Genomic DNA, 55,026 nt, shown 5'->3' on the forward strand with positions numbered 1-55,026 from the left:
CTCCCTCCTTCTTTATTTTCTGACCCGCTAAATCCTAGATGCTCTTTCATTTCTTCAAATATCTTGTTCAAATCCTACAAATTCTTTGCTCCCTTCAACTCTTCTTTGTCCATCTTTACTCCCCTTTACTTTCTTTATACTAAACGTTCTACACTTTCTTTTTTACATAACAACCCTAATGGTCCAGGGTCCTTTAAAGCACTCTCTTTAAGTCAAGAAGGTAAGTTTAGGCAAAAATATGGGATTGGATGTTGTCAAATGTCAATTTTATTTAATAAATTACATTAATCCTGTAAGATATTTTTTATCTATAAGCCCTGTATCAACCCATGCTTTAACCATTGCCCCTGTAGGCTCCAAACCATCATCGATTTTTAAAGTTAGTTCTCTTCTTTCATTTTTAAATATTGTAACTTCATTATTCCTCTTATCCCACACACCAACCATTTGACCTTCATAATATAAGTTTTTACTTATTATTGTATCATTAATCGCAACATACAGAGCTTTTCCGTCGATATCATACCAAGTTGTCTCATTATTTGTCTTATTAAACGAATACACTAATTTTGAACCACTCCATCCATATTCAGTAATAATAGCGCCAGCCTGATTTCTTGTATATTGCTGCTTGCCATCTTTATAGTAAGTTGTCTCACCTGTTTTTTTATCATAAGTTTTATCTAAATATACATTACCATTTTTATCTTCTATATATATATATTCACTAATTATTGCTCCACCTTCATTTTCTATATATTTAGGGTTTTGATTTTCATCATAGTAAGTTTTATTACCATACATATCTATTTTTGTAGTTAACATATTCTTATCATTATACTCATATTTTGCTGTACGGTTACCTTCATAATCTAAATCATAAATAGCTCTTCCTTTATCATCAAAAACTGTTTTTGCTTTGGTCAACTCATTAACACTAGCAACCATCCTTTTTCCATAAGAGTCATAAACATTTGTTTTAGTAAGATTTTTATCTTTATCATACTCTTTTACTATTTGTCCGCCAATACCTTTTTCTTTATATGATACAATCTCTCCAAACTCATTTCTAACTTCTGTAATATTTGTACCTATAATACTTTTTTCTTCCTTTTTTAGGTTCCCTTTAGAATCTACTGTTTTAGACTGACCTGAAAGAGAAAAAGTAACACTGCCATCTTTTGATATGCTTAAAGCAAGACTACCTGTAGTTGTAAAGAATTGTCTATTACCTGAAGAATCTGTTGCTTGTATAGGCCTATTAGGAAGAATAGAAACCATATCTTTTGGCTTTGCAAAATTAGTTAAGTCTTCTATAGTTCTGCCTTCAGGACCTATATTATATGGATTTTGGGAAGGAAGGGCACTAAAACAAGGTCTACTAAAGGAAATTACAAAAGTTAATAATAAAGAACTTATTTTCTTCATAATTTCACCTCTCTTTCTTTTCCTTTCCTTACCAATATTATAATAAAACTAATGGAAATCTACTATAGAAGATGTAAAAAATATGAAAACACATATAAACAAATAAAAATCATCTGATTATGTACAATAATAGTTGTCTTTATTTTTATAATTCAAAATTTACAACACTAATCTTCATTCTTATTTTATTGCCATTTATAGTTGTATCTTCAGTTCCTTCTTGTAAATTCTCTGGAGCTAAAATGTTTCCAAAAATAGTAGCCTTTTTGTTTAAGTTTTCTTTGAGTTGTTCAAGCTTGTCACCAACTAAAATATAATACAGGTCATTATCACCTTTTAGATATATTAACTCTTTTCCAGTATCTTTTTTAATTACACCCTTGACTTTTATCATAAACTCTGCTGTTGAGGAAGTTATAGTATTTTGCATTGATTTAGAGGATCTCATATATTTGGCTACTATTACTGGACCTAACGCAACAAAAATAGCTAGTATAGCAATTATTATTCCAAGCACAATCCACTTCTTTTTTGTGTTTGTTGACGGCTCCATAACAAAATACCTCCCCCTATTGAATTAATACAAAACTTATTTATTTGAGCATGCAATTATTATAACATTTTTTATTTACTTTCAATAGTCTTTTTAACCATTTGAGAAATACGCTTACCATCAGCTTGGCCATTTACAGCAATAACAGTTGCTTTCATAACTGCACCAAAACTTTTATCATCAGATTCCCTGTATATTCTTTCAATCTTACTAAACAATTCTTCATCAGACATTTCTTTAGGAAGATATTGCTGTATAATTTGCATCTCGTTACTTTCTTTTTCTATCAAATCATTACGCCCAGCTTTTTGGAAACTCTCTATAGATTCTTTACGTTTTTTTAATTCAGCTCTTAAAATTTTTACAACTTCATTGTCATCTATTTTTATATTTTTCATATCACGAATATTTATTTCGTTTAAAATTCCTCTTACAACGTTGAGTTTTTCCAATTCTTTGGATTTCATATATTTAATTAAGTCTAATTTTAACTTTTTTATCATTCCAGTATCAAACATTTTATCTCTCCATACTAACAATATTTATAGTGTATTATATAAAATGAAAATGTATTTGCCAATCTAACGACTTTTTGTTATAATTTTTACAAAATTAAACATTTGCCCGATGGTGTAATTGGTAACACGTCTGCCTCTGGAGCAGAAGTCTCCTGGTTCGAGTCCAGGTCGGGCAGTTTATTTGGTCGCCATAACTGTCCTTGTGTTAAGGGGCCCTTAATGAATGCAAGGTAATATCATTTTTAACCCCTCAGTATCTAAAAAGAAACAGTAGGGTATGTTAAATTTTGGTCAAATCGAATGTTGAGACCTATTTATTCTTTTCAATTACTTCCCAACGTCCACCTTTGTCAGGACCTACTCGGCGAATTTTCCGCTGTTTTTTTAGTTTTGTCATATTCTTCTTTGCACCTGCATAAGTAAGACCTATTGCTTCTGAAAGTTCTTGTATTGTTATGTACGGTTTTTTGGATACTATTTCAAGAACTTTCTGGTCACTTTTCTGGTCACTTTTTATATCGGTTTTCTTGATACTTTCTTTGTCTATATTTTTATCAAATCTTAGAGATAATCTTAAACCCGACTGAGTAATCTGAAAGGCTTTGCGACCATACAAGCCGACAATGTATGGAATTCCTGAACCTAAATGTTCAACAAGTTCCAAATCTTGAAATATTCTCATAATGCCAGGATTACGTGGAGTAGAACGACCTGTAAAAAACTCTTCCTCTGACATCAACTCAAATATATTTCCATAAGTCGTTATTTCAAATCTGTCTTCAAATATTTCAAAAATAGGAGTGTCTTCTCGAGAATAATCATTATGGACAAAGGCATTTATTATCGCTTCGCGCAGAGCATTTTTATCTACATATTTTTTATCTAAACGCGGTTTTAAACCCTGCTTTTTTGACTGTGTAATATTGGCTACGTCAAGCCTTATTTGGACTTTATTTAACGCCGTAAGTAAACATTGGTCACCGTATTCTTCTTTTTCAAAAGATTTCAAAGTTCTGTCTTTACCTGTCCACTGAGCAAGCCTGATTGAAATTCTGTTTTTATCAGCAAACATATACGCTATTTGATTATATTTAGCATTAGCTGTCAATAATTTCAGATTTTCCGCAAAATGTTCATTCAATTGTTTGCCCTTTTCGGCATAATAAATTTTGAGCTGTTCAAATGTTAAATCTTGCATTCTTGCAGGAATATTCTCTAACGACATAGGATGACGTTTAGACATAAGTTTATTTATCATCTCTTCTGTCATAGGTTGCGAAGCCGAGCCAACGCGGATAAAACAACCAGATTCAGAACGCCCTTTCTGTTTTATGTAATAAGGAGTTTCTGCTCCACTTGCAAGGTTTACTACGATTATTGTTTTACCGTCTTTTACTTGAGTGAAAATATCAAACATCCCCATTATGCTTGGACGTATATTATCTTTAAGTCTGTCTTTAAGTCTGTCTTTGATTTTTAACTGAATTTCATCAGGGTTGCTCACACCTAAAATTGAGCCATCATTCCTAACACCGATATAAATATCGCCACCTTTAGAATTAAGAAAAGCAACTGCTTCTTTTTCAAGAGCTTCTGTAAGTTTTTCCTTGTATTCTATGCGGTTTGTTTCAAGATTCATTTTAATCCTCATCTCTCAATAGAGACAAAACTCTATCCTTACATATTTTACTAGTGTCCATCACAGGATAAAATGTTACAATATCAATTAATAAATTCATATAACTTCTTTTCTAAATCTGCGAGTATAGATTTATCATTTCTATAGCATTCATTGCAGCTTCAGAACCTTTGTTACCTGCTTTTGTCCCAGCACGCTCTATAGCTTGTTCTATAGAATCTGTAGTTAAAATGCCAAAAATTACAGGCACTTTACTATTAAATCCAGCTAAAGCAACTCCTTTTGAAACTTCTGAACATACATAATCAAAATGAGCGGTAGCTCCTTTTATAACACAACCTAAACAAATTACAGCATCAAACTTTTCAGAATCTACAATTTTTTTTGCTAAAGGCGGAATTTCAAAAGCTCCTGGAACCCAAAAAATGGAAATATCATTATCAGATACAGAATGTCTTTTAAGAATATCTTCTGCTCCATTTATTAATTTGGTTGTTATAAATTCATTAAATCTAGAAACAACCATTGCAAACTTTTTTCCTTCTGCTTTAAACTGACCACTAATAACTTTCATAATATTTCTCCCTTTATACAAACTCAAATAAGTTAATGTTTTTAGAGACCTTTAGTATATTAAAACCTCTGGGTTATTAAAACTCATCCTTAAATTTACATAATATTTAATAAATGCCCTAACTTTTCTTTTTTAGTATTCAAATATTTTTTGTTAGATTTATTTGATTTAATTTCAATAGGAACTCTATTTGCAACTTTTAAACCATATCCTCGAAGACCTACTATTTTTTTAGGATTGTTTGTCATAAGATTTATACTTTTTATACCAAGACATGCTAATATTTGAGCTCCTATGCCATAATCTCTTAAATCTGGAGCAAAACCCAAAGCTAAGTTTGCTTCTACAGTATCCATACCCTTTTCTTGGAGTTCATAAGCTTTTAATTTATTAGCCAGTCCTATACCTCTACCCTCTTGATGCATATATAAAACAACCCCTTGTCCTGCCTGTTCTATAAAAGTTAACGCCTTTTCCAGCTGATCGCCACAATCACATCTTAAAGAATGAAAAATATCTCCAGTTTCACATGAGGAGTGTACTCTTACTAAAACATTTTTCTTGTTTTTAACATCACCTTTTATTACAGCCAAATGAGAATTTCCTGTTATCAAATCTTCAAATAAGGTAAGTTTAAATTCTCCAAATTTTGTAGGAAAACAAACACTTACAATTTCTTTTACAACTGTTTCTTTACTACGTCTATACGCAACAAGCTCTTCAATGGTTACAATTTTAAGTTTATGTTTTTTAGCAAATTTCAATAAATCTGGCATTCTTGCCATAGTACCATCGTCATTGATTATTTCACATATTACACCAGCTGGATAAAGCCCTGCCATTTGAGCTAAATCTATAGCAGCCTCAGTATGTCCAGTACGTGTTAGAACCCCTCCATCTTTACATTTTAAAGGGAAAATATGGCCTGGTTTAGCAAAATCGTTTGGATCAGCTGTTTCGTCTATAAGTCTTTTGACAGTTGCAGCTCTATCATGAGCAGAAATACCTGTTGAAGTGCCAATTTTACAATCCACAGAAACCGTAAACGAACAACCTTTCTGCTCTGTAGAAATATTAACCATATCATCTATCTTAAGATTTTGAAGTCTTTCTTTTTGCATTGGCACACAGATAAGTCCCCTTGCAAATTTTGACATAAAATTTATTTTTTCAGGAGTGATTGTCTGAGCTGCACAAACTAAATCGCCTTCATTTTCCCTATTTGGATCATCTACAACAATTACCATTTTGCCAGATTTAATTTCTTTTATAGCATTTTTTACTGACACAAAATTTTGTTCCTTTTTCATATTAAATAAATCCATTTCCTTTTAACATTTCAATACTAATGCTACCTGATCTTTCATTTGTAAATTTTTTTACATATTTTGACAGTATGTCAATTTCTATGTTTGCTTCATCATTATTCTTTTTCAGACTAAAAATTGTACTGACAAATGTCTCTGGTATAATAAAAACTTCAAACCCAAAATCATATACCTTTGATACTGTAAGACTAACGCCATCAATTGCAACAGAACATTTTGTTATCATAAAATTAAGAAAACTTTCTTTACAATTAAAAAGCACTTGATAAAAATTGTCAATTTTTTTTATATCTCTTATTTGTACCGTTCCATCAACATGACCACTTACAATATGACCTCCAAGTCTTGATGAAAATTGTAAAGCTCTCTCCAAATTTACCCTTGAATTGATTACTAATTTAGAAAGAGCTGTGTTCTTATTTGTATAAGGGCTATAATCTGCAACAAAACTATTTGCTTTTATTATAGCCGCAGTTAAACATACTCCATTGACGGCAATACTGTCACCTTTTTTTATCTCTTTTAAAGATGTTACTATTTCTATTTGAGAACTAAAAATATTTTTTACTATACCGATATCTTCAATTAAACCTGTAAACATTTTTAACCCTTACTTTCCCCAATTTTACCTTTTATAAAAAAATCAATGCCTATTTTTTTTACTTGCATTTTTTTTATATTTAAACTTTCAGATATTTTTTTTACACCCTGACCACCGACAACTGGGATTGATGTTTTTCCACCTATTATTTTTGGAGCAATAAAAAAATATATGTCATCTACACTTTTTGAAAACAGTGCTGAAGCAATAATTTCACTCCCTCCTTCTATTAAGATTCTTTTTATTGAAAAAGAATTCAGTCTTTCAATTATTAAATTAAAATTTCTTTTGGACGCTTCAATATTTATTGGAGTAAGTATTACTCCCTCTTTTTTAAAATGTTTTGGAATTTTTGAAATATTCTTATCATAAAAAATTATTGTATTTGCTCGATTATTAAACAATTTATAAGATTTTGGCAGTTCCAGCTTAGGATCTATGACAACCCTTATTGGATTTTTTAGATTTTTATTATGTGACGTAAGCAATGGATTATCTTTAAGTGCTGTATTTTTGCCAACCAAAACAGCATCATATAAAGTTCTCATTTTGTACACTAAATTTCTTGCCTTTTGAGAAGTTATCCATTTAGAATCATAGCATCTGGTTGCTATCTTACCATCTAAAGTCATTGCGGCTTTAATAGAAACTAAAGGTTTTACTTTTAAATGTCTCAAATAATCTTTTATTAAAATTGTTGATTTTTTTTTAAAAAGTCCCTCATGAACTTCTATGCCATTTTTTTCTAAAAATTCCTTTGTCCCAAAATTTTTCTTATCTTTCACAGCATAAAAAACTCTTTTTATTTTGGCATTTACAATTGCAAGTGCACAAGGTGGACACTTCCCATAACTATTGCAAGGTTCTAAAGTAACATACAAATCAGCACCTTTTGCATTTTTACCTGCACATTCAATAGCATTTATTTCAGCATGCTTTCCACCAAAATATTTATGCCAACCTCTACCAACAATTTTGTCATCTTTAACTACTACACAGCCAACTTGCGGGTTAGGAAAAACTTTAGGTTCACCCTTTCTTGCAAGATTTATTGCTATTTGCATATATTTATTATTCATAAAAATAAAAAAACCTCAAAAATATTATTTTCGGGGCTTAAATAAATTATTGTTCTTCTCTTGTCCGGACTAAAGCAAAAATAGTTAATTTACAATATTTTAGTAAACTATTATTGCTGTCACCGTCGGCACTAGGTTTACACTAGTTCAGTCTGCATAAAAATGCAGAGTCGCAGGCTTAAAAGAATTTCTTTATCACTGCCGGTAAGGAATAAGGCAATGCCTTTCACCTTCCCCGAAGATTTACATTTATGTGCATATTTTATTTATTTTTTTTAGACCAGTCAAATATTTTACCTAGGCACGTTTATAGAAATCAGTTGGCTGTGTAGTAAATTTATAATTAAACCCAACATTCCCATAATAATCATTTTGATGTTGAGAAAATCTACTGTTCAAATTTAAATAAACAGACAAATCTTTGGAAGCATCATATAAAATACCTGCCCCTATAGAAGTTGACGCCATATCACTCTTCAAACCTTTAATATCCATTTCTTGTGTACCATTTTTAAATGAACTCTTAAAGTTTCCTTCTTTGCCAAAACACAACAAATCAGCTTGAGTAGATAAATACCACTTAAATTTACTATTTATACCATTATTTACTTTAATACCCAAAGAAGAATTTACCCTATTATAAGAACCATCAAAGACAATTAAGTTTGCATCTTCTGCGCCAGTCTCAGAAAACTCATTTCTTGTAACGTGTGAGTAGTCTATATCAACAAACGGCTTCATACAAAAATTATTACTAATATAATAGTTATAAGAAATTTCTCCTGACGAATTAAGACTGTACCCTTCAAAATCAGCACTAGTATTTCTATTTAAATAATCAATATTCCTAGAAGCAAAATAACTTTGTCTTTCTCCAATAACAAAAGTTTTAATTTCAAAATTATTCTCAAAAAATATAGACAAGTAACTACCAACATTGTACCCCTTAATATCTATTTTATCTCTATTTTGTTTAGATTTCATATCTCTATAACCTATAGCTATCCCGAAAATCCTACTATCTTCCCTTAAGGTATCAAAACCCACTTGAGCACCGTTACTCAAAATATTAAAATCCTCTGGAGACTCTAATGTACCTTTAAAATTATTTTGAGCATTAAAACCTTGTACCCAAAAATTTCTCTTATAAAAACTGTCATTATTAGGGTAATAACTTCTATCTAATCTGGACAAAATATTATTTTTATACGTATTAATAGTTGGTACCGTTATAGCATTTGCATAAATATGTCCAGACAAATTAAGCAAAGCATTTTTTTTATCTGAAACACTTGCCATTTTATCTACTACATCTATAATATGAAATAAATCGTTTTGGGATTTACCATAGTCTCCATCTAGAGAAAAAGCAACCTGCCTTTCATTGTCTGTCAAACTGTCAATGTTATTTAACTCATTAACATAAATGTTAAGATTGGCAGACTTCCAAGAAGCATGGTTTCCAGTATCATAAGTTATATAAGAGTTTACTCTATGCATTATATTACCCTGACCATTAGTATTATCTATCAAAATATTACCTTGAGCATTTTGTAAAGAAGAAATAAAATTGTATGTTACAGTTGTTTTATTTACACCAACAAAACTTATTTTAACTTTAGTACCATCTAAATCAGCAGAATTTGTAATAACAAATTTATCTATATTATTACTTTGTAAATCCAAATCATAATAAAATAAAGCACTCGAGCTAAAAGTAGATATTTCTATCACATAGTCTTTTTTCCTATCTAAATTAACTGTAACTGCTGATGAAAAAAAAACATCGTCGCTTTTAAAACTTGACCCCTTACCAAAACTTAAATAACCATCTAATACATTAAAAGTTGTTAGAATAAAATCCCCATTAAGATTAAGAGTTCCTCTGCCAATTTTATTTATAACATCATTACCACTGCTAGAACATCTTATACCACTATTTAGAGTTATACTGCGCATATCTCTGGTATCTAAAGTTAAAGTGTTTAATGAGGCACCAGTAGAATGCCCTCCCATATAAATATCATTTCTTTTAATTTCATTTTTTATTGCCATACTGTTATTATTAAATAAAACATCACTAGTAATAGCTCCTATATAAGAAAACGTACTATCGTATACATAAATTGCTCCTCCTTCTTGAGCAGATTTATTATCGCTAAAAGTAGCGCCATCATTTATTATTATCCCTTTTGAAAATATAGCACCACCTTGAGAAGATGTAGTTTCATTGCCTATTGCAGTAACATAAGATCTAAAAGATACGTACCCTGCGCTAGAATAAATAGCGCCTCCACTTCCATCTGCCTTATTATAAGAAATTATAGTATTACTACTAAATCCTATGTTATTTAAAGCAAAAATAGCGCCTCCACTTCCAGCAGCAACATTGCTTGAAAGTTCTACAGAAGCATAAGCTGACATAAATATAACACTTCCACTAGAATAAATAGCACCACCATCATAAGCTTGTCCAGAATGTAAGGCCTTATTATTTATAAAATAAGCACCACCATAAAATGTAGCAGTACCTACTGCACACAAGGCACCACCATTATATGCAGATGTATTAGAAAGAAATGCTATAGTATCAGTAGGATTTGAAATCCAAATATTTCCTCCAGCATAAACTGCACCACCACATGCACTAGAAGTATTTTGTTCAAAAAATATGGTTCCATTCAAATTAAAATCGGGAGTATCGGTATATATTGCCCCACCTCCATTATTGCTACCTGAAAGCCTGTGACTACCTTTTTGTAACGTAATATTATTTATTGTTACATATCCTTGTCCTGTATCAAAATTAAAAAACTTATTACTCGATGCACTTAAAGTTCTTTTAATACTTTGGCTATTTGAACCTATTATAGAATTGTCAACAATTGATCGTGGAGAAGAAATATCAAAATCCCCAAAAAAAATACCTGGATTAGAATTTGAGATTTGACTCCACTTAGAGTCATCGTTTACATCACTTTGAGTTATGAAATCTATATCTGCATAGCAATAGAAAGGAAGGAAGTTACAAAAAAGCAAAATAATAAATCTTATTACTTTTAACCTTTTTATATTCATATTTAGAATTCTATACAATATTTTTTGTTTTGTCTATAAAACTAAGCTCTAATTTTTATTTATTATTGTTACCAATTTTCAGAAAAAATTTTAACATGTGGGCAAACTCCAATATTATCATCAAAAGATTCCAATTCATCTCCATAAAAGCATATTCAAGTTGTGTAAAATTTAAATTTCATACCAAAATACATTTTTTAAGTTGAACCATATGTAAGCAAATGTAACCTCATAGAAATTTACTTAAAATCCTGAGTTTAAAAAATTAATTGCAATTGGCCCAAAAATAACTATAAAAATTGTAGGAAATATTAACAAAATTAAAGGGATAAGAATTTTGATAGGAGCTTGATAAGCCTTCTTCTCTGCACGAGAATATATATCATTTCTTAAAGAATTTGATAAACGTTTAAAAGACTCTGCCATACCAGAACCTGAATCCAAAGAAGTGTCAATTACTCTAACAAAAAAAGAAAGTTCTTTAATGTCTGTTTTACTAACCATATCAGAAAAAGCATCCTTTTTATCACACCCTATGTATATCTTTGACAAAGCATTTTGAAAATCTTTAATTAAAGGGCCTTCCATTATCTGTACAACTTTATTACTAGCTCTATAAAAATCCAAGCCAGAATCTAACATGATTGACAACAAATCTGCCATATCTGGTAATTGTCTTAAAATAAGATCTTTTCTTCTTTTTAATTGCTCTTTAAGTTTTATAAAAGGTAGAAAAAATCCTCCTAAAAAAACTAAGATAATAACTAAAATATCAATACTAACAAACATTACACAAATTATACCGCCCAGTACACCTAACAATATCTGTAAAGCAAAAAACTCATAAGGATCAATTTTTTTGTTATCAACGCCAAGAGAGTATAAATTCAATTTAATATTATTGATGTATTCTAGGAACTTTTTATTTTTTATATATTTAAACCAACATCCTAATTTTGACGAGATCTTAAAAATAAGAAATTTTATAAAATTTCTATTTTGAGTTTTGTTGATAAAATTATCTACTTTACTTGCTTTTTCAATTTTAGATATTTTGTTACATATAATAAAAACAAGAAAAAATACAAAAATTGTAAAACTTAAATAAAAAAATATTATCATTAAAAATCTATCTCCGTAATTTTTCTTATCACTAAAGATCCTAAACTAACCATAATAACAACTATTAGAAGTAGGATATTGCCTGCAAGAGTCACAAACAAAGGACATATCATGTCCGGTTCTATTAAATACATCATAAAAATTATAATAAAAGGGACTAAAGTGACTATATTGCCTGAAAGTTTTCCCTGAGATGTTAATGCATTTACTTTTGACTTAGTTGCAATTCTTTTAGATATCAGTTCTATGATTTGTTCAAATATATCCTTTAAGCTAGCGCCTGTATCTTTAGATATTTTAATTGTATTCAACACGAATTTAAATTCCTTACTACTCGTTTTAGAAGATACTTGTCCTATTGCTTCATCAAAACTTAAGCCTAAAGTTATAGAATCAGAAATTTGCTCAAATTCGCTTTTTATTGGTTCTTTAAGTTCGTTTTTTACATCAACTATAGCATTTATTACAGTACGTCCTGACTGTAAAGAATTTTTTATGATAGTTAAAGCTTCTACAATTTGTAAATCAATAAGATTTGAAATCTTTTGTTTTTTTAAATAGGTTAAATGCCAATCAAAGTAACTATATAAAATGCACAAAATAACTGAAAAGATGATGTTCTCTATTGCAATAAAAGATACAATAAATATCCCAAACAAAATGACAAATCTTTTTCTTTTAATAATTAAGTTCTTAAAATCTATTTTCTTATTAATTTTTTTATTCTTTGTTAAATTAATGCTTAAAATAAAATATATTAAACAAAATACAAATATAGATAAAGAGACCAAAAATAAAATTTCTCTCATTTAAAACACTCTATATCCACACTAAACCCATTTTGATAGGCAGAACTTATAAATTCTGGGATATAATCACAAAACATAAAGTCTCCAGCAACTACACCATTGCCAAAAGATTTTTGAACATATTTAAAAACAGGCTTTATTTCATATATATTATCGTCATTGGTTTTATGTATTTGAGAAATTGAAGATATTTTTCTTGATCCGTCTTGATACCTTGAAAGTTGTACAATAATATCAACGGCGGAGACAATTTGTGTAATTATAGACCTCTCTGGGATTTCTATCCCTGACATATAAATCATAGCCACAAGTCTAGAAATAGCATCTTTAGGAGAGGTTGCATGCAAAGTAGTGAGACTACCTTCATGTCCTGTAGACATTGCCTGAAGCATATCTAACGCTTCTCCACTACGACACTCGCCAACAATTATTCTATCTGGTCGCATTCTTAAAGCATTTATAACAAGCCTTCTAATCTTTATTTCACCAGTTCCTTCTTGAGACTTAGGTTTACTTTCAAGCCTTACAACATGTTTTTGTTGCAGGTTGAGTTCTGCAGAATCTTCTATAGTTATTAGTCTTTCATTTTCAGGAATAAAAGAAGAAATTATATTTAGTAAAGTAGTTTTACCTGTACCTGTACCGCCAGAAACAATAATATTTTTCTTTAATAGTACGGCGAGTTTTAAGAATTCTACCATGTCTTGATTTATACTTTTTGCAAAAAGCAAGGAATCTATTGAAAGTTTATCTTTAGAAAATTTTCTTATTGTTACAATACTGCCATCCAAAGATATAGGACTTATTACAGCATTAACCCTAGACCCATCTTTAAGTCTAGCATCTACAATAGGAGAAGCTTCGTCAACATGTCTTCCGACTTGATGAATTATTCTATCTATAACTGTTTTAAGATTTGCTTCGCTGGAAAATGATAAATCTGTCTTAAATATTTTACCTGACTTTTCCACAAATATATTTTGATGTCCATTTACCATTATCTCTGTAATTGAAGAATCTTCTAACAAATCTTCTAAAACTCCAAGTCCTGCTATCTCATCACAAAGTTCCTTACTTAACCTATTTAAAATTTCTTCCGGTATGTTTAAGTTATTAGTTTTTATTATTTTAAACACTAGACCTTTTGTAATATTTTTCAATTTTTTTTCATCTTTTTCTTGAGCAAATTCTTTTATTTCCTCTATAAGAGTTTTTTGCAAATTATTTTTAAGTTCTTTATAAACATTTTCATTTTGATAATAACTATAATTAGAATTGTCTGTAGATTTTGTTTGCAAAGAATTTAAATTTACAATTTTTTCCAAAGCTGCAACATAGGGATTTGTTTTATCTCGATATGAAAATGTCGGAGACAATATTTGTTTTTGAAGAGAACTGCTAAAATCAGTATCAATAATAGCACCTACACCAAAATCTAATAACATTTTGTCACAATAAAAGTTATAGTCCAAATTAAATCTAAACAAAGTAAAATTTAGTTTACTATTAATAACTCTATATTCTTGCAAAAATAAAATCGTATTTTTTGTAGATAAACTATCAGAAAAGAAAGGTATGAGGCAATGTTTTGCTTCCTTAATTAAACGTAAAACATTTTCGCTTTTCTGATAAGGTAAAATAACATAAACATTTTTAAAATATTCATCTAAAACAAACAAAAGATATATGACACTTTCTATACTATCTATGTTCTCCACTGGATCTTTAATACACAGTATACTGCTAGACCTGCATGTAAATAAATAATCTTTTATAATATTAAAGTTTCCAGTTGTTAAAGCAGGCAAAACATCTTCTATATACTTTATCGAACTTTTATAAACAGACCAAAAAACACTGGAATCTGGCACTGAAAAATCAACAATTATACTATCAGCTTTTTTATTAAGATTTATTGAATCTAACCCAAAAGCTATAAGGGTACACTGTAATAGAGAAGAACCTTCTGGAGATATCAAAAACATTTTATGCCTCAAATAAACTATTAGGATTTTAGAGAGATCATGTTACTTACTCATGCTTGCATACTTATTTATTATCTCCAAAACTTCTTTTTGATTTGTAAGTTTTATGTCTTTTGTATAATTTGGATTATTTACAACTCTTGATAGATCTTTAATTACAGATGTAACTTTTAAAGGATCAATGTCATAATCTTTTGTGTCACCAGTAGGTCTTATTAGGTATTTCAAACTCCCTTTTTGAGAAAAAAGAATAACTTTTTGGGCATCTTGTGTAGACAAAGCTAAAGTTAATATACTAGTATTGCCTATCTCATCATCTTGTTTTCTGGCTGCCCCTATATAGTTATTGCCTACAGCCAAGACCAAAACATTTTGCACTAAAGAAAATACTGTCTCTTGTAATTGCTTATTAGAGTCTGTGTATTCTATTGCTGCAAAAATATCTATCTTGCTGCCAGGAGATAAAATGCCTATACTATCCATATCAAAAGTTATAGATATAGCTTTTTTCCCTTCTGGAATTAAATTGCTTATTCCATATTCGTTTATCTTTGATAATTTGCTTGATAAGACTTGTTCATTTTCTTCTATTGTATTTAATGATATGTATTCGCAGGCCCCATCCGGTAAAAAAAGCTCCTTAATACCATTAAATACTCTTGGTTGAGCATACTCTTTAGGAACATATTTTTCTAAAAGCATATCTTGTTTTATAACCGTCCCTTGAGGTATAACCTGTGAAGCTACAACGACCTTAACTGGCTCAGTCATTACTTTATATTTTGTTTCTAGGTCCGATATATAAATATATGCAAAAAATACAGAAAGGATTGCAAAAATTAAAGCTATAAGTAATATTTTCTTATTACTCATAACTTACTCTTTATCTGCCTTTTGAATAACCTACTTGCGCTTTCAAATTTACTTTTAACTTTTTTTCCTAAAGATTTATATGCAACAAAAACTATGCCTACAACAACTGCCACAATAAGAATATATTCTACCATTCCCTGTCCCTTGTGTCTTCTAATCCAATTAAAATTTAGCATTGATGTCGCTCCTTTATTTTTACTCTAAAATCCTTAACTCATATCTTACTGCGCCATCTTTGGCTCTGCTGTGTTAAAAAACTTGTGTTTATCACACGATAAACTCCTATATTTCGCCTCGCTCTGTCAAAATATTCACAGAAATTATATGCAAGACAGACTCATTTATTTGCGCCATGTATATTTTTTACTTCCAGTTCCTGATAAAACTTCTAGTTTCGATCTTATTTTAATAGTTTCCTTGCCAATAACCTTCAATATTTTAGGTATTTTATACGAATATGTTATCTCTACAAAAGAATTTTTTGGTACTAGTCCTTTAACAATATCTAAAGAGCCAAAACTTGGAATATCTGGCTTTATAAAATCTATGTCAACGTCAACAGGTTTATAGTCATTTATCTCCACTTTTACAATAAGCCTATTTAGATCTAAAACTCTGCCCAGAGTCTTTGCATCACAAAGATAATTTTTTATGTCATTTTCTATATACTTTTTATCAAAATTAGTATAGGTAATTAAATCTATGCCATATTCTGTAGCTGTTAATATTTGTTGCCACGTTAACATAAGGCTAGCAAACCACACAACTGCAAAAAGAAAAACAACAATTAATGGGGCTATTAAAGCAGCCTCCACTAACGCTTGCCCCCTTAACTGTTTAAGATACTTCATAACTTATAAATCTTGTTTATGAAGTTGTTCTTCTGTATAATCTATCATTCTCTTTTCAGGTCTTTTCGCAAGTCTTCTCAAAAATAATCTTAATTTATCCATATATTCAAAAATTGCAGGTACGACAATTAATGTAAGAACTGTAGAACTTATAACGCCTCCTATAACAACAATTCCCATACCTTTTCTAAACTGGCCTACTTCGCTAAGACCTAACGCTGTTGGTAACATCCCAGCTATAAGAGCAAAAGACGTCATAAGTATAGGACGAAGTCTTACTATGCCAGCCTTTATTATAGCGTCATCAATATTTAAGCCGTCTCTCATCTGCTGTTGGATATAGTCTACTAAAAGTATAGAGTTTTTTGCCACAATACCTAACAGCATTATCATTCCAATAAGCGTAAACATATCTATTGGCTGCCTTACCATAAGTAGAGCCAAAAGCCCACCTATAATAGCTAAAGGAAGAGCTATCATAATTGTAAATGGTGTAATAATAGACTCATATAAACTTGCAAGTACCATAAAAATAAATATAAGAGATAACCCCGCAGCAATGATAATACTCTTAAACATTTCCGCCATGTCTTCAGCATTTCCAAAAAGTCCAAACCGCACATGTTTCCATTGTTCTAGATTTTCAGGTTTTGACTTTTCTTCATTAAATATTCTAATAGCTTCTTTTTGTATTTCGTTTATTGTCCCGCCTGCTGCAAGATTACCCTCAACTGAAATATAACGTACTCTATCTTCTCTAAATATTTGAGTAGGCCCTTCAGCCATTTTTAGAGAAGCAACATTCTTTAACTTTACAAGCTTATTATTTACATTGTTTATATAAATAGCATCTAAATTTTGAGCGATATCCTGCTGGTCTTGAGCAAATCTAACTTTTATATCATACTCTAAACCATTATCTCTAAATTTACCTGCCAAGGCGCCATCTATCATGGCTCTTACTTCATTTCCTACAACAACAGAACTTACACCGTAATCTTCCATTTTTTTAGGATCCATCTGTATTTGCACTTCGGGTTTGCCAATTTTATAGTTGGAATGCACGTCTACAAAATAAGGTATTTCTTTAAACCGTTTTATTAAAACTTGAGACACATCATACAAGACATCTATATTGTCTCCATTGAGTTCCATAATAAACTCGCTTTCCCCACCACCGCCAACACTCTGCCTCACTATGGAAACTTCCAATTCATCGCCAAACTTTTCTTTAAAAACTTCTCTAAGATAATCTTTCATTTGCGAACTTGAACGTGTTCTTTTAGAAATATTCTTGTTTTTCTTTTTACTAAAAAGCCCAAAAAATTCCCCTTTAGATTCTGCCGGAATCATTTTTACATACATGCTTGATTGACTTGCAAGGTTAGAAAACATTCCACTTTGCCCTACTGCCACAGAAACAAGCTCTATATTTGGATCGTTCATTAATATTTCTTCAACTTGTCTAGTATATCTATCCATTTGATCTAAAGAAGTGCCTGGCTTTGATTGCAAGTTAATATTAAACTCGCCCCATTCAGCAGCAGGCATAAAGGTAGCTTTTAAATATTTTTTTGCCACGCTAATAGTAAAGATAAATATAAACGCTGCAATTATAAGAGTCGTAAATTTCCAACTTATAGAAAAACGGTTCTTATTTTTACCAAATTCAAAATCTACAACTTTTGCTTTTACAATAAATAATATTAATTTTTTATATGCTCTCTCCAAAATGTTAAAACATAGATTAAACCACTCTACTGTAAACTTTCTAAAAATTTTAATTATAAATTCTTGAGGTTTACCTTTTTTTGCTTTTTTAGCATTATGGTCAGGAATCATATATGCTGAAAGTAAAGGAGCAATAGTTAAAGCGTCCAATATAGATATGAACATTGCAAACACAACTGTTAACCCAAATTCTTTAAAAAATTGCCCCATAACACCACTTAAAAAAGCTACAGGCAAAAATACAGCAATCACAGTGCTTGTAGTGGCTATAACTGCTAAAGTAACCTCATTTGTTCCATCCAAAGCCGCTTTTATAGGATTTGATCCTTCCTCATAATGCCTAAAGATATTCTCTCTAACAACAATAGCATCGTCAATCAAAAGACCAACAGCCAGCGATAAAGCCATTAAAGACAATACATTTAAGCTAAATCCAAATGCATACATAAAAACAAAAGAGCCTATTAAACTGTTTGGCAAAGAAAGCGCTGTAATAAAGGTTGAACGCCAACTAGCTAAAAATAAATAAACTACAATTATTGCAAGAAAAACGCCCTCAATAATTGTGGATTTAACATTTTCTATGTTCATTCTTACGCCATGCGCAGAATCTGAAATCATAGTAAGCTGTGGTCGCCCATCATACTGTAAATACTTTTGATTGACTTCGGCAATCTTTTTCTTTATCCCATCTGATATTGCTACGTCGTTACCTTTTGCTTGTCTATAAATTTGCAAAAGAAGAGCAGGCTCAGAAGCAAAATTACCATTTTTTTTAATATCTATTCTTGCACGCGAAACTTCTTTTTCAACCCCATCCTCTACAGCAGCAACATCTCCAACTGTAACACGTCTATCATTGCCTAAAAAATTTACAACAACATCATTAATCTGAGCAACAGATCTAAATTCCCCCAAAGTTCTAAATTCTACTTCGTTTGCACCTCTGTTTACTTTTCCAGCAGGGATATTTAAAGAATTAGATTTAATTTTTGCTGCAAGAGATGTAAGAGTGAGCTCATAATTTTTAAGTTTGTTCTTATCTGCATTAATATGTATTTCTCTTTTTTGTCCACCAATAATGTTTATCTGCGACACTCCAGAAACTTGAGCTAAATCTTTAGAAACTACATCGTCTGCAAAATCATACATCTGTTTAGGTGTAAGACCCTTTGCCTTCAAACTGATAGTTCCTATAGGAAGGCTGTTAATATCTGCCTTCATTATTACTGGTTCTTTTATATCGTCAGGTAAGTCAAGTCTAATTTGCCCGACTTTGTCTCTAACTTCTTGAGTTGCAATGTCAGGATTTTTTGAAAGTTGGAATTCACAAAAAACTACAGACATATTATCTTGATTTATTGAACTGACGTGTTTTAAAGCGGAGACACCACTGACTGCATCTTCTATAGGTTTTGAAACAAGCTGTTCAATTTCAGCTACGCCTGCACCAGGGTAAGAAGTCATAATTAAAACATATGGAAATTCCACATCAGGGAACATTCTCACGCTAAGTTTATTTAAAGAAACAGCTCCCAAAATTACAAACACCATAAGCAACGCTATTATAAAAGTCGGGCGTTTAATTGCTATTTTTGCTAAATTCATTATATTATCCTCTAAACTTTAATTTACTTTTACTTATTGTAATTATAAAATGCTTTTGCTGTCTCAGATATTCTAATAAGCTCCAAAATACTTCCAAGAACATTTAGCGTAGCGTCATCTAAAGCTTGTTCTGTCTGTAAAACTAAATAAGTTGTAGTTCTGCCTGTTTTTAATAATTTTTCATCTTCTTGTTTTCTTTGTTTTTGTATTTGTTCTATTTCTACAGCAAGAGTATTTTTTAATTTTGCATCATTCCAATCATCTAAAAATTGCTGCCAATCATTATTCTCTTTAATGGATAATGATTCTGCTTTTTTTTGAGCTGAAATCTTTGCTGCTTCGTAGCCTTGACTTAATATCCCTCTTAATTTAAAGTTTAAAGGCAAACTATACTTTAATCCTATCGAATATGAAGGTTTTTTGGCTTTTGTTAAATCATCTTGAACAATATCAAGCTTAGTGCTTACACTATTAAGAGCATATTGTCCACTCAAAACTAAATCGGCTCCACTAGTCTTTTTATTTGCTATTTGATCATACATAGCACTGTTCACATCTTCTAAGCTAGAAAGAACATCCAGTCTTGTACAATTTTTTTCTGGCTCGTAATCACTATTAAAAAATTCCCCTTTTTCTTCAAACTTTTCAACGTCATATTTAATATTCACATCTGCAATAGCCAAAAACTGATTTACCACTCTGTTTGCTTTATTTTCTTGTTCACAAGCAATTTTTAAATTCAAATTGCCAAGCTTTACTGCTGCTTGAGATTGCAAAATATCTGCCTTTTCTGCTAAGTCCATACTAAATCTTTTTTGGTTCCAGTCCAAAATTTTTTGTACTCTATTTAAAGCATTCTTCCTAAAATCTACAACCGTTTTTGCATAAGATAAATTCCAATAAGCCATTTTTGCATTAAGTAAAAGGCTTTGTTTTTGATACTCCAGCAAATACAAAGCCGCCTTTGCGGTAGCTCTAGACTTTGCAATAGAGGCTTTTGTAGAAGCACCATTTATGTCTTTTAATAACGACTGCTCTAATTTCACAAACGGAGCAACATCAATAGTGCCAAGATCTTCGTCTTTATCTGCAATTTTATAGTTACTCTGAGAACCGTTTAACCCAACAGAAACTTGACTACCAAAGCCAAACATCTTATTTATAGCTGCATCACAAGCAAATTTCTCTATCTCGTCAGGTATAAGATCTAAAGAAAGAGGCCTTTTACTCTTATCGTCAGCATAATTAACTCCTACATTTAAAGAATACGAATACGCCATTTCTAATTGAGCAAGTTTTCCCTTAACCGCATCAATGTTTGATTGTATAGACTGTAACTCACTATTATTTTTTAAAACTAAATTTAAATAATTGTCCAAATTTAAAACATCTGCATATACACTTGCGGCAAAACAATAACACAAAAAAACAACTACTACTCTTACAATCTTGTTCATTTACTTACATCTCCTATTCATAAAAACTAATTTAAGGATTTCTCTAAAAAACCTAACTCTAACCTGCCTTGACCTTTTGGGTTCCCCCTTTCCACCTTTTTTATGAGTGCTTTTCCTTTTTTTTTCGTTAAAGCGGTCAAGTCAGATTCTAACGCTACCACAACCTCGACATGACTAGTGTGCGCAAATACATCGATAGGTACAATTTCTGTCAAATTGTACTTGCCACTTTCAACAATAATTTGTAAGTCTCTTCCTAAAGTAGAAGGATTACAAGAGACATAAACAATTCTTTTTGCTTTTGAAAAAAGCAAAAAATTAATGACTTTTTCTGTAAGCCCAGCACGAGGGGGATCAACAACTACCAAGTCAAAGTTATACTCTGTTGTATCAACCCAATCCTGACAACTAGCAACAAAAAATTGAGCATTATTGATATTGTTCAATATCAAATTTTCTTTTGCACTTGCAATTGCCTCAGGTATTATATCTACACCTACTACTTCTTTAACACTACAAGCTACAGATAAACCTATAGTACCCGTCCCACAATACAAATCCAATAATGTATCATGTTTGGAAGGTTTTAAAAGTTTTAACACCTGATTATACAAAATTTCCGTGCCTTTTGAGCTTGTTTGAAAGAAAGAAAAAGGTGAAATGTTAAAGTAGAAATCTTTACTGCCAACGTTAAGTTTTTCTCTTATACAAGGCTTTCCATGCAATAAAATAAGTTTATTTACAACTACAGCATCTGACCTTCTAGAATTTATAGTCCAGTACAAACTATCAACAAAAACTGAAAGCTCATTTACAATAGGTCTTAATACATCTTGCCCCATTGTAGATTCATTTGTCACTATATTTACAAGAAGTTGGTTATTGTTTTGAGCTTTACGCAAAACTACATGTCTAAAAAAACCTTCATGTTTTTTATTGTCATAAGCAAACAGTTTACTTTCTTTAGCAAAATGTTTAACAATATCTACAACTTTAATAAAATCTTTGTCACATATATAGCAAGGTGGAACTGGGACATACTTATTGAAATTTCCTTTCTCATGAAGTCCTAAGTCTACAGTGCCCCTACTGTTAAAAAAACTGAATTCCATTTTATTTCTATAATACCATTGTAAAGGACTTGGTATTATCGTAGAAATATTTAAATCTGTAAAGCTTAAAAGTTCTTTTAAATACTCTTGTTTTAGAATTAATTGATTTTCGTAAGACAGGTTCTGGAAATAACACCCTCCGCAAATACCAAAAGAACTGCATCTAGGATTAATTCTATCTTTAGATTCTAAAACAATGCTCTTTAAAATACCATCTCTATAAGTTTTTTTGTCTCTTACAACTAACACTTCTGCAGTCTCTTTTGGCAAGAGCCAGTCTGTAAACAAGACTAAACCATCTTCACATCTGCAAAGAGATTGCCCAGGAAAAACAATTTTCTCACAAACGACATTTATAATCTGATTTTTTAAGGACATGAATTTACTTCTTTCAAAGACTTTATCTCCTCTTTTGCAGCTTCTAAATCTAAAAGAGTGGCTTGTAATTCTACAATTTTAGCCTCTAACTTCTCATATAGTTTAGTATTGTTAATAGATTGAACCATTTGGGAAACAAAAACTAAAATATTTCTCAAATCTGACTGTGTAAATATGACATCATCAGAAGTCTTTGTGAATACTAAATAACCAATTATTTCCCCGATAAAAACCATCGGATAAACTAAAACGCTTTTAACTTCTGTTGTAGAGTCAAATATATCAGAGAATTTTTCTGTTATATCACTACTATTGATAATTAAAGGCTCATAATTACCTGATTTTCCTTGATGAATTTTAGAAACAAAAATTTCCAATTTTCTTCTATAAACATCAAATATAGGGATAGAAGACGCTGCTAAATACATTTGTTTTTTCGTATCTTCTAAAAAAATTGAAACATCGTTTGATGAAATCGCATTCTTAAGAAGAGATATAAAAACTGGAAAAAGCTCTTCTAATTTTACGCTTGAAAATATAGCAGTTGAACTTTCGTATAAGGCTAAAAGTATTTTAAGTTCCCTTTTTTCCATAGCTTTTTCTACTAGAGCAGAAAGTTCATCTATGTTAAAAGGTTTTTGAACAAAATCGTAAGCTCCACTACGCATAGCATATAATGCATTGTCCATAGTAGCATGCCCTGTCATTATTACAACTTCCGTTTCTGGAGATTTATCTTTTATAGTTTTTAAAAGAGTAATGCCGTCAACTTTGGGCATTTTTATGTCAGAAACCACTACATTGATTTTGTTGGAAGTAATTTTTGATATTGCGTCTTGCCCATCAACAGCAAACAAAACATCATAGCCCAAACTTACAAACTCTTGAATCAAGAGATCTCTTATAGCTTGCTCATCATCAACAATTAGAATCTTACCCTTGCTTACAGACATTTTTCACCTCTTATTATCTATAATTAGTAAACTGTAAAGGCAAAGAAAAAGAAACTTCTTTTAAATAAGCTATTACCTGCTGTAAGTCGTCTTTTTTGGGAGAAATCACTTTTACTTTTGAGCTATCTATTTGTGTCTGGACTTTTATTTTAGAATCTCTGATAAGTTTTGATAACTCTTTTGCTTTATCTGAAGGAAGTCCAGAAACAATTTCAGCAACCTGCCTAATATACCCTTCAAAAGCTTTTTCTTGAGTTTTATAATTTAAAGACTTTATAGAAACACCCCTTTTTGCAAAACGACCCTCTAACATATCTTTTAAAGCTTTCATTTTATAATCGTCATCTGCAACAAGTGTAATCTTTTTATCATTTTTATTTAACTCTATAGAAGATTTACTCCCTTTAAAGTCAAATCTATTTGAAAGTTCTTTTTGCGCTTGGTTAACAGCATTTTCAACTTCCATCATATTTACTTCAGAAACAATATCAAAAGAAAATTTATCAGCCATTTCAATTCTCCAAAAATAATCTATTTAACATTACCTTTTATAATTATATACACAAAGAAAAAAATGAAAAACAACATAAAAACATACGCTGGCCAATCTGACACAAAATCAATGTACATTTATTCCTCCTATGCCAATATTTAAAATGATTTGTATTGTACTTTTTTTTATATTCTGTATCAAGAATTTGTTTGGACCCATTCAGAAAGTTCTTTTTTAGAATGAGACCAATCTATTTCGTTTGTTGCTCCATATTATAGTATCGACAAAACAAAGGAGCATGAGATAAAATCTAATATCTCATCAATACTGTTTGCTTTATATATGTCAATATAATCATCTTGGCTAACACTAAAACTCTGACCAAAATATTCATTTAATATTTCTATGTAGGGTATGGTGTGGCAAATATAAAGCTTTCCATCTTTTAATTGATACAGCTGTTAGATTGTCCGCACAACCTAAAACTTTTCTCTGCGTCTTGAAAACCATTAACATCTAGTTTCATGGCAGACCATTCAAGTTTGTCCTCCCCTTCTACCTGACTTGACCGTTTTAAGGAAAAAAAGGGGGAATCACTCATAAAAAGGTGGTTTGGGGGAACCCAAACAGATGTTTTTATATAAAAACATGTAATTTTTGTTTTTTCTAAAAAAGGAGTTGTCCTCTAAACAACTATATATTATTTTACATAATTAGTGTATATTATGTAAAATAATAGTCTAAATAGATATTTAGACTATTATTTATGTTAAGATATAAAGAAAAGATAAACTCTTTTATAGAAGAGAATATGTATTAAATACTTTTATATTATTGCTTTTTCTTTCGGGGGAACCCAAAAGGTCAAGTCAGGTTCTATCATTCCATTCGAAGAAGCATATGTTATTTTCACACCATAAGATTTTGAAAGTGAATTAATTGCTTCCATATCTAAACTTATAGGATAATGACTAATGTAAATTTGTACTTTATTTTGTCTACAACTTTCCCAAAAATCTTTAATCTATTTCAATAATAATATTCCATTTGTAATAATAGATAATCCTGCTGCCTTAAAATTCATCCTTGCAGTATAAAAAATTCACACAAATTAGAATGTAATAATGGTTCTCCACCCAAAAAATTAACATCTTCCACCTTTCCATTTGATAGCAAGGCAAGTCTTTGACAATCATTTTTGAATTGCGCTAAATCAAGGTAATATTCTTTAGATAATGGAGAAAAATGACTACAGCTCTTACAATTTAAATTAACAATGGTCCGTAATATGCACTTCAAATTTTAATGTTTTTCTTTTCTGCAGACCATAATTTACTTTTCTATTTGCTAGAAATTGACGTCTAAATAAAATTACCCAATTAGAGATAAATTTCTTTAACATTTCCTTCGTATTTCTATACATTTACAGTTCTCCAGAAATATCATTTATAAGTACCTAGAAACCCTGCTTTAGAACTTTTCCCTTGTACATTGGCGACATTAAACGTAACTTTTCAACAATCTTAGGCAAGTGTTCTAAAACATAATCAACATCGTTTTGGGTATTATAACATCCAAAAGAAAACCTTATAGTTCCTTGAGCTGCTATTGGGTCAACACACATAGCCTGCAAAACATGCGAACCTCCCAAACCTACAGCACAAGCTGAACCTGTAGAAGCAGCTATACCACACATATCTAACATCACAAGTAGCGCTTCTCCCTCTATATATTTAAAACTCACATTTAAAATACTAGAAACAGCTTTACTACCACTTCCATTTATTATTACTTCTGGAATTTTTTTTATAACTCCCTCTTTTAATTCCTCTCTTAAAAATAACACTCGTTTATTATTTTCTTCCAAATAAGCATTAGCGATTTCAAAAGCTTTAGTAATGCCAACAATGTAAGGTATATTTTCCGTTCCTGGTCTAAGCTCACTTTCTTGACTGCCTCCAAAAGTTATAGGTTTAATTTTTGTCCCTTTTTTTACATATAAAACACCTATACCTTTTGGGGCATAAAACTTATGGCCAGAAATTGCCAGCAAATCTACCTTTAATGCTTTAACATCTAAATGAACTTTCCCTGCTGTTTGAACTGCATCTGTATGAAAATAAATCTTGTTATTCCTGCTCTCATTTATTGTTTGTAAATATGCCCCTATTTCTTCTATAGGTTGTATTGCTCCTACTTCATTATTTGCATGCATTATACTTACAAGAACAGTGTCATCTCTAACAGTCCGTTTAAAATCTTCTAAAGAAATAACTCCATCTTTGTCCACATCAAGATAAGTCACATTATAACCATTCTTTTCAAGATATTGGCAAGAATATAAAACAGCATGATGTTCAATTTTTGTAGTGATTATATGCCCTTTAAAATCATGAGCATTTAATATTCCAAAGATTGCAATGTTGTCTGACTCTGTACCACAACCAGTAAAAAATATTTCGTCTACACTTGCGTTTAAAAGAGAAGCTATTTGTTCTCTAGAATTATTTAAAGCTTCTTTAGCTTGCCTTCCAAAAGAGTGGATACTTGAGGCATTACCATAAATATTAGCGAAGTATGCTTCCATATCTTTTATAACTTCAGCATTTACAATTGTAGTGGCACTATTATCTAAGTAAACTTTTCTTGATTGCATTTTATATGTTAACCTGCCTTTTAGAAACTTCTTGCTTGTTTCTGTTATGCTCTTCTAAGTCATCTGCAAATAAATGTTCTCCATTTCCTTTAGAAACAAAAAATAAACTTCTCACGTCTGAAGGATATAATGCCGCATTTATTGAGCCTACTCCGGGACTACATATAGGACCGGGAGGCAAACCAAAATGTAAATACGTATTATAAGGAGATTTAAATTTTGTATCTTTTATAGTAAGTTTTTCTTTATTTATGCCCATAGCATACAAAACAGTCGCGCAAGATTGCAACCTAATTTTTTTCTTGAGCCTATTATGAAAAACTGCAGATATTATAGACTTTTCATTTGGCTTTACTGCTTCTTTTTCAATAATTGATGCAAGAATTACAATATCTTTAAAATCCATATTCATTTCTTTTGCTCTTAGCAACATAGCAGGCGTTATTTTTTTATTAAATTCATTGTACATCATATCTATTATTTGCTCTTCACTAACACCAGGAACAACAAAATACGTTTCTGGCATTAAGTAACCTTCTAGGTTGCGTAGTGTAGAAATTTTAATAAATTTTTCTTTATCTATTTCTATTGTCTTAGATATTATCTGAGCTGTTTGTTTTATATTATTACCCTCAGGTACAGTAACCTTTATATTATTCTTTGATCCTGTCGTTAAACCTTTTAATATTGTAACCATAGTGCCTTTGTAAGAAAAAGTATATATGCCTGCTTTTAATTTATTGCTTGAATTTGTCAACCTAACTATTTTCATAAATAATCTTTTTGACACTATGAGATGGTTTTCTTTAAGTTGGTTTGCAACAGAAAAAAAAGTAGCGCCTTGATTTACCACTATTGTAATTTGTCTATCTGGAAGCAACAAATATATAGATAAAAAAATAACAATAAGTACTAGTATAATCAGAAAAATTCTTATTTTTTTAGCCACAATTTTTCAAATTCCTTATTTATGTCATTTTTTACATCAACGTCAAATTTTCTTACTTTCTGCACATTATCGTGTTTAGCTCTTTTAGATAAAAATACTTCCACGCTTTCATGCTTTGCTCCACTTGCACCAATTCTACGTATTATTCCTCTATCGTTTGTAACAACCGTTATATTATATGGATTTTCTGACATGTCTACAATTTCTACAATAATGTCGTCTGCAGATAATACACCATCACTAAATATTACTTCTATATCACACATACAAATTTTACTATAACCGCTTGTTTGACAAAGATTTTTTGATTTAGAATCAAAAATTACTGATATAGAATTTTTTAAACTGCCATGCGGCCTAAATTCTCTGATAAACTTAATTAATATATTACGCCTGTTTTCTAACGTATTAGACACAAACATATCATCTGAATTTATTACATTGTAACCATCTACTATATAATGCATTAAATCCTCAAGAATAATAGACTAAATGACTTGATTTTAGATTACTATAAGATCTGTAAAAACATTAACACATATACTTACATACCATTTCTGACTCTGCTGCTGAGTTAAAAATTGTGTTTATCACATAATAAATTACGGTTTTTGCCTTTCTATTGTCAAAAATTTCACATATACGTATTAAGATTTTAGAAATATTCATAAAATTTCTTATAGAGTTTTATTAGATTTCATATCTAAATAAGTTTGCAAAATAAAAGAAGCTGCTATTTTATCTTTTAAACCCTTGCGTTTGTGTCTTGACACATTTGCCTCACACACCAACATCCTTTCTGCTTGGGATGTGGTGAGACGCTCATCTATTGTTGTAACATCAACATTTGATATCAGTTTAATTTCTTCTATAATCTTACGCACGGTCTGGGCCATTTCGCCCTGCGTGCCATTCATGTTTATTGGCAGGCCAAACACTATGCACGACACATCGTTTTTTTTTGCAATATCTACAATCTTTGCAGCATCTTTTTTTAAAGAAACACTTTCAATCACAGCAAAAGGGCTAGCAACAACTTGTAAAATATCTGTCATTGCTATTCCTATGCGCTTTAGACCATAATCTACACCCATAATTCTACTCATATATACCTACTTTATAGGCCTTATCTAAAAACCCTTATTTAATTTCTTTATCAATTGCTTCTTCAACGGATTTATCCGAAGCTTTACTTATCGTTGTATTAGAAACTTTCACATTCGGAGCACTAAAACATTTTTCTAAGCATATAGATGCAGATATATTTACTTTATCTTTATAGTTTTTATTTCCAACATAATCGACAATGTGTTTTAAAATTTCTTTTGACCCTTTTTTCATGCAGTGGTTACCAAAACAAACTTTAATATCTACACCGCCATTACTACTATTATCTGATATTACTACACTTTCCTTATAGCGTTTTCTATATTTGTAATGCGTATGTAAATACTCATGAGCTTTCGTACTACCAGGAGCATTACCAAGGTAGTCATTATATAATTTTTGAACATAAGGATTATCTTGCGGTTTATGAAGTTCTAAAGTTTTATCATTTTCGTATAAAACTTTAGCTCTATTTTTTCTTGTAGATAAATCATTATAAATAGGCTGACCTGCACCTCCTACACATCCTCCTGGACAGGCCATAACTTCTATAAAATCATATTTTCTTCTTTCGGCTTTTAACTCTCTTAAAACTTGTCTTGCATTTTTGAGACCATATATAATTACTATTTTTAATTCCCTTCCAGAAAGATTTATTTTTGCTTCTCTTCTTCCATCTTCACCTCTTACAAAACTAAACTGTTCAGACTCATCTTGCCCATCAGTCATACCACTTGCCACATTCCTTAAAACAGCTTCTGTTACCCCTCCAGAATTCCCAAATATTATACCCGCCCCAGTTTTAAAACCAAGCGGCATATCAAAAGCATAAGCATCTAAATCTTGAAACCTTAATCCTGCCTCTTCTATCATCATTGCAAGTTCCTGAGTAGTAATAACATAATCAATGTCTATCTCTCCATTATTTGCAAGTTCTTTTCTTCTTGCTTCATACTTTTTAGCTGTACATGGCATTATAGAAACAACGACTAAATCTTCTTTGTTTACACCTAAAATTTTTGGCATAATCCTTTTGGCAATTGATCCATACATCCCTTGAGGAGAACGACAAGTTGAAAGACTTTTGATAAATTCCGGATAGTATTGTTCAACAAACTTTACCCAAGCTGGGCAACAAGAAGTAAATAAAGGGAGGTTATTATTTTCTTTTATCCTCTCTAGAAATTCATTAGCTTCTTCTACTATGGTCATGTCTGCCGTAAATGATACATCAAAAACTTTATAAAAACCCATCATTTTTAAAGCTGTAACAATTTTCCCCGCTGCTTCAGTTCCATTTTCTTTGGCAAGTCCAAAAACTTCTCCAATTGCAGCCCTAACAGCGGGAGCAATAGCAACCACAACCTTTTTATTTTTATTACTTAGAGCTTTCCATACATCTTTAACCTCTGATCTTGGAATAATTGCTCCTGTTGGACAGACCCTGCTACACTGTCCACAATACACACATTCTGACAACTCTAAATCCTTTCCAAAACTTGGACAAACTACAGATTTCGAACCTCTATTTACAAACCCTAGCGCTCCTATACTCTGTACTTCGTCACAAAATCTTACACAATCACCACACAAAATGCATTTATCTTGCTCCCTAACTAAAGCATATGTAGATAGATCTCTGTCTGTTTTATGAACAACATTTTTGAATCTAACGTTTTCTATTCCAAGTCTTCTTGCAAGAGTTTGAAGTTTACAACTTTGACTTTTTTGGCAAGTAGTACATTCTCTATCATGATTTGCAAGTAATAGTTCTACTATAATCTTTCTCATGCTTATTATTTTTTCAGTATTTGTACTAACAACCATTCCAGAAGTTGCAGGAGTAGAACATGCAGGAATAATACCCATACCTTCAACTTCAACCATACAAAGCCTACATGAACCATAAGTACTTAGCTCTGAATGATAACAAAAAGTTGGAAGCTCTATTTTAGCTTTTTGTATAATCTCTAAAATATTTTTTTCATTCTCAAAAAAAATTTTTACACCATTTATTATCAAATATTTTTCCATAATTAACTCCTGGAAATAGCATTAAATTTACAAGAATCTTTACATATTCCACATTTAATACATTTTGATACATCAATTTTATACTGTTCTTTAGGTTTTCCTAAAATAGCTTTTACAGGACATTTACTTGCGCATAAACCACAACCGATACATTTATCTGTGATTTGATAATTTAATAGTTTGGCGCACTCTCCTGCGGGACATTGTTTATCTTGTACATGCGCATCATATTCTTCCTTAAAATATTTCAAAGTAGACAGCACTGGGTTTGGAGCTGTCTTTCCAAGCCCACATAAAGAACCTATTGCAACTGCATTTGCAAGTTCTTCTAAGACAGATAAAGTATTTTTATCTGCCCTGCCCTCCGTTATGTCTGTAAGCATCAAAAGCATCTGCAAAGTACCCTCTCTACAAAGAACACATTTGCCACAAGATTCGCTTTGAGTAAACTGCATAAAAAATTTTGCAACATTTACCATACAGTTATGTTTACTCATAACAACAAAACCACCAGAACCAACCATCGCCCCAACAGTTTTTAAAGAGTCATAGTCTAAGTTCATGTCCAAATGTTCTTTGGTTAAACAACCTCCTGACGGACCACCTATTTGTACGGCTTTAAAATTGTCCTCATTTACTACGCCTTTTTCGTCAGGTACGCCTCCTGCTATATCAAAAATAACATGCCTTAGAGTTGTCCCAAATGGGACCTCTATAAGTCCTGTATTTAAAACATTCCCTGTTATTGCAAAGATTTTTGTTCCTGAAGAATTTTGAGTTCCATTCTTTTTAAAAGCATCTGCACCATAATTAATTATTATAGGTACATTGGCAAGCGTTTCAACATTATTTATAGCAGTAGGTTTACCCCAAAGACCGCTTTGGGCAGGAATAGGCGGTTTTGGCGATGGCATGCCTCTTTTCCCCTCAATGGAAGCTATTAGTGCTGTTTCTTCTCCACAAACAAAGGCTCCTGCTCCTTCCATAACATGCAAAGTAAAATTGTGCCCTGAATCAAAAATATTTTTGCCAAGCACACCAATTTCTGTAGCAGCTTTTACAGCCTTTTGCATCCTAGAAACTGCTAAAGAATATTCTGTTCTAACGTATATATAACCTTCGTCTGCACCTATTGCTTTTGCTGCAATTATTAAACCCTCTATCACATTATGAGGATTACCTTCCATAACGCTTCTATCCATAAAAGCGCCGGGGTCTCCTTCGTCCCCATTACAAATCATGTACTTTTTTTCTGATTTTTGAATTCTTGTGAAATCCCACTTTCTACCTGTTGGGAAACCTGCTCCACCACGCCCTCTTAAGCCAGAGTTTATAAGCTCATCACAAATTTCTTTATCTGTCATATCCACACAAGCTTTTTTAGCGGCCCTATATCCACCACTAGCTATGTATTCTTGTATATTTTCAGGATCTATAACACCACATTCTTTCAAAACCACTCTGTTTTGCTTTGTGTAAAAAGGTATATCACCTTGCCCTTTACAAACTTTGCCATTATCATGATAACACAACCTCCCTACAATCCCATCTTTTAAAACGCTTTCCTCTAAAATTTCTTTAACATCTGAATTTGTAACTTTTGTATACAATATCCCTTGTGGCAAAATGTTTAATAAAGGTCCATGTTGACAAAATCCCTGGCAACCACTTCTAGAAATCAGAGTTCCTTTACTTTCTTCTTTTAATTCTATATGAGCATCTATACCCATTTCTTTAGACATATCTACAAGACTCTTAAATACATCCAAAGAACCATTTGCCACACAACCTGTCCCTGCGCATACAACAATTCTTTTCTTTATATTTTTGTTTAAGGTATTAAATCCTTTGGTTATGTTCTCCAAATCTATGGCCATACTTTTACTCCTTTGTATTGGTTGTGTCTAAAACCCTTAACATATATTATCAATTAGAGCAACAGCTTTGGACGCAGTCATTTGCCCATATACTTTGCCGTCAATAACAATAGCTGGAGCAAGGCCACATGCTCCAAGACAAGCAACTGTTTCCAAAGTAAAAAGCATGTCTTTTGTTGTGGTTTCCGAACCATTCAAATTCAGTTTTTTCTTTAAAGCATCTATTATAGTTGATGATTTTTTTACATGGCAAGCTGTTCCATCACAAATCCTTATTATATGCTTGCCTTTGGGAGTTAATGAAAAATGGGAGTAAAAAGTTGCTACACCATAAACTTTTGCGGGAGATATATTTAAAGCTGAAGATATAAAAGCTAAAATCTCCTGAGGTAAGTATTTGTACTCTTCTTGTGTAGCTTGCAGAATTGGAATTAATTTAGACTTGTCAAAGGCATGCTCTTCTAAAATACTACATACTGATCTAAATTTCTCATAGTTTGATTTCATTTATCTCTCCGTAGACAGTTTTAGTGAAAACTTATATATTTTAAGTCTATCTAAAAACCCATTTTAGCTTTTTACATCATTAGGAGAAAATAATTTTTTTATCTATAAAAATAAAATTAAATTTTAAATATTTGCTACTTTACGATAAGCTATATCTAAAGATAAACTTCAATATTATAAAAGACACAGATTTTTTAGATTTAATCGATTTGTTAATTTTTACTATTATAATTATAAATAAACCATTTAATTTTTAAAACAGCTTTTTTTGTTGATATAAAAAATTGTTTTATACTTTCAAATAATTTGTCAATTTCAAAACTGTTTTTAACTGTACTAGCTTTATTATATATGGAATAAACATTTTCTGCAATAAACTCTTTAGCATCTACACTTTTTTTATTTTCTTGGGGGTTTATTGGTTTATAAGGCTCCTCTAAAATAACTTCTTTTGAATTTGACATATTTACATTATCATTAGCAAATAGAAAGGGACCTGTACAAAATAATAAAAAGAAAATTAAATTTTTTATCATGTTAATTTTTTTGTTTTGATAAAAGATACTTCAGTATCAGTGGTGTAACAAAAGTTGTAAGCATTATAACTGCAACTAAAGCACTATAATCTTTTATGCCAAAAACATTATTTTTTAAACCAATACCAGCAAATATTAAACCTACTTCCCCTCTTGGGACCATAGAAACACCTATTAACAGTTTATTAATCCCTTTTTTAAGTACCACAAATCCAGACACTGTTTTACCAACAAAAGCAACTACAAACAATACAGTCATTAAAACTATAAGTTCTCTATTTACAGCAATAAAAGGATTAAAAGTGCTTATATCAACATTTGTCCCCATTAAAACAAAAAATATAGGAACAAAAAACGCGTAAACAGGTTTGATATCCTTTTTTATTTCTTCACTTTGTTTTACTGTAGAAAGAACTAAACCTGCAACAAATGCACCTACTATCGGCGCAAGTCCAACTTTTGTTGAAAACGCAGAAATAATAAAACAAATTGCTAGACCTACAATGAATATTACATGAGACTGTTTCATCTTTGTAACAATTTTAAAAATAGAAGGAGAGATAAGGACTCCCGCTAAAACAGATAAAACTAAAAATAAAATAGCTGTACCACTTATAGAAGCAACTGTCCCTAGGGTAACAGTTCCACCCTGAATGAGCTTTAAAACAACTGCAAGTATAGCAAGACCTATAACATCATCTATGACTGCTGCTCCTAAAACTATTTTAGCTTCTTGAGTTTCAAGTCGGTTTAAGTCCATAAATACTCTAGCTGTAATACCAACTGAAGTAGCTGTGAGAACTGCGCCAGCAAAAATTGCTTGAGTACTTGTAAGCTCAAAATATAAAAATACAAAATACCCTAAAAAATAAGGGGCTATAACTCCTACAACAGCCACTGCCGTAGCCCAAAGGCCCGCTTTTAAAAATTCTTTTATATCTGTAGAAAGGCCAACTTCAAAAAGAAGTATAATAGCCCCAAGTTCTGATATGCCGGAGAGAATTGCTGTTTCATGTACGATACCTAAAAAACTAGGCCCTATAATGATACCCGCCAAAAGCTCTCCTATTATAGCGCTTTGGCCAAACCTTAAAGCAATTTCACCAAAAATTTTTGCAAAAAATAGAATACTTGCCAAAGCTATTAAAAGCGCAAATATATCGTGCACTATACTTCTCCTTTATTACGGTCATATCTTCTTCCAAGATTTTCCACATGTAAAAGTTTCATGACAACTTTCTCTTATACAATTTGGGCCAGCATCATTAAAAAGTAAAGGCGCTTTTTGCTTAACAAGACTTAACATACGACAAGCCATTTCCCGTATTTCCCACTGTGCTCTATTGCAAGTTCTTAAAGAGAAAAAATGCCTTAACTCTCTTGCATTCATTGTGAATATAATTTTTGTAGCACTGGCGTTAGGAAGAATAAATCTTGCATCCTCAGCAGGAATCTCTGCACTTAAGATTTCTTTATAAAGATTTTCTGCCTCAATTAAAAAATTATTATATCTTTTTAAAAGCTCTGCATTTTTCTTTATACTTTCTGGTACGATAAATTCAAGGGTATTTTTAAACTTAACATACCGTTGACTTTGCACTGAAAAAGACGCTATCCTATGCCTTGTAAGTTGAGCAAGCAACGCTCTAGAAACTCCCTCTATACCAAAAGTAAAAGATGCATGTTCTAACACAGAATAATGGCCAGAAGAAATAACTTTAGATAAAAGCTTTTCAATTTTTTCTTTATCAAAACTTTGTGCAAGTTCATCTACAGTTTTATAACTGTAACAAAGCCCTGCAGCTAATGCACAAATCTTTTCAGGTTCCTGAGTAAATTGTAAAAGTTTAACTTTCATAAGGAGTCATCTCTATATACATCAAATTTAAAACCATTTAATATTTTTGTTTACTTCTATAGTTTCTTCTCTTTTTCTTCCAAGCGAAATCAAATCTATAGGAGCTCCAACTAATTGTTCTAAACGTCTAACATATTTTTGAGCATTAATAGGTAATTTTTTAAACTCTGTAATCCCTTTAATTTGTCCATTAAAACCTGGCATTTGCTCATAAACAGGCTTTGCATATTTCTGAACTGTTCTTGATGCTGGAAGCTCTTTATAAATTTTACCCTTATATTTATATGCAACACATATTTTTATTGCTTCTATATTTTCCATACAATCAAGTTTTGTAAGAATTAAATGTTTTACACCGCTTATTCTAACACTATGGCGCACAACAACTGCATCAAACCAACCGCAACGGCGAGGTCTACCTGTTGTTGCACCATATTCTTTCCCTTTCTCTCTTAAGAAATCTCCCATTTGATCAAAAAGTTCAACAGCAAAAGGACCTTCTCCAACTCTTGTAGTATAAGCCTTAACTACACCAAGTACATTATTTATATTAGTAGGACCTATACCAGCACCTACACATACACCCCCAGCTATAGGATTAGAAGAAGTCACAAAAGGATACGTTCCAAAATCTAAATCTAAAAGCGTACCCTGAGCACTTTCAAAAAGAATCTTTTTATTTTTATTTATTGCCTCTTCAATCATAAGACCTGTATTAGCAGCAAAAGGTTTAATAAATTTTGCAAGTTCTTCTCTATCTTTCAAAATTTCTTTTTTCAATTTTGTTATATCTATATTACTATTACCTAATATAGGCGATTTTTCTAAAAGGTTTTTTTCTAACAAATCCATAAAAACATCTTTCTCTAAATAGTCTATTACTCTTATGCCTATTCTTTTTACTTTATCTGCATAACAAGGTCCTATTCCTTTTTTTGTAGTGCCTATCTTAACATCACCTTCTTCAAGAATACCATCTATTAATTTATGGTAAGGCAATATTACATGCGCTTGTTCACTTATAAAAAATCTGTTCTTTACAGGAATTTTGGTCTTTTTAAGCAAGGAAATTTCTTCTTTTAAAGCTTTTGGATCTATTACAACTCCATTTGAAATTAGGCAGTATTTATCAGGAAATAGTATTCCCGATGGTATTAAATGAAGAACAAACGGTTTATTTTCGTATATGAGAGTATGTCCTGCGTTGTTGCCACCTTGATAACGAACAATATAATCTGCTTGTTTTGCAAGATAATGTACAACTTTACCTTTACCTTCATCCCCCCATTGCGTACCTAAAACGACTAATGTTGACATGATTACCTTCCGCAAAATAACCGTTTAAACTTTTACAAAAAAAGTCTAAACGGTTTAGAAATTGGCGAAAACGCCATTAAATTTAAAACAAACGCTCCCAACGAGATTTGAACTCGTGTCGCAGGATTGAAAATCCTGTGTCCTAGACCCCTAGACGATGGGAGCAAATGAGCCCGGTGCGGCTTGAACGCACGACAACCTCATTAAAAGTGAGGTGCTCTACCAGCTGAGCTACGGGCCCCTTAGATTAAATGAATTATTAAGTCGGATGAACAATTTTCGAGCTCATTAATATCCTGATATCTTGTTAATTATACTACAATTTATGTCTCTTGTCAAACCTTTATTTATGAACTTAATCTTAAATATTATATAAAGATTATTAAATAGTTTTTTATTTTGACATATTTTGACAAATTTTTAATAATTTGTTTACAATAGCTCTCATATGAACGAAAAGGACTTGTTTTTATTTAACTTTATTCTAAATACGGATATAGGTGCTACCAAATTTTTCAAACTACTTGAAAAATTTGGTAATGTAGAAAATATTACTAAATCAAATAAAAAAGATCTGATGTCAATAAGTGGAATAGGAAGTATATTAGCAGAAAAAATTTTAAAATCTCTAAGTTTAGACAAGGCATTAAAAGAAACTGAACTCGCAAAGAAACACAACATAAAAATAATACTCTACAATAGCCCCTTATACCCAAAACCTTTAGAAAGCTTACCAGATAAACCTCTTTTTTTGTACATAAAAGGAAATATTAGAGAATCTGATTATGATTCTATATCAATAGTTGGTTCAAGAAAAGTAAGTAACTATGGTAAAAGTGTTACTTTAGAATTTGCTTCTTATTTTGCAAAACTAGGAATAACAATAATATCTGGACTTGCTAGAGGAGTAGATACACTTGCTCACAGTTGTGCTATAGAAAACAATTCTAGAACTATAGCTGTTTTAGGAAATGGCCTTTTAATAAATTATCCTTTTGAAAACAAAAAACTTCAAGAAGAAATTTCTCAAAATGGAGCTCTAATAAGTGAATTTCCTTTAACTCAAAAACCAGATAAAATTACTTTTCCTAGAAGAAATAGAATAGTAGCAGGACTATCTAGAGCTACTTTGGTAACAGAAGCTTCTGCCAAAAGCGGAGCGCTTATAACAGCAAGAATTTGTGCAGATTATGGTAAAGATGTTTTTGTCGTACCTGGCAACATTTATTCTGAAGTCTCTAAGGGCACTAATAAACTTATACAGAATGGGGCTCATGTAGCTTTAATACCCAATGATTTAGCAAGTAGTTTAGGGATCACTTTAAAGAGTGACAAAATTAATCAACAAAACTTAAAAGGACTTGAACTAGAAGTTGTTAATTTGATAGAAAATAACGAAAACGGTGTACCATTAGACTTAATTGCCAATAAGTTAAACAGAAATATTTTAGACATATCTTATGTGCTATTGAAATTAGAATTAATAGGACTTATAAAAACAGCACCTGGACAAATATATTTTAGAGTTTATTAAAGGGTTTATTAAAAACCCTAATCCGTATAGTTACTGTGAATTTTGACAATACAATGAAAAAAACGCAGGACTTTATCGTGCGATAAGCACAAGTTTTTTAGTAAGTATATGTATTAAGGTTTTAGACAGACCCTGACATTAGATGCATTTTTAGAGAGGAGAAATAATGGCGAAATATCTTGTTATAGTAGAGTCTCCAGCAAAAGAAAAAACCATATCAAAAATTTTAGGAAAAGATTTTATTATAAAAAGTTCTTTTGGGCATATAAGAGATCTTCCTAAAAGTAAACTTGGCATTGACATAGAACATAATTTTAAACCGACATATATAGATATGCCTAAAGCAAAAAAAATTATATCTAACTTAAAAGAAATATCTAGTAATGTAGAGAAAGTTTATTTGGCTACTGATTTTGATCGTGAAGGAGAAGCTATAGCTTGGCACTTAAAAGAAGCCCTTAAACTTCCCAATTCAAAAATTTCTAGGATAACATTTCACGAAATTACTCCAGAAGCAATACTTGATTCTGTAAAACATCCGCGAAACCTAGACATGTGGCTTGTAAATAGTCAACAAACACGTAGACTTTTAGATAGACTTGTAGGATACAAACTTTCTCCGTTATTATGGAAAAAAGTAAAAATAGGGCTCTCGGCTGGAAGAGTGCAATCTGTAGCTGTAATGATTATATGCAATAGAGAAGAGGAAATACAGAAATTTATTCCTCAAGAATATTGGAGTATAGAAGCAGAACTATTAAAAGATTTTTCTTTCAAAGCTCATCTTTTTGCAAAAAATGATATTAAATTTGAAAAACTTTCTATAAAAAACGAAAAAGAAGCAAACCAAATACTTAAAGAATTAGAAAATGCAAAATATGAAGTACAGTCTGTAGAAACAAAACAACGTAAACGTCTACCTTATTCACCTTACACAACGTCTACAATGCAACAAGATGCATCAAGAAGACTTGGATTTTCTGCATCAAAAACAATGATGATAGCTCAAAAACTATATGAAGGCATAAATATCGGCAACAGTCAAGTAGGTCTTATAACATATATGAGGACGGACTCCTTAAATATTGCAAAAGGAGCACAAGAAGAAACTTTAAAATTTATAGAATCTGAGTACGGTAATAAGTTCTTACCAAAATCTCCTAGAATTTATAAAACAAAATCAAAGGGAGCACAAGAAGCTCATGAAGCTATAAGACCAACATCTGCTAAAAGAATACCGAACAACATAAAACAATATTTATCTAACGATGAGTTTAAACTTTATGATTTAATATGGAAAAGATTTTTAGCAAGTCAAATGGCAGAAGCTATTTACAACACAGTTACAGTTATCATATCTGCAAATGAATATTTTTTTAGGGCTTCTGGTAGCACATTAATTTTTGATGGGTTTTTAAAAGTTTACAATATTGATGATGAAGAAAAAGAAATAAAGTTACCTCTTTTACAAGAAAAAGAAATATTAACTCTTCTAAAAATTATATCTGTTCAACATTTTACAGAACCTCCTGCTCGTTATAATGAAGCTAGTTTAATTAAAGCTTTAGAAGAACATGGTATAGGAAGACCTTCAACATACGCCCCTACGATCAAAACAATTCTAGATAGGGTTTATGTTCGTCTTGATAAAAAAAAGTTTATACCTACAAATCTTGGAATTATAGTAAACGATGTTTTAAAAAATCATTTTGGCAATATTATTAATATAGAATATACTGCACACGTTGAAGAAAATTTAGACAGAATCGCTGAAGATAAAGCTGTCTGGCAAGACGTATTAAAAGATTTTTATAAACCTCTAGAGGAAGACTTGAACGAAGCTGAAGAAAAGCTAGAAAGACAAAAAATCAAACCTCAAGAAACTGATTTTAAATGCCCTAACTGCGGCAAAATTATGGTAATTAGAGATTCTAGATCTGGACAGTTTTTAGGTTGTTCCGGGTATCCAGAATGTAAAACTACTTTGCCTCTAAGTAGGGAGGGCATTCCTGTACAAGATCAAGAAACAGATATGACTTGTGATAAATGTGGAAGTCTTTTAATAAAAAAAGTAGGTTTTAAGGGTAAAGAGTATTTAGCTTGCAAGAAATACCCTGAGTGTAAGACAACTTACAATATAGATAAAAATGGACAAAAAGTTATAAAGCCAGAACCAGAACAAACTGACATCAAATGTGAAAAATGTGGTTCAGCAATGTTAAAAAGAATAGGTAAAAGAGGACCTTTTCTTACTTGTTCAGCATTCCCTAAATGTAGGAATTTACAATGGATAAAAACGACCAAAGACGAGAAACTCAAAATACAAAAGAAATCGTCAAAGAAAAAAATTCAAAAATAATAGTATCTTTTGAAAAATATCTTAAAGCCGAAAAAAATTTTTCTAATCATACTTTAAGAGCTTATTTAAAAGATATATTTGATTTTGCTATATTCTTACAAAATAAGCAAAAAAATTTCTTAGAAACAGACAAACATGCTATTAGAGAATTCTTAGAAAATTTAAACAAAAAAAATATAAGTAAGACTGCTATTGTAAGAAAATTTTCTTCGTTGCGTTCTTTCTACAAATTTTTAATGATAAATAATAAAGTAGAAAAAAATCCTTTAGAAACAATGAGTGCCCCTAAAAAAGATAAGAAAGTACCTTTATTTTTAACAGAAAATGAAATGCAGTCCTTGCTTGATATCAAAGACATAAAACTTAGAGATAAGGCAATGATTGAGCTTTTATATTCCTGCGGACTTAGAATAGAAGAACTCATGAGTTTAAATGTCAACAGTATAGATTTTATAGCTAATACCATTATAGTTACAGGGAAAGGTGATAAAGAAAGAGTAGTCCCTGTAGGTAATAAATGCTTATGCTCTGTATTAGAATACTTAAACGAACGTCGTACTAACAAATTATCTTATAATATGCAATCTCCACTATTTGTGAACACGCGTTTAAATAGACTTGACCAAAGAGCAGCAAGAAGGATTCTGCACAAATATTTTGTTAAAGCAGGACTTAATAAGAAGGTAAGCCCTCACACTTTAAGACATACTTTTGCAACACATATTTTAGATAGAGGTTGCGATTTGAGAAGTGTACAAGAAATGTTGGGACACAAGAATCTTTCTAGCACACAAATTTACACACATGTCACAATAGAAAGTTTAAAAAAAATATATCAAAAAACACATCCAAGAGCAAAATAAAGCAAAATAATTAGATAGCGTTTTAAGGATATCAAGCTTATGAAACAAACTAACCATTTAAAGCTTTTAATGGAAGAAACTGGTTGTGAAGAATCTCAAGCAGAACTTGCACTAAATATCTCTGACAACAACCTTGAAAAAGCCATTTCTACTATAGGTTTCTTATTAAAATTTATAAAAATATTTAAAATTAAATTAATATTTCCTAAAGAAAATGTGTATGGGCTAGTGCAAATAGCTGTTAACATGAAATCTTCTGAGATTTTGCGTTTCAGTACAGCATTTTCGCAAAATCCAACAATTTATGAGATATCTGAAAATATAGATTGGTTTTCTTTTGAAAAAGCAATTTTTTCAGCTAGACTTGAAGCTGGATCTTTAGAAAAATATACTCAAAATATTGAAGAAAACCTTAAATTATATTGTCAACAAGCAATAAAAGAAATTATTTTTGTTTCAACTGATGAAATTTCAGATATTATAAAATCTTTTTTTAGTCCAACTAATATAGATATTAAGATTTTAGAGGAAGAACTAAACCTTACACAATTCAAAAAGTTTCCAGATCACAATTTTAATAATAATTGTACTTCACTTACAGTATATAATATTGGTTTTGTAAAACTTGATGCTAAAATATTAGAAGATAAGCACGGAAAATCTATAAAAAAAATTCAAGAAGGAGAGACAGTACTCTCTACAATAACAGATCAAAGAGATATAGCCCATTACCTTGTACATTTGATTGGTGGGAAAGAAAACGGCATAATATCTCCAATACCTGCTACTATACAAAAAGTTTATTATAAAAATGAAAATTTTGAAGTGCATCTGTATTATGCATCATCTATTACTGGCTTTGCTATAGTTCAAAAAAATTCCAAATTAAAGGTTCTAGATGAGAAACAAGTTTGGTGGGGGAAAATTTTACCCTGGTAAAAACTTATGGATTTATCTGAAAACTCTAATGTGTATAATTGCTGTAAATTTTTTGACAAAGCAATACAAAAAATTCATGGGTTGCTTGCGATAAGCACAAATTTGTAATACCTGCTGTTTAACGCAGATGGGCAAAAAACAGCGCGATAAGAATATGCGTCAAGGTTTTTAGACAGACCTTTATGTCTCATGCTAGTCAATTATTCTTTATCATCTGCTGCTGAGGATGGGATTTGAACCCATACCACCCTTTCGGGGACAGGCTTCTGAGACCTGCGTGTCTGCCGTTCCACCACCTCAGCACTATTTTAAAACTTTCAAGATTAGCTTATATTTATTGATGACAATATGTATTTATCTGGAAACCCTATATAAAACTCACGAATCATTTTTAACAGTAAATCTATATTCTATTTCACCTGGAGATAATACATTTAGTTCATTACGAACCATTCTTTCTATGTAGGAAGGTTCATTTTCAAGATAGTATATTCTTCTCTTCAAAAGTTCATTTTGATGTTTAGCGCTAACAATATCTCTTTGTAATTTTCTTTGCTCAAAAAAACGTCTACATAAAGTTCTATTACCGTCGTTAAAAGCTAACACACACAATAATATTATAAGCAAAATATATCTTATTCTAAATTTTTTCATTTTTCATAACTCAATATATTCTTTATATTACTCATAAAACTTATATTTTAAGATAGGATTCCCATATAATTATATGGGAATCCTATCTTAATAATTACCTTGATACTAGAAAAAGCTTGCTTTACCTAAATAAGTAGCTTTAGACCCTAACTCTTCTTCTATCCTTAAAAGCTGATTATATTTACACATTCTATCTGTTCTTGAAGCTGAACCTGTTTTTATTTGGCCTGTGTTTAAAGCAACTGCTAAATCAGCAATTATACTATCTTCTGTTTCGCCAGAACGATGAGATATAATTGCAGTATAACCAGCTTTATATGCCATTTGTACCGCGGCTACGGCCTCTGAGAGAGAGCCTATCTGATTTACTTTTATTAAAATTGAATTTCCTATACCCTTTTCTATACCCTCCTTAAATATCTTAGTGTTTGTAACAAAAAGGTCATCACCTACGAGCTGAATTTTAGATTTTAGCTCATCTGTTAAAAGTTTCCATCCATTCCAATCAGATTCACTAAGACCATCTTCTATAGATATGATTGGGTATTTCTCAAGCAAAGCACTATAGAAAGAAATCATGTCTTTTGAAGATTTTTCTTTACCGTTTATTTCACCTTCTAAAACGTATTGATTATTTTCATATAACTCACTTGCTGCTACATCTAAAGCAAAAACTACATTTTTTCCTACTTCATATCCAGCTTTTTTTACAGCCTCACAAATTACTTCCAAAGCTTCTGAATTGGATTTTAAATTAGGAGCAAAGCCACCTTCATCACCAACACCAGTGGCGTAACCCTTTCCATTTAAAACTTTTTTTAAGCTGTGAAAAACTTCACAGCCCATTCTTAATGCTTCTCTAAAATTAGGGGCACTTACTGGTGCTATCATAAACTCTTGTAAGTCAACATTGTTGTCGGCATGCTCTCCACCATTTATAATATTCATAAGTGGAACAGGGAGAATATATCTATCATCTTGGATATTATAAATCTCTCTTATATATTTATAAACAGGCATTTTTTTTGAAACTGCACCGGCTTTTGCACAAGCAAGAGATACACCTAAAACTGCATTTGCGCCAAGATTACTTTTGAAGTCCGTATTATCTAGCTTTATCATTACATTATCTATTTCTTGTTGGTTTGTAATCTCTAAACCTAAAAGTTTTGGAGCTATTATATTGTTGATATTCGAGACTGCCTTTAGCACACCTTTACCATCAAATCTTTTTTTATCACCATCTCTAAGCTCTAAAGCTTCTCTTGAGCCAGTTGAAGCTCCAGAAGGTACTGCTGCTCTTGAAAAAGAACCATCATCAAGACTAACATCCGCCTCTACTGTAGGATTCCCTCGCGAATCAATAATTTCTCTACCAACAATTTTTACAATTTTTGCCATGTTTTTATTCCTCCTTTTTCTATTTATCTTTATTTAACATCTGAAACAATTTTTTAGATAACTCCTCAGATAATAAATTATTATTTGAAACAACTTCAACATTGGTACCACCATTTTTTAAATCTTGTACATAAATACAAACCTCTGTCGAGTCTAAACAAGAATCTTGAAAAGTCTTTGAAAAAGCAAAAGCTACTATATATCCCTTCTTTAAACTTTTGTGTGTAACTCTCCCTTTTAACTCTTTTATAATTCCTAATATCTTTAAAAAACAATCTTTTTTAGAAAAAGAAAAATCATTATTAAATCTACCATTTTTCTCATTCTCAAATTTTTTTAAAGAATAGCCTAAGAAACGCTCTAAATAATCAAAAAATACAAACGACACTTTTAATGTTCCAGCATAACCTTCTCTCATACCTAAATAACTCTGCAAAGATAACTCGCCAATACAGCTGTTTGATTTTTCTGATACTCCAATTTCAATAGTTTCTGTATAACCCTTTAAGTTTTTGGCAGATATATTTTTATCTTCAAAAAACGCTTTGACATCCCCTAAAAATTCATATTCTGCAGAAAGACCACCATAGAAACTAAAAATTGTGTTAGTTGGTTGAAAGAATCTCAAACCACAGAGTAAACGTTGAGAATTTAATCCAGAAAAATTTAAAATCTCTCCTGTATAAATAGTTACATCTTTCTTTCCATCTTGATGAGTAAAAAAATATTTAGAGAAAATATCTAGCCCGAGATTTTTATAGATATTTAACTTACATCCTATACCTGCGTGAGAACTAAAATAGTCCAAGTTACAATATTTATCTTTAAATATTGGCGAAGATATTAAATCAAAACTATAAAGATTAGTCTTCAACAGTCCTTTACGACCAGAACAATCTAAATAAAATTTATCAAAGAAATCTAAATGACACAATAAACCTCCTCCAATATAGTCCTTATCTCCATTACTTTTAATCGATGGAAGGGTTTCAAAATTATCTATGATACCGTAATCTCCATTGCCACACTCAACAAATGCACCGACTGTTAATATTTTATACTTTTGCGCAAGTCCAGACATTAAAACAACTCCATTGACATTTAACCCGGAACCTACTTTATATTGTGATGTTTCTATTGCTCCAAAATAGGAAGTACACAACACAGCATTTTTGCCAATAGAATTTATAGCAGCAAGCAATCCTTTATCTGCTACTAAATCTTGAGCTCTATTTATAAAAACTAAATTTGATGCTAAATATTCAGAAAAAATTGGAAGCTGCTTATCATTTATTGAAATATTTTCAGGTTGAACTTTAAGAATACTTAACAAGCCCTTATAATCGCTATAAATCTCGTTACGAGCACAAAAAATGTTATTAGACATAACTATGGAAATAAAAAAGACTGTAATAGAGCGTACTGTCATTATATTTTTTATATACGGTTTAAGCATTTTCATAAGTCCCATTTGGATTTTTCTAAAAACCCTATTGTTTAATCGCTGTGAATTTTTTGACAATATAAGACTAAAAACGCAGGATTTATCAAGTAACTCACATAGTGTTTTAACACAGCAATATCCAAAAAGGAACAGTCAAAAGATATGCATTAATTTTAGAAAAACCCATTTTATATAATGACCTAAATTATATACTATTCTTTGATAATTTAAAACAATATAATGACATGTAGGGAAAATTCTCTTGATTTTATCTAAATGATATAATATTAAGTAATATCTTTGTATTATGGAGCTATAATATGATAAATTTGACACCAAAAGTATGTATTGTAGGTTGTGGTAATGTCGGAATGCGTTATGCATACTCTATGATTATAAGTGGTGTTACAAGAGAAATGGTTCTTGTGGACTACAACAGGGAAAAAGCCGAAGGTGAAGCCATGGATTTATCTCATGGAGCCCCTTTTGTGTCTCCTATCAAAATATATGCGGGTGACTATCCAGACACTGCAAACTCAGATCTTGTTGTTATAAGTGCAGGCAGAGGGCAAAAGCCTGGTGAAACAAGAATAGATTTAATAAAAGCTAACGCAGAAATTTTTAAAACTATAATCCCTGAAATTGTTGAATATTCGCCCAATGCAATAATCCTTGTTGCAACCAATCCTGTAGATATTTTATCTTATATTACATACAAAATTTCTGGAAAACCTGCCAAAGAAGTTATAGGTTCAGGAACAGTACTTGATACAGCAAGGCTTAGATATTTAATAGGCAAAGAATTAAATGTAGATTCAAGAAATATACATGCTTCAATTTTTGGAGAACATGGGGATAGCGAATTCCCTGTATGGAGTAAAGCCGTAGTTGGAGATGTATTCTTTAAAGAATATTTCAAATATTGTAATAAAGACAATAACGAAACTAAACTTAAAAAAATTTTTGAAGATGTAAGAGATTCCGCATATAAAATTATAGAAAAAAAAGGTGAAACATCTTATGGGATTGGCCTTTCTTTAACAAAAATTTCAAAAGCAATATTAAAAAATCAAAATAGTGTTTTGCCTGTTTCTTCTTTACTTGAAAATTATTATGGAATAAGTGATTTGTATTTAAGTGTACCAGCCATAGTTTCTAGACAAGGAATAAGACAAGTAATGAAAGTAGAGTTTGATAAACTAGAACTTGAAGCTTTAAAAAATTCTGCATTAAAAATTAAAGAAGTAATAAAGGCAAGTGGATTTTAAATGAAAGATAATTCTTCTATATTGTCGTTAGGAAACGCAAACATAACAAAACTACTTATAAAATATTCCTTGCCTGCCATTACAGCAATGACAGCAATGTCTTTGTACAACATAACAGATAGCATATTTATTGGACGTGGCGTTGGAGACATGGCTTTATCGGGACTTTCAATATCGTTTCCTCTTATAAATTTACAAACAGCATTAGGTACTCTCATTGGCGTTGGAGCTTCTGCTATTTCTTCTATAAGGCTTGGGCAAAAAGATTATACTGCCGCAAACCATATACTTTGTAATGTTGTTATAATAAATATATTAATCAGTATTTTTGTTACAGTTGGCTTGATGTTTTTTCTAAAACCAATTATTATTTTTTTTGGTGCAAGCAGCCAATCACTTCCATACGCATATGAATTTATACGTGTAATTTTAATAGGCACTATTGTTACCAACACGTATATGGGTTTAAACGGACTATTGCGAACTATTGGACATCCTAGAAAAGTAATGTATTCAACCATTGCTACAATATTTATCAATCTAGTATTAAACTATGTATTTATTTTTCAATTTAAATGGGGTATACAGGGAAGTGCGTGGGCAACTGTTATAGCTCAACTTATAGTATTAATTTGGCAGATATTGTTTTTTAGTACAAAAACCACTTTTATTCATTTTCAAAAACAGTTTTTTGTTTTGAAAAAAGAAATAGTAAAAGACATCTTTTCTATAGGACTTTCTCCATTTTCATTACATTGTTCCACATGTTTAATAGTTATAATTATAAATAAAAGTTTATCATTTTATGGAGGGGATTTAGAAGTAGGCGCTTATGGGATAGTAACCAGGATAGTTGTTTTATTTATGATGATAATTTTTGGTATCAATCAAGGCATGCAACCCATAGCAGGGTACAACTACGGAGCTGGTTTGTATTCTAGAGTAAATGAGGTTTTTAAAAAAGCTTCTATCTTTGCTGTTTTGGTGATGTTGTTTGGAGCAGTTATTATGGAATTATTTCCGCATTTTGTATCTTCTTTTTTTTCAGATGAAATAAATCTTGTAAACGCCTCTGCAAGAGGGCTTAGATATGTGTTTATTTGTGCTCCGTTGGCTGGTTTTCAAGTTGTTGCTATAAGTTTTTTTCAAAGTATAGGCAAGGCTTATAGGGCAATTATTCTTTCAGTGTTAAGGCAAGTGATTATACTTATTCCATTACTTATAATTTTACCTAAATTTATGGGTCCTACAGGTGTTTGGGTAAGCTATCCAGTCGGTGACTTAATATCATCTGTTTTGGCAATATACATGATATTGGCTCAATATAAACAGTTTAAGGAGAGTGTCTAAAAATAATCCTTTTAATAAAAAGGTTGAGGGAGGTTTAGTGAATAAAATCATAATAACTATTTCGCGCCAATATGGTAGCGGAGGTCTCTTAATAGCTCAAGAACTTTCAAAATGCTTAAAAGTAGAATATTATGATAAAAATCTTCTCTTAATAGCAGCTCAAAAAAGCGGTTTAAGAACAGAGATTTTGGAACAATTTGACGAAAAAAAGCATTTGGAATTGTTAGAAAATTTAACTGGGTATATAACCTGTCCTGAAAATTTTGCTCTTAATGACACTTTATTTAAAATACAAAGCGATATAATAAAAACCATTGCAAAAAAAAGTTCTGCGATTTTTGTTGGAAGATGTGCAGATTATATTTTAAGAGATATGCAAAACTGTGTACATATATTCATACATGCTAATTTGCAAGACCGTATAAAACGCATATCTGAAAAAAATAAAATTGATAAAGACAAAGCTTTAGAACAAATAAATATTATAGATAAAGAACGTTCAAAATATTATAACTATTATACTAGTAAAACTTGGAAAGATGTAAACTCTTATGATTTATCTATAAACTCATCTATTTTAGGTATTAGTAATACCGCAGAAATTATAATCTCATTCTCCAATAAATTAAAGGGTTGTTTTTAGAGAGCCTTTAAAATAATGTATAATACATACCGATCTATCTAAAAACCTTAATGTGTATAATTTCCTATGATTTTTTGCAATACAAAGCAAAAAACGCATGCTTTATCCATATCATCATAAACACAAATTTTTAACGCAGCTGTGTCAAAGATGTACGTTAAGATTTTTAGATAGACCCTTGACACTATAGTTTTTAAGGAGTAGCTGGAATGGACAAAATTTATGAAACTCTACAAAAGATTAGAAAAGTTTCACCTTTGGTGCACCATATCACAAACTGGGTTACAATAGCAGACTGTGCTAATATAGTTAAAGTTTTTGGGGGATCCCCGGTAATGGCACATGCGTTTGAAGAAGCTGCAGAGATGGCGTCTATATCTAATGCTGTTGTATTAAATATAGGAACTTTAAATAATTCTACAGTGGAAGCTATGAAACAGGCCATAAAAGCTGCAAATAAAAAAGATATTCCTATTATTATTGATGCTGTAGGTGTTGGCGCTACAAAATATAGAAACAAAAAAATACAAGAACTTTTGCAGTACAAAGTTGCAGTTGTTAAGGGTAATGCTTCAGAAATTGCAAGTACCGCTGGTATAAATGTTACAACAAAAGGCGTAGATTCCGGTGAAGTTTTAGGTGATATAGCAAACATTGCGGCAACATTTGCAAGAGAAAAAGAGTGTGTAGTAGTGGTAACAGGCAGGGAAGATATATGTACAAATGGTGCAGAAATTATTAAAGTAAAAAATGGGGTTTCTATGATGGCACAAATTGTAGGTACAGGTTGTATGGCAGGATCTGTAATAGGCACTTTCTGTGCTGTAGAAAAAGATTATTTTTTTGCTGCAATCGCAGGACTTGTATGTTTTGAGATAGCAGGAGAAATAGCAGACAAAACTTCTGAAGGGCCTGGTACATTTAAAACAAAAATGTTTGACAAAATAACAACTTTAAGTGAAATATCAATTAATAAAATGAAAAAAATAGAAAAAATAAAATAAGATTTGACAATTTAATAAGCGGGTTTCTCTAAAAAACCAAATGAGATTTTATAATGAACTCAATATTTAATCAATTAAATGATTTGAAAAAAGAAAAAAATGCAATAATTTTAGCACATATATATCAGCGGCCAGAAATACACGATATAGCAGATTTTATTGGTGACTCTTTAGATTTAAGTAAAAAAGTAGTTGCAACCGATGCAGAAACAATAGTTTTCTGTGGTGTACACTTTATGGCAGAAACTGCACACATATTAAATCCCAATAAAAAAGTTTTAATACCTGATATAAATGCAGGTTGCCCTATGGCAGATATGATAACAGTACAAGAATTAAAAAACTTTAAGTCAAAATTCAAAAACCCTTTTGTTATAGCTTATATAAATACATCAGCAGAAATAAAAGCACATAGTGATATATGTTGCACCTCTTCTAATGCTGTAAATATTTTAAGGCATGTTGCCTCTAGCAATAAACACTTAGACATCTTATTTATTCCTGACAGAAACCTCGGCAATTACGTTCAAAAGGTTTCTGGTATAAAAATAAACGTTTGGAATGGTTTTTGTCCAACTCATAACAATTTTATTTTGCCAGAATATGTTTTAAAAGCAAAAAAAGAGCACCCTCTAGCAGAAGTTCTTGTACATCCAGAATGCAGACCTGAAGTTATAGAAATAGCAAACTATGCAATGTCTACAGGAACTATGTGCAAATATATAAAAAATAGTAATAATAAAGATTTTATAATAGGTACAGAAATAGGAATTTTATACAGACTTAAGAAAGAAAATCCAAATAAAAATTTCTATCCTGTTACAAATTTGTCAGAATGCCCTAATATGAAAAAAACTACTATTGAAAAAGTATTTGACGTTTTAAAAAATACAAAAAATATTGTCTCTGTTAATGATAAAATAAGAAAAAAAGCTTACTTGTCAATCTATAAAATGTTAAATGTTCCATGCTAGGTTCATACAGCCACAACAATTTTAATATTACTATTGACATTACAGTGTAAATAGTTTAATATATGTTGTGTGCTAATATTTTGTTCGTACTACATATAGTGTTTCCTACTACAGAACTACAGACAATTTCGTTAAAATCGGAAGCATCCCTGGTGTTGTGATAGAAAAATAAAAACCGTAAATATATAAATAAAGCCATTGTCTTTGCCAGATGGAAAAGTGCGGTGATTAGATTTTTTATCTATTATTCTCAAGTCAGAAGACTTTCCAAAAGATTTTTGGTATGTATTAAGAAATTTAAATTATCGCAGACATAATTTAAATCTTTATTTTTTGTAACCTTGTCTGCACAAGAGATGAGGATTTTTATTTCTAAGAGGGATAAAATGGAACATGAAGACTTTTTTAGCTCAATTCTAAAAAGAAATGGTTTGGAAGAAACATTCAATCCTAAAAAAATTGCAATTGCTATAGAAAAAGCAGGTATTGCAACTGGAGAATTTGGACAAGATGTTGCACATAAGCTTGCTCTTAAGACTTTATCTATACTGCATAATACTGTTAAAAACAGAATACCTTCTGTTGAAGAGATTCAGGATATAGTTGAAGAAGTTTTACTTTCTTCTGTTTACAAAAAAACTGCAAAAGCTTATATCTTGTATCGTGATCAGCATACTAAAGTAAGAGAAATTACATCTTCATTTAATGTAGATTTAGTTGATCAATATTTACAAAAAATAGATTGGCAAGTAAATGAAAATAGTAACATGTCTTACTCTTTACAAGGACTTAACAATTACATTTCTTCTGAAATTAGTAAAATATATTGGTTAAATAAAATTTATCCAGAAAATATACGAAAAGCTCATTTAGATGGAGATTTGCATATACACGATTTAGGTCTTTTAGGTGCATATTGCGTAGGATGGGACTTGCAAGATTTACTTATTAACGGTTTTAAAGGTGTTTCTGGAAAATCTGAAAGTAAACCTGCAAAACATTTTAGAACAGCTCTTGGGCAAATTATAAATTTCTTTTATACTCTTCAAGGCGAAAGTGCAGGAGCACAAGCCTTCTCAAATTTCGACACTTTACTTGCACCATTTATTTACTATGATAAACTTACATATAAAGATGTCAAGCAAGCTTTACAAGAGTTTTTATTTAATATTAATGTTCCTACAAGAGTAGGATTTCAAACTCCTTTTACAAATTTAACAATGGATTTAACAGTTGCTCCTCATTACAAAGACGAACCTGTAATAATAGGAGGGAAGCATCAAGATAAAAAATATGGTGATTTTCAAAAAGAAATGGATATGTTAAATCAAGCATTTTTAGAACTTATGCTCGAGGGAGATGCTAAAGGAAGAGTATTTACATTTCCTATCCCAACTTACAATATCACAAATGAATTTGACTGGGACAATAAAAATATAAAAGCACTTTGGGACATAACAGCAAAATATGGTGTACCTTACTTTGCAAACTTTATTAATTCCGATATGAAACCAGAAGATGCAAGAAGCATGTGTTGTAGACTTAGAATAGACAACCGTGAACTTCAAAAACGCGGAGGAGGTCTTTTTGGAGCTTCCCCTCTAACAGGTTCTATTGGAGTTGTTACAATTAATCTTCCTAGAATAGGCTATCTTGCAAAAAACGAAACAGAGTTTATGGAAAAACTTAAAAACACTATGAACATAGCAAAACAAAGTTTAGAGATTAAAAGACATATCTTAGAAAAATTTACTTCATGTAACTTATACCCATACATGACTTTCTACCTTAGAAGTGTAAAACAACGTTTTAATCAATATTGGAAAAATCATTTCTCTACAATAGGGATTGTCGGATTAAATGAAGCCTGTCTAAATTTATTTGGACAAGATATTGGGACGTCAAAAGGCAAAGAGTTTGGAAATAAAGTTTTAGATTTTATGAGGAACATTCTTATCGATTATCAACAAGAAAGTGGCAACAACTACAATTTAGAAGCTACACCTGCTGAGGGAACTTCGTATAGACTTGCTAAAATTGACGCTAAATTGTTTCCTGATATAATCTCAGCGAGTTTTAAAAAAGGTACGCCTTTTTATACAAATTCTAGTCAGTTACCTGTAAATTACACAAATGATATTTTTGAAAATTTAGATCTTCAAGACTCTATGCAAGCTAAGTACACTGGAGGAACAGTACTCCATATGTTTGTTGGAGAAAAAATTAAAAACACAGAAGCTTTAAAAACATTTATAAAAACAGTATGTCAAAATTATAAATTACCCTATTTTTCTATAACCCCTACATTTAGCATATGTCCAAAATGCGGTTATATTGAAGGAGAACAGGCTGAATGTCCAAAATGTAAAAATGAAAGTATAGAAGAAATAGATAAACAAATAAAAAGACTTGAAAATATGCTTTATACAAATTGAATGTCTTTAAAATCCTAATTTTGTATAACTGCTGGGAAGTGTTTTATAAAGCAAGGCAAAGGACACAGAATTCATGTGTGATAAGATAAGTACAAGTTTTTTAACACAATAGGGCCAAAATGGCGCTGTAAGAATATACATTAAGGTTTTTAAAACTTTTGGAGGAAAAAATGACTGCAAACGAAATTCAAGAAAAAATTAAACAGTTGCTCGATGAAAAAAACAGTATTAGCGGTACAAAATGCGAAGTATATTCAAGAGTTGTAGGATATTTAAGACCTGTTTCTTTGTGGAATGAAGGGAAAAGAGAAGAATTTAAAATGCGCAAAACATATTGCCCTTGCAATAATAACTAAATTAAGAAAGGTAATATGAAATGAAAATTGCTGGGCTACAAAAATTATCATTAATAGATTATCCTAAAATTCCTGCTGCAGTTATTTTTACACAGGGCTGTAACATGAGATGCCCTTATTGTCACAATCGGCAACTAGTTGATCCTAACCTGTTTGAGAATTTATTAAATGAAGAAGAAATTTTTGAGTTTTTGAATAAAAGAATAGGTCTTTTGAAAGGTATTGTTATAACAGGTGGAGAGCCAACTATACAAAAAGATTTAGTGGAGTTTATATTAAAAATTAAAAGGCTTGGATTTCTTGTTAAACTTGACACAAACGGCACAAATCCAAATGTTTTACAAGAACTTATATCAAAAAAACTTATTGATTTTATAGCAATGGACATAAAAGCTGACTTTGCAAAATATTCCACCTTTTTTAACGGTGATTTAAATTTAATTAAGCTATCAGTAGATATAATTAAAGCTTCTGGAATAATACATCTTTTTAGAACAACCTATGATAAAGATTTACTGCAAGATAAAGATTTACTTAATATTAAAAACTTTATAGACAAATCTGATTATATCATACAGGAATGTAACAAATATCTTTAGTTTCTCTCTATTTAAATATAATAATGCAGTAAATTTAGCAAAAATGAGATTATATATGAGAATGAGATTAAAGAGGTAATAGTGTAAGAGGGTGTTAAATCATAAATAATTTATTAAGAGGAATATAAGTGTGTTTGTAAAAAGCTCAACATTTGTCCTTAGCGTGTCTATTTGCAGGGCTAGTTTGTTAAA

Annotated in this window: 46 protein-coding genes and 4 tRNA genes; 13 read left to right on the plus strand and 37 right to left on the minus strand. The window is 30.9% G+C overall.

Annotated features, from left to right (window positions below; all coding sequences use genetic code 11):
* Window positions 1–279 precede the first annotated feature (279 nt).
* The 3 genes from LBD57_RS02805 to LBD57_RS02815 all read right to left on the minus strand — a co-directional run bounded on the left by LBD57_RS02805 (window position 280) and on the right by LBD57_RS02815 (window position 2,499).
* Window positions 280–1,428, minus strand: a complete 1,149-nt coding sequence (locus tag LBD57_RS02805; RefSeq protein WP_373469825.1) for a hypothetical protein — start codon at window positions 1,426–1,428, stop codon at window positions 280–282.
* A 145-nt stretch (window positions 1,429–1,573) separates the two neighbouring features.
* A complete protein-coding gene (locus LBD57_RS02810) occupies window positions 1,574–1,981 on the minus strand; it encodes a hypothetical protein (RefSeq protein ID WP_373469826.1) in 408 nt (135 codons plus the stop codon).
* Window positions 1,982–2,052: 71 nt separating this feature from the next.
* Window positions 2,053–2,499 carry a GatB/YqeY domain-containing protein gene (locus LBD57_RS02815; RefSeq protein ID WP_373469827.1) on the minus strand — a complete coding sequence of 149 codons (447 nt, stop codon included), beginning with the start codon at window positions 2,497–2,499 and terminating at the stop codon, window positions 2,053–2,055.
* Window positions 2,500–2,602: 103 nt separating this feature from the next.
* Here LBD57_RS02815 and LBD57_RS02820 point away from each other — a divergent pair.
* A tRNA-Gln gene (locus tag LBD57_RS02820) sits at window positions 2,603–2,675 on the plus strand.
* 134 nt (window positions 2,676–2,809) lie between these two features.
* Here LBD57_RS02820 and LBD57_RS02825 read toward each other — a convergent pair.
* From LBD57_RS02825 to LBD57_RS02970, 30 genes are all read right to left on the minus strand, one after another.
* On the minus strand, window positions 2,810–4,138 hold the full coding sequence (locus LBD57_RS02825) for an RNA-binding domain-containing protein (RefSeq protein WP_373469828.1): 1,329 nt from the start codon (window positions 4,136–4,138) through the stop codon (window positions 2,810–2,812).
* Window positions 4,139–4,250: 112 nt separating this feature from the next.
* Window positions 4,251–4,712 (minus strand): 6,7-dimethyl-8-ribityllumazine synthase, encoded by a 462-nt coding sequence (gene ribE / locus LBD57_RS02830; RefSeq protein ID WP_373469829.1) that lies wholly within the window; start codon window positions 4,710–4,712, stop codon window positions 4,251–4,253.
* A gap of 95 nt (window positions 4,713–4,807) precedes the next feature.
* Window positions 4,808–6,022 (minus strand): bifunctional 3,4-dihydroxy-2-butanone-4-phosphate synthase/GTP cyclohydrolase II, encoded by a 1,215-nt coding sequence (locus LBD57_RS02835; RefSeq protein WP_373469830.1) that lies wholly within the window; start codon window positions 6,020–6,022, stop codon window positions 4,808–4,810.
* A gap of 1 nt (window position 6,023) precedes the next feature.
* Window positions 6,024–6,641 carry a riboflavin synthase gene (locus tag LBD57_RS02840; RefSeq protein ID WP_373469831.1) on the minus strand — a complete coding sequence of 206 codons (618 nt, stop codon included), beginning with the start codon at window positions 6,639–6,641 and terminating at the stop codon, window positions 6,024–6,026.
* A 2-nt stretch (window positions 6,642–6,643) separates the two neighbouring features.
* On the minus strand, window positions 6,644–7,720 hold the full coding sequence (gene ribD / locus LBD57_RS02845) for a bifunctional diaminohydroxyphosphoribosylaminopyrimidine deaminase/5-amino-6-(5-phosphoribosylamino)uracil reductase RibD (protein ID WP_373469832.1): 1,077 nt from the start codon (window positions 7,718–7,720) through the stop codon (window positions 6,644–6,646).
* Window positions 7,721–8,017: 297 nt separating this feature from the next.
* Window positions 8,018–10,798 carry an autotransporter domain-containing protein gene (locus LBD57_RS02850; RefSeq protein ID WP_373469833.1) on the minus strand — a complete coding sequence of 927 codons (2,781 nt, stop codon included), beginning with the start codon at window positions 10,796–10,798 and terminating at the stop codon, window positions 8,018–8,020.
* A 243-nt stretch (window positions 10,799–11,041) separates the two neighbouring features.
* Entirely contained in the window at window positions 11,042–11,920 is an 879-nt protein-coding gene (locus tag LBD57_RS02855) for a type II secretion system F family protein (protein ID WP_373469834.1), read from the minus strand.
* Entirely contained in the window at window positions 11,920–12,729 is an 810-nt protein-coding gene (locus LBD57_RS02860; RefSeq protein WP_373469835.1) for a type II secretion system F family protein, read from the minus strand. Before LBD57_RS02860 ends, LBD57_RS02855 begins: the two co-directional genes overlap by 1 nt.
* The gene (locus LBD57_RS02865; protein WP_373469836.1) at window positions 12,726–14,714 is read right to left on the minus strand and encodes a CpaF family protein; all 1,989 of its coding nucleotides are present in this window, start codon (window positions 14,712–14,714) and stop codon (window positions 12,726–12,728) included. The genes LBD57_RS02860 and LBD57_RS02865 overlap by 4 nt, the downstream gene beginning before the upstream one ends.
* 42 nt (window positions 14,715–14,756) lie before the next feature.
* Window positions 14,757–15,587, minus strand: coding sequence for a Flp pilus assembly protein CpaB (cpaB, locus tag LBD57_RS02870; protein WP_373469837.1), 831 nt, complete (start codon window positions 15,585–15,587; stop codon window positions 14,757–14,759).
* Window positions 15,584–15,763, minus strand: coding sequence for a hypothetical protein (locus LBD57_RS02875; protein WP_373469838.1), 180 nt, complete (start codon window positions 15,761–15,763; stop codon window positions 15,584–15,586). Before LBD57_RS02875 ends, cpaB begins: the two co-directional genes overlap by 4 nt.
* A gap of 165 nt (window positions 15,764–15,928) precedes the next feature.
* Entirely contained in the window at window positions 15,929–16,438 is a 510-nt protein-coding gene (locus tag LBD57_RS02880; RefSeq protein ID WP_373469839.1) for a TadE family protein, read from the minus strand.
* A gap of 3 nt (window positions 16,439–16,441) precedes the next feature.
* Complete coding sequence (locus LBD57_RS02885; RefSeq protein ID WP_373469840.1) at window positions 16,442–19,777, minus strand: efflux RND transporter permease subunit; 3,336 nt, start codon at window positions 19,775–19,777, stop codon at window positions 16,442–16,444.
* 29 nt (window positions 19,778–19,806) lie between these two features.
* Window positions 19,807–21,234 carry a TolC family protein gene (locus tag LBD57_RS02890; RefSeq protein WP_373469841.1) on the minus strand — a complete coding sequence of 476 codons (1,428 nt, stop codon included), beginning with the start codon at window positions 21,232–21,234 and terminating at the stop codon, window positions 19,807–19,809.
* A 26-nt stretch (window positions 21,235–21,260) separates the two neighbouring features.
* On the minus strand, window positions 21,261–22,724 hold the full coding sequence (rlmD, locus tag LBD57_RS02895) for a 23S rRNA (uracil(1939)-C(5))-methyltransferase RlmD (protein ID WP_373469842.1): 1,464 nt from the start codon (window positions 22,722–22,724) through the stop codon (window positions 21,261–21,263).
* A complete protein-coding gene (locus tag LBD57_RS02900; RefSeq protein WP_373469843.1) occupies window positions 22,715–23,677 on the minus strand; it encodes a response regulator in 963 nt (320 codons plus the stop codon). The genes rlmD and LBD57_RS02900 overlap by 10 nt, the downstream gene beginning before the upstream one ends.
* Window positions 23,678–23,690: 13 nt before the next feature.
* The gene (locus LBD57_RS02905; RefSeq protein ID WP_373469844.1) at window positions 23,691–24,188 is read right to left on the minus strand and encodes a YajQ family cyclic di-GMP-binding protein; all 498 of its coding nucleotides are present in this window, start codon (window positions 24,186–24,188) and stop codon (window positions 23,691–23,693) included.
* A gap of 1,438 nt (window positions 24,189–25,626) precedes the next feature.
* Complete coding sequence (locus tag LBD57_RS02910; protein ID WP_373469845.1) at window positions 25,627–26,826, minus strand: cysteine desulfurase family protein; 1,200 nt, start codon at window positions 26,824–26,826, stop codon at window positions 25,627–25,629.
* A gap of 1 nt (window position 26,827) precedes the next feature.
* Window positions 26,828–27,775: an endolytic transglycosylase MltG gene (gene mltG, locus LBD57_RS02915; RefSeq protein WP_373469846.1), complete on the minus strand. Its 948-nt coding sequence runs from the start codon at window positions 27,773–27,775 to the stop codon at window positions 26,828–26,830.
* Window positions 27,760–28,242, minus strand: coding sequence for an NYN domain-containing protein (locus tag LBD57_RS02920; RefSeq protein ID WP_373469847.1), 483 nt, complete (start codon window positions 28,240–28,242; stop codon window positions 27,760–27,762). Before LBD57_RS02920 ends, mltG begins: the two co-directional genes overlap by 16 nt.
* A gap of 210 nt (window positions 28,243–28,452) precedes the next feature.
* On the minus strand, window positions 28,453–28,881 hold the full coding sequence (gene ruvX / locus LBD57_RS02925; protein WP_373469848.1) for a Holliday junction resolvase RuvX: 429 nt from the start codon (window positions 28,879–28,881) through the stop codon (window positions 28,453–28,455).
* 34 nt (window positions 28,882–28,915) lie between these two features.
* The gene (locus tag LBD57_RS02930) at window positions 28,916–30,916 is read right to left on the minus strand and encodes a [FeFe] hydrogenase, group A (RefSeq protein WP_373469849.1); all 2,001 of its coding nucleotides are present in this window, start codon (window positions 30,914–30,916) and stop codon (window positions 28,916–28,918) included.
* A gap of 2 nt (window positions 30,917–30,918) precedes the next feature.
* Window positions 30,919–32,793, minus strand: coding sequence for an NADH-ubiquinone oxidoreductase-F iron-sulfur binding region domain-containing protein (locus LBD57_RS02935; protein WP_373469850.1), 1,875 nt, complete (start codon window positions 32,791–32,793; stop codon window positions 30,919–30,921).
* A gap of 36 nt (window positions 32,794–32,829) precedes the next feature.
* The gene (locus tag LBD57_RS02940) at window positions 32,830–33,300 is read right to left on the minus strand and encodes an NAD(P)H-dependent oxidoreductase subunit E (protein WP_373469851.1); all 471 of its coding nucleotides are present in this window, start codon (window positions 33,298–33,300) and stop codon (window positions 32,830–32,832) included.
* 212 nt (window positions 33,301–33,512) lie between these two features.
* The gene (locus LBD57_RS02945) at window positions 33,513–33,764 is read right to left on the minus strand and encodes a hypothetical protein (protein WP_373469852.1); all 252 of its coding nucleotides are present in this window, start codon (window positions 33,762–33,764) and stop codon (window positions 33,513–33,515) included.
* A 73-nt stretch (window positions 33,765–33,837) separates the two neighbouring features.
* On the minus strand, window positions 33,838–35,004 hold the full coding sequence (locus LBD57_RS02950; RefSeq protein ID WP_373469853.1) for a cation:proton antiporter: 1,167 nt from the start codon (window positions 35,002–35,004) through the stop codon (window positions 33,838–33,840).
* A gap of 21 nt (window positions 35,005–35,025) precedes the next feature.
* Window positions 35,026–35,694, minus strand: a complete 669-nt coding sequence (gene thyX / locus LBD57_RS02955; protein WP_373469854.1) for an FAD-dependent thymidylate synthase — start codon at window positions 35,692–35,694, stop codon at window positions 35,026–35,028.
* A 27-nt stretch (window positions 35,695–35,721) separates the two neighbouring features.
* Entirely contained in the window at window positions 35,722–37,011 is a 1,290-nt protein-coding gene (locus tag LBD57_RS02960) for an adenylosuccinate synthase (RefSeq protein ID WP_373469855.1), read from the minus strand.
* A gap of 92 nt (window positions 37,012–37,103) precedes the next feature.
* A tRNA-Glu gene (locus LBD57_RS02965) sits at window positions 37,104–37,176 on the minus strand.
* A gap of 3 nt (window positions 37,177–37,179) precedes the next feature.
* A tRNA-Lys gene (locus tag LBD57_RS02970) sits at window positions 37,180–37,252 on the minus strand.
* Window positions 37,253–37,459: 207 nt separating this feature from the next.
* On the opposite strand from LBD57_RS02970, the gene dprA reads away from it, so the two are divergent.
* The 4 genes from dprA to LBD57_RS02990 all read left to right on the plus strand — a co-directional run bounded on the left by dprA (window position 37,460) and on the right by LBD57_RS02990 (window position 42,706).
* Window positions 37,460–38,545, plus strand: a complete 1,086-nt coding sequence (gene dprA, locus LBD57_RS02975; protein WP_373469856.1) for a DNA-processing protein DprA — start codon at window positions 37,460–37,462, stop codon at window positions 38,543–38,545.
* 166 nt (window positions 38,546–38,711) lie between these two features.
* Complete coding sequence (gene topA / locus LBD57_RS02980; RefSeq protein WP_373469857.1) at window positions 38,712–40,904, plus strand: type I DNA topoisomerase; 2,193 nt, start codon at window positions 38,712–38,714, stop codon at window positions 40,902–40,904.
* Entirely contained in the window at window positions 40,832–41,767 is a 936-nt protein-coding gene (xerA, locus tag LBD57_RS02985) for a site-specific tyrosine recombinase/integron integrase (RefSeq protein WP_373469858.1), read from the plus strand. Before topA ends, xerA begins: the two co-directional genes overlap by 73 nt.
* Before the next feature lie 39 nt (window positions 41,768–41,806).
* Window positions 41,807–42,706: a hypothetical protein gene (locus LBD57_RS02990; protein WP_373469859.1), complete on the plus strand. Its 900-nt coding sequence runs from the start codon at window positions 41,807–41,809 to the stop codon at window positions 42,704–42,706.
* Between the two features lie 218 nt (window positions 42,707–42,924).
* Here the strand turns inward: LBD57_RS02990 and LBD57_RS02995 are convergent.
* The 4 genes from LBD57_RS02995 to LBD57_RS03010 all read right to left on the minus strand — a co-directional run bounded on the left by LBD57_RS02995 (window position 42,925) and on the right by LBD57_RS03010 (window position 46,217).
* Window positions 42,925–43,008: transfer RNA gene (locus tag LBD57_RS02995), tRNA-Leu, on the minus strand.
* Between the two features lie 76 nt (window positions 43,009–43,084).
* Window positions 43,085–43,360, minus strand: coding sequence for a septum formation initiator family protein (locus tag LBD57_RS03000; protein ID WP_373469860.1), 276 nt, complete (start codon window positions 43,358–43,360; stop codon window positions 43,085–43,087).
* Between the two features lie 105 nt (window positions 43,361–43,465).
* Window positions 43,466–44,761, minus strand: coding sequence for a phosphopyruvate hydratase (eno, locus tag LBD57_RS03005; RefSeq protein ID WP_373469861.1), 1,296 nt, complete (start codon window positions 44,759–44,761; stop codon window positions 43,466–43,468).
* Window positions 44,762–44,780: 19 nt separating this feature from the next.
* Window positions 44,781–46,217 carry a hypothetical protein gene (locus tag LBD57_RS03010; protein ID WP_373469862.1) on the minus strand — a complete coding sequence of 479 codons (1,437 nt, stop codon included), beginning with the start codon at window positions 46,215–46,217 and terminating at the stop codon, window positions 44,781–44,783.
* A 308-nt stretch (window positions 46,218–46,525) separates the two neighbouring features.
* On the opposite strand from LBD57_RS03010, the gene LBD57_RS03015 reads away from it, so the two are divergent.
* The 8 genes from LBD57_RS03015 to LBD57_RS03050 all read left to right on the plus strand — a co-directional run bounded on the left by LBD57_RS03015 (window position 46,526) and on the right by LBD57_RS03050 (window position 54,834).
* A complete protein-coding gene (locus tag LBD57_RS03015) occupies window positions 46,526–47,473 on the plus strand; it encodes an L-lactate dehydrogenase (protein WP_373469863.1) in 948 nt (315 codons plus the stop codon).
* Complete coding sequence (locus tag LBD57_RS03020) at window positions 47,474–48,823, plus strand: MATE family efflux transporter (protein ID WP_373469864.1); 1,350 nt, start codon at window positions 47,474–47,476, stop codon at window positions 48,821–48,823.
* Window positions 48,824–48,860: 37 nt separating this feature from the next.
* Window positions 48,861–49,466 (plus strand): AAA family ATPase, encoded by a 606-nt coding sequence (locus LBD57_RS03025; protein WP_373469865.1) that lies wholly within the window; start codon window positions 48,861–48,863, stop codon window positions 49,464–49,466.
* 209 nt (window positions 49,467–49,675) lie between these two features.
* The gene (thiM, locus tag LBD57_RS03030) at window positions 49,676–50,470 is read left to right on the plus strand and encodes a hydroxyethylthiazole kinase (RefSeq protein WP_373469866.1); all 795 of its coding nucleotides are present in this window, start codon (window positions 49,676–49,678) and stop codon (window positions 50,468–50,470) included.
* 53 nt (window positions 50,471–50,523) lie between these two features.
* Window positions 50,524–51,444, plus strand: a complete 921-nt coding sequence (nadA, locus tag LBD57_RS03035) for a quinolinate synthase NadA (RefSeq protein ID WP_373469867.1) — start codon at window positions 50,524–50,526, stop codon at window positions 51,442–51,444.
* A gap of 386 nt (window positions 51,445–51,830) precedes the next feature.
* Window positions 51,831–53,879, plus strand: a complete 2,049-nt coding sequence (locus LBD57_RS03040) for a ribonucleoside triphosphate reductase (protein WP_373469868.1) — start codon at window positions 51,831–51,833, stop codon at window positions 53,877–53,879.
* Between the two features lie 170 nt (window positions 53,880–54,049).
* A complete protein-coding gene (gene nrdD, locus LBD57_RS03045) occupies window positions 54,050–54,235 on the plus strand; it encodes an anaerobic ribonucleoside-triphosphate reductase (protein WP_373469869.1) in 186 nt (61 codons plus the stop codon).
* 20 nt (window positions 54,236–54,255) lie between these two features.
* Complete coding sequence (locus LBD57_RS03050; protein ID WP_373469870.1) at window positions 54,256–54,834, plus strand: anaerobic ribonucleoside-triphosphate reductase activating protein; 579 nt, start codon at window positions 54,256–54,258, stop codon at window positions 54,832–54,834.
* Window positions 54,835–55,026: the final 192 nt, after the last annotated feature.

The organism is Candidatus Endomicrobiellum cubanum, from assembly GCF_031278955.1.
Classification (GTDB): Bacteria; Elusimicrobiota; Endomicrobiia; order Endomicrobiales; family Endomicrobiaceae; genus Endomicrobiellum; species Endomicrobiellum cubanum.

Excerpts from the sequence above, each read along its gene's own strand:
- LBD57_RS02805 (WP_373469825.1), bottom strand. The coding sequence starts at position 1,428 with ATGAAGAAAATAAGTTCTTTATTATTAACTTTTGTAATTTCCTTTAGT.
- LBD57_RS02810 (WP_373469826.1), bottom strand. The coding sequence starts at position 1,981 with ATGGAGCCGTCAACAAACACAAAAAAGAAGTGGATTGTGCTTGGAATA.
- LBD57_RS02815 (WP_373469827.1), bottom strand. The coding sequence starts at position 2,499 with ATGTTTGATACTGGAATGATAAAAAAGTTAAAATTAGACTTAATTAAA.
- LBD57_RS02825 (WP_373469828.1), bottom strand. The coding sequence starts at position 4,138 with ATGAATCTTGAAACAAACCGCATAGAATACAAGGAAAAACTTACAGAA.
- ribE (WP_373469829.1), bottom strand. The coding sequence starts at position 4,712 with ATGAAAGTTATTAGTGGTCAGTTTAAAGCAGAAGGAAAAAAGTTTGCA.
- LBD57_RS02835 (WP_373469830.1), bottom strand. The coding sequence starts at position 6,022 with ATGAAAAAGGAACAAAATTTTGTGTCAGTAAAAAATGCTATAAAAGAA.
- LBD57_RS02840 (WP_373469831.1), bottom strand. The coding sequence starts at position 6,641 with ATGTTTACAGGTTTAATTGAAGATATCGGTATAGTAAAAAATATTTTT.
- ribD (WP_373469832.1), bottom strand. The coding sequence starts at position 7,720 with ATGAATAATAAATATATGCAAATAGCAATAAATCTTGCAAGAAAGGGT.
- LBD57_RS02850 (WP_373469833.1), bottom strand. The coding sequence starts at position 10,798 with ATGAATATAAAAAGGTTAAAAGTAATAAGATTTATTATTTTGCTTTTT.
- LBD57_RS02855 (WP_373469834.1), bottom strand. The coding sequence starts at position 11,920 with ATGATAATATTTTTTTATTTAAGTTTTACAATTTTTGTATTTTTTCTT.
- LBD57_RS02860 (WP_373469835.1), bottom strand. The coding sequence starts at position 12,729 with ATGAGAGAAATTTTATTTTTGGTCTCTTTATCTATATTTGTATTTTGT.
- LBD57_RS02865 (WP_373469836.1), bottom strand. The coding sequence starts at position 14,714 with ATGTTTTTGATATCTCCAGAAGGTTCTTCTCTATTACAGTGTACCCTT.
- cpaB (WP_373469837.1), bottom strand. The coding sequence starts at position 15,587 with ATGAGTAATAAGAAAATATTACTTATAGCTTTAATTTTTGCAATCCTT.
- LBD57_RS02875 (WP_373469838.1), bottom strand. The coding sequence starts at position 15,763 with ATGCTAAATTTTAATTGGATTAGAAGACACAAGGGACAGGGAATGGTA.
- LBD57_RS02880 (WP_373469839.1), bottom strand. The coding sequence starts at position 16,438 with ATGAAGTATCTTAAACAGTTAAGGGGGCAAGCGTTAGTGGAGGCTGCT.
- LBD57_RS02885 (WP_373469840.1), bottom strand. The coding sequence starts at position 19,777 with ATGAATTTAGCAAAAATAGCAATTAAACGCCCGACTTTTATAATAGCG.
- LBD57_RS02890 (WP_373469841.1), bottom strand. The coding sequence starts at position 21,234 with ATGAACAAGATTGTAAGAGTAGTAGTTGTTTTTTTGTGTTATTGTTTT.
- rlmD (WP_373469842.1), bottom strand. The coding sequence starts at position 22,724 with ATGTCCTTAAAAAATCAGATTATAAATGTCGTTTGTGAGAAAATTGTT.
- LBD57_RS02900 (WP_373469843.1), bottom strand. The coding sequence starts at position 23,677 with ATGTCTGTAAGCAAGGGTAAGATTCTAATTGTTGATGATGAGCAAGCT.
- LBD57_RS02905 (WP_373469844.1), bottom strand. The coding sequence starts at position 24,188 with ATGGCTGATAAATTTTCTTTTGATATTGTTTCTGAAGTAAATATGATG.
- LBD57_RS02910 (WP_373469845.1), bottom strand. The coding sequence starts at position 26,826 with ATGCAATCAAGAAAAGTTTACTTAGATAATAGTGCCACTACAATTGTA.
- LBD57_RS02920 (WP_373469847.1), bottom strand. The coding sequence starts at position 28,242 with ATGCATTATATAGTAGATGGTTACAATGTAATAAATTCAGATGATATG.
- ruvX (WP_373469848.1), bottom strand. The coding sequence starts at position 28,881 with ATGAGTAGAATTATGGGTGTAGATTATGGTCTAAAGCGCATAGGAATA.
- LBD57_RS02930 (WP_373469849.1), bottom strand. The coding sequence starts at position 30,916 with ATGGAAAAATATTTGATAATAAATGGTGTAAAAATTTTTTTTGAGAAT.
- LBD57_RS02935 (WP_373469850.1), bottom strand. The coding sequence starts at position 32,793 with ATGGCCATAGATTTGGAGAACATAACCAAAGGATTTAATACCTTAAAC.
- LBD57_RS02940 (WP_373469851.1), bottom strand. The coding sequence starts at position 33,300 with ATGAAATCAAACTATGAGAAATTTAGATCAGTATGTAGTATTTTAGAA.
- LBD57_RS02945 (WP_373469852.1), bottom strand. The coding sequence starts at position 33,764 with ATGTCAAATTCAAAAGAAGTTATTTTAGAGGAGCCTTATAAACCAATA.
- thyX (WP_373469854.1), bottom strand. The coding sequence starts at position 35,694 with ATGAAAGTTAAACTTTTACAATTTACTCAGGAACCTGAAAAGATTTGT.
- LBD57_RS02960 (WP_373469855.1), bottom strand. The coding sequence starts at position 37,011 with ATGTCAACATTAGTCGTTTTAGGTACGCAATGGGGGGATGAAGGTAAA.
- dprA (WP_373469856.1), top strand. The coding sequence starts at position 37,460 with ATGAACGAAAAGGACTTGTTTTTATTTAACTTTATTCTAAATACGGAT.
- topA (WP_373469857.1), top strand. The coding sequence starts at position 38,712 with ATGGCGAAATATCTTGTTATAGTAGAGTCTCCAGCAAAAGAAAAAACC.
- xerA (WP_373469858.1), top strand. The coding sequence starts at position 40,832 with ATGGATAAAAACGACCAAAGACGAGAAACTCAAAATACAAAAGAAATC.
- LBD57_RS02990 (WP_373469859.1), top strand. The coding sequence starts at position 41,807 with ATGAAACAAACTAACCATTTAAAGCTTTTAATGGAAGAAACTGGTTGT.
- LBD57_RS03000 (WP_373469860.1), bottom strand. The coding sequence starts at position 43,360 with ATGAAAAAATTTAGAATAAGATATATTTTGCTTATAATATTATTGTGT.
- eno (WP_373469861.1), bottom strand. The coding sequence starts at position 44,761 with ATGGCAAAAATTGTAAAAATTGTTGGTAGAGAAATTATTGATTCGCGA.
- LBD57_RS03010 (WP_373469862.1), bottom strand. The coding sequence starts at position 46,217 with ATGCTTAAACCGTATATAAAAAATATAATGACAGTACGCTCTATTACA.
- LBD57_RS03015 (WP_373469863.1), top strand. The coding sequence starts at position 46,526 with ATGATAAATTTGACACCAAAAGTATGTATTGTAGGTTGTGGTAATGTC.
- LBD57_RS03020 (WP_373469864.1), top strand. The coding sequence starts at position 47,474 with ATGAAAGATAATTCTTCTATATTGTCGTTAGGAAACGCAAACATAACA.
- thiM (WP_373469866.1), top strand. The coding sequence starts at position 49,676 with ATGGACAAAATTTATGAAACTCTACAAAAGATTAGAAAAGTTTCACCT.
- nadA (WP_373469867.1), top strand. The coding sequence starts at position 50,524 with ATGAACTCAATATTTAATCAATTAAATGATTTGAAAAAAGAAAAAAAT.
- LBD57_RS03040 (WP_373469868.1), top strand. The coding sequence starts at position 51,831 with ATGGAACATGAAGACTTTTTTAGCTCAATTCTAAAAAGAAATGGTTTG.
- nrdD (WP_373469869.1), top strand. The coding sequence starts at position 54,050 with ATGACTGCAAACGAAATTCAAGAAAAAATTAAACAGTTGCTCGATGAA.
- LBD57_RS03050 (WP_373469870.1), top strand. The coding sequence starts at position 54,256 with ATGAAAATTGCTGGGCTACAAAAATTATCATTAATAGATTATCCTAAA.